Source organism: Enterobacter sp. Ap-867 (assembly GCF_011752855.1).
GTDB lineage: Bacteria > Pseudomonadota > Gammaproteobacteria > Enterobacterales > Enterobacteriaceae > Cedecea.
Genome location: NZ_VWWS01000005.1, coordinates 1 through 56,270 on the forward strand (window position 1 = coordinate 1; position 56,270 = coordinate 56,270).

The 56,270-nt window shown below is 53.7% G+C and carries 56 protein-coding genes, 3 tRNA genes and 1 rRNA gene; 40 read left to right on the forward strand and 20 right to left on the reverse strand.

Going from position 1 to position 56,270, the window contains the following annotated elements; translation table 11 throughout:
- Positions 1–4: 4 nt before the first annotated feature.
- The 3 genes from rrf (at position 5) to dkgB (ending at position 1,234) form a co-directional block, all read left to right on the forward strand.
- Positions 5–120, forward strand: a 5S ribosomal RNA gene (rrf, locus tag F3J26_RS12880).
- Between the two features lie 55 nt (positions 121–175).
- Positions 176–252: transfer RNA gene (locus tag F3J26_RS12885), tRNA-Asp, on the forward strand.
- Between the two features lie 175 nt (positions 253–427).
- On the forward strand, positions 428–1,234 hold the full coding sequence (gene dkgB / locus F3J26_RS12890; protein WP_008457256.1) for a 2,5-didehydrogluconate reductase DkgB: 807 nt from the start codon (positions 428–430) through the stop codon (positions 1,232–1,234).
- Positions 1,235–1,240: 6 nt separating this feature from the next.
- Here the strand turns inward: dkgB and yafC are convergent, their stop codons facing one another.
- Positions 1,241–2,143, reverse strand: a complete 903-nt coding sequence (yafC, locus tag F3J26_RS12895; protein ID WP_166994239.1) for a DNA-binding transcriptional regulator YafC — start codon at positions 2,141–2,143, stop codon at positions 1,241–1,243.
- Between the two features lie 104 nt (positions 2,144–2,247).
- Here yafC and F3J26_RS12900 point away from each other — a divergent pair, with 104 nt between their 5' ends.
- From F3J26_RS12900 to F3J26_RS12910, 3 genes are all read left to right on the forward strand, one after another.
- Positions 2,248–3,423 carry an MFS transporter gene (locus F3J26_RS12900; RefSeq protein ID WP_166994241.1) on the forward strand — a complete coding sequence of 392 codons (1,176 nt, stop codon included), beginning with the start codon at positions 2,248–2,250 and terminating at the stop codon, positions 3,421–3,423.
- Between the two features lie 146 nt (positions 3,424–3,569).
- Positions 3,570–4,373, forward strand: coding sequence for an endonuclease/exonuclease/phosphatase family protein (locus F3J26_RS12905; protein WP_008457262.1), 804 nt, complete (start codon positions 3,570–3,572; stop codon positions 4,371–4,373).
- A 71-nt stretch (positions 4,374–4,444) separates the two neighbouring features.
- Positions 4,445–5,212: a class I SAM-dependent methyltransferase gene (locus tag F3J26_RS12910; RefSeq protein ID WP_008457263.1), complete on the forward strand. Its 768-nt coding sequence runs from the start codon at positions 4,445–4,447 to the stop codon at positions 5,210–5,212.
- 46 nt (positions 5,213–5,258) lie between these two features.
- On the opposite strand, the gene mltD is transcribed toward F3J26_RS12910, so the two are convergent.
- Positions 5,259–6,629: a murein transglycosylase D gene (gene mltD / locus F3J26_RS12915; RefSeq protein WP_166994243.1), complete on the reverse strand. Its 1,371-nt coding sequence runs from the start codon at positions 6,627–6,629 to the stop codon at positions 5,259–5,261.
- Between the two features lie 70 nt (positions 6,630–6,699).
- Positions 6,700–7,455 carry a hydroxyacylglutathione hydrolase gene (gloB, locus tag F3J26_RS12920; protein ID WP_166994245.1) on the reverse strand — a complete coding sequence of 252 codons (756 nt, stop codon included), beginning with the start codon at positions 7,453–7,455 and terminating at the stop codon, positions 6,700–6,702.
- A 35-nt stretch (positions 7,456–7,490) separates the two neighbouring features.
- Here gloB and F3J26_RS12925 point away from each other — a divergent pair, with 35 nt between their 5' ends.
- A complete protein-coding gene (locus tag F3J26_RS12925) occupies positions 7,491–8,255 on the forward strand; it encodes a methyltransferase domain-containing protein (RefSeq protein ID WP_166994247.1) in 765 nt (254 codons plus the stop codon).
- Here F3J26_RS12925 and rnhA read toward each other — a convergent pair.
- On the reverse strand, positions 8,209–8,685 hold the full coding sequence (gene rnhA, locus F3J26_RS12930; protein ID WP_039290486.1) for a ribonuclease HI: 477 nt from the start codon (positions 8,683–8,685) through the stop codon (positions 8,209–8,211). The genes F3J26_RS12925 and rnhA overlap by 47 nt on opposite strands.
- Positions 8,686–8,751: 66 nt before the next feature.
- Here rnhA and dnaQ point away from each other — a divergent pair, with 66 nt between their 5' ends.
- Together dnaQ and F3J26_RS12940 are read left to right on the forward strand one after the other, a co-directional pair.
- On the forward strand, positions 8,752–9,483 hold the full coding sequence (gene dnaQ / locus F3J26_RS12935) for a DNA polymerase III subunit epsilon (RefSeq protein ID WP_008457272.1): 732 nt from the start codon (positions 8,752–8,754) through the stop codon (positions 9,481–9,483).
- Between the two features lie 134 nt (positions 9,484–9,617).
- Positions 9,618–9,694: transfer RNA gene (locus F3J26_RS12940), tRNA-Asp, on the forward strand.
- Between the two features lie 112 nt (positions 9,695–9,806).
- On the opposite strand, the gene F3J26_RS12945 is transcribed toward F3J26_RS12940, so the two are convergent.
- Together F3J26_RS12945 and F3J26_RS12950 are read right to left on the reverse strand one after the other, a co-directional pair.
- Positions 9,807–10,730, reverse strand: coding sequence for a DMT family transporter (locus F3J26_RS12945; RefSeq protein ID WP_008457273.1), 924 nt, complete (start codon positions 10,728–10,730; stop codon positions 9,807–9,809).
- 146 nt (positions 10,731–10,876) lie between these two features.
- Complete coding sequence (locus tag F3J26_RS12950) at positions 10,877–12,370, reverse strand: NCS1 family nucleobase:cation symporter-1 (RefSeq protein WP_166994249.1); 1,494 nt, start codon at positions 12,368–12,370, stop codon at positions 10,877–10,879.
- Between the two features lie 143 nt (positions 12,371–12,513).
- Between F3J26_RS12950 and F3J26_RS12955 the strand changes: the two genes are divergently transcribed.
- Genes F3J26_RS12955 through puuE form a run of 3 tightly spaced genes read left to right on the forward strand, consistent with a single transcriptional unit; the run spans position 12,514 to position 14,941 of the window.
- Positions 12,514–13,227: a GntR family transcriptional regulator gene (locus tag F3J26_RS12955; RefSeq protein ID WP_008457275.1), complete on the forward strand. Its 714-nt coding sequence runs from the start codon at positions 12,514–12,516 to the stop codon at positions 13,225–13,227.
- 2 nt (positions 13,228–13,229) lie between these two features.
- Positions 13,230–13,967 (forward strand): allantoin racemase, encoded by a 738-nt coding sequence (gene hpxA / locus F3J26_RS12960; RefSeq protein WP_008457276.1) that lies wholly within the window; start codon positions 13,230–13,232, stop codon positions 13,965–13,967.
- Between the two features lie 17 nt (positions 13,968–13,984).
- Positions 13,985–14,941: an allantoinase PuuE gene (gene puuE, locus F3J26_RS12965; protein ID WP_166994251.1), complete on the forward strand. Its 957-nt coding sequence runs from the start codon at positions 13,985–13,987 to the stop codon at positions 14,939–14,941.
- Positions 14,942–15,401: 460 nt separating this feature from the next.
- On the opposite strand, the gene hpxZ is transcribed toward puuE, so the two are convergent.
- The 4 genes from hpxZ to F3J26_RS12985 are packed head-to-tail and all read right to left on the reverse strand — an operon-like array spanning position 15,402 to position 18,942.
- Complete coding sequence (hpxZ, locus tag F3J26_RS12970) at positions 15,402–15,785, reverse strand: oxalurate catabolism protein HpxZ (RefSeq protein ID WP_008457285.1); 384 nt, start codon at positions 15,783–15,785, stop codon at positions 15,402–15,404.
- Positions 15,786–17,162: an AtzE family amidohydrolase gene (locus F3J26_RS12975; RefSeq protein WP_166994253.1), complete on the reverse strand. Its 1,377-nt coding sequence runs from the start codon at positions 17,160–17,162 to the stop codon at positions 15,786–15,788.
- Complete coding sequence (hpxX, locus tag F3J26_RS12980; protein ID WP_008457287.1) at positions 17,159–17,347, reverse strand: oxalurate catabolism protein HpxX; 189 nt, start codon at positions 17,345–17,347, stop codon at positions 17,159–17,161. Before hpxX ends, F3J26_RS12975 begins: the two co-directional genes overlap by 4 nt.
- 11 nt (positions 17,348–17,358) lie before the next feature.
- On the reverse strand, positions 17,359–18,942 hold the full coding sequence (locus tag F3J26_RS12985; RefSeq protein WP_166994255.1) for a gamma-glutamyltransferase: 1,584 nt from the start codon (positions 18,940–18,942) through the stop codon (positions 17,359–17,361).
- Positions 18,943–19,064: 122 nt separating this feature from the next.
- On the opposite strand from F3J26_RS12985, the gene F3J26_RS12990 reads away from it, so the two are divergent.
- From F3J26_RS12990 to hpxK, 3 genes are all read left to right on the forward strand, one after another.
- Positions 19,065–19,904 (forward strand): MurR/RpiR family transcriptional regulator, encoded by an 840-nt coding sequence (locus tag F3J26_RS12990; protein ID WP_166994257.1) that lies wholly within the window; start codon positions 19,065–19,067, stop codon positions 19,902–19,904.
- A 186-nt stretch (positions 19,905–20,090) separates the two neighbouring features.
- Positions 20,091–21,332 (forward strand): aminotransferase class V-fold PLP-dependent enzyme, encoded by a 1,242-nt coding sequence (locus F3J26_RS12995; RefSeq protein WP_166994259.1) that lies wholly within the window; start codon positions 20,091–20,093, stop codon positions 21,330–21,332.
- A complete protein-coding gene (gene hpxK, locus F3J26_RS13000; protein WP_166994261.1) occupies positions 21,332–22,591 on the forward strand; it encodes an allantoate amidohydrolase in 1,260 nt (419 codons plus the stop codon). The genes F3J26_RS12995 and hpxK overlap by 1 nt, the downstream gene beginning before the upstream one ends.
- Before the next feature lie 41 nt (positions 22,592–22,632).
- Here the strand turns inward: hpxK and F3J26_RS13005 are convergent, their stop codons facing one another.
- Both F3J26_RS13005 and fadE read right to left on the reverse strand, forming a co-directional pair.
- A complete protein-coding gene (locus F3J26_RS13005; protein ID WP_008457303.1) occupies positions 22,633–23,400 on the reverse strand; it encodes an amidohydrolase in 768 nt (255 codons plus the stop codon).
- 258 nt (positions 23,401–23,658) lie between these two features.
- Positions 23,659–26,103, reverse strand: a complete 2,445-nt coding sequence (gene fadE, locus F3J26_RS13010) for an acyl-CoA dehydrogenase FadE (RefSeq protein WP_166994263.1) — start codon at positions 26,101–26,103, stop codon at positions 23,659–23,661.
- A 229-nt stretch (positions 26,104–26,332) separates the two neighbouring features.
- Between fadE and lpcA the strand changes: the two genes are divergently transcribed.
- Entirely contained in the window at positions 26,333–26,914 is a 582-nt protein-coding gene (lpcA, locus tag F3J26_RS13015; protein ID WP_008457307.1) for a D-sedoheptulose 7-phosphate isomerase, read from the forward strand.
- A 55-nt stretch (positions 26,915–26,969) separates the two neighbouring features.
- Positions 26,970–27,737 carry a class II glutamine amidotransferase gene (locus F3J26_RS13020; protein ID WP_008457309.1) on the forward strand — a complete coding sequence of 256 codons (768 nt, stop codon included), beginning with the start codon at positions 26,970–26,972 and terminating at the stop codon, positions 27,735–27,737.
- On the opposite strand, the gene dpaA is transcribed toward F3J26_RS13020, so the two are convergent.
- Positions 27,708–28,448, reverse strand: a complete 741-nt coding sequence (gene dpaA, locus F3J26_RS13025; RefSeq protein WP_039300629.1) for a peptidoglycan meso-diaminopimelic acid protein amidase — start codon at positions 28,446–28,448, stop codon at positions 27,708–27,710. The genes F3J26_RS13020 and dpaA overlap by 30 nt on opposite strands.
- Before the next feature lie 292 nt (positions 28,449–28,740).
- On the opposite strand from dpaA, the gene dinB reads away from it, so the two are divergent.
- Complete coding sequence (gene dinB, locus F3J26_RS13030) at positions 28,741–29,796, forward strand: DNA polymerase IV (protein ID WP_008457347.1); 1,056 nt, start codon at positions 28,741–28,743, stop codon at positions 29,794–29,796.
- Between the two features lie 125 nt (positions 29,797–29,921).
- On the opposite strand, the gene pepD is transcribed toward dinB, so the two are convergent.
- Complete coding sequence (pepD, locus tag F3J26_RS13035) at positions 29,922–31,379, reverse strand: beta-Ala-His dipeptidase (RefSeq protein ID WP_166994265.1); 1,458 nt, start codon at positions 31,377–31,379, stop codon at positions 29,922–29,924.
- Positions 31,380–31,634: 255 nt separating this feature from the next.
- Here pepD and gpt point away from each other — a divergent pair, with 255 nt between their 5' ends.
- The 3 genes from gpt to crl all read left to right on the forward strand — a co-directional run bounded on the left by gpt (position 31,635) and on the right by crl (position 33,921).
- Complete coding sequence (gene gpt / locus F3J26_RS13040) at positions 31,635–32,093, forward strand: xanthine phosphoribosyltransferase (RefSeq protein ID WP_008457349.1); 459 nt, start codon at positions 31,635–31,637, stop codon at positions 32,091–32,093.
- Positions 32,094–32,214: 121 nt separating this feature from the next.
- Positions 32,215–33,462 carry an esterase FrsA gene (gene frsA / locus F3J26_RS13045; RefSeq protein WP_166994267.1) on the forward strand — a complete coding sequence of 416 codons (1,248 nt, stop codon included), beginning with the start codon at positions 32,215–32,217 and terminating at the stop codon, positions 33,460–33,462.
- Positions 33,463–33,519: 57 nt separating this feature from the next.
- Positions 33,520–33,921, forward strand: coding sequence for a sigma factor-binding protein Crl (crl, locus tag F3J26_RS13050; RefSeq protein ID WP_008457351.1), 402 nt, complete (start codon positions 33,520–33,522; stop codon positions 33,919–33,921).
- Between the two features lie 55 nt (positions 33,922–33,976).
- Here the strand turns inward: crl and ompC are convergent, their stop codons facing one another.
- Positions 33,977–35,086, reverse strand: coding sequence for a porin OmpC (ompC, locus tag F3J26_RS13055; RefSeq protein WP_008457352.1), 1,110 nt, complete (start codon positions 35,084–35,086; stop codon positions 33,977–33,979).
- A gap of 298 nt (positions 35,087–35,384) precedes the next feature.
- Here ompC and proB point away from each other — a divergent pair, with 298 nt between their 5' ends.
- The 5 genes from proB (at position 35,385) to F3J26_RS13080 (ending at position 41,062) form a co-directional block, all read left to right on the forward strand.
- A complete protein-coding gene (gene proB / locus F3J26_RS13060) occupies positions 35,385–36,488 on the forward strand; it encodes a glutamate 5-kinase (protein WP_008457354.1) in 1,104 nt (367 codons plus the stop codon).
- Between the two features lie 11 nt (positions 36,489–36,499).
- On the forward strand, positions 36,500–37,753 hold the full coding sequence (gene proA / locus F3J26_RS13065) for a glutamate-5-semialdehyde dehydrogenase (RefSeq protein WP_008457356.1): 1,254 nt from the start codon (positions 36,500–36,502) through the stop codon (positions 37,751–37,753).
- Positions 37,754–37,864: 111 nt separating this feature from the next.
- Positions 37,865–37,940: transfer RNA gene (locus F3J26_RS13070), tRNA-Thr, on the forward strand.
- Between the two features lie 163 nt (positions 37,941–38,103).
- Positions 38,104–39,285: a tyrosine-type recombinase/integrase gene (locus tag F3J26_RS13075; RefSeq protein WP_166994268.1), complete on the forward strand. Its 1,182-nt coding sequence runs from the start codon at positions 38,104–38,106 to the stop codon at positions 39,283–39,285.
- Between the two features lie 10 nt (positions 39,286–39,295).
- Positions 39,296–41,062 carry a P-loop NTPase fold protein gene (locus F3J26_RS13080; protein WP_166994269.1) on the forward strand — a complete coding sequence of 589 codons (1,767 nt, stop codon included), beginning with the start codon at positions 39,296–39,298 and terminating at the stop codon, positions 41,060–41,062.
- A gap of 270 nt (positions 41,063–41,332) precedes the next feature.
- Here F3J26_RS13080 and F3J26_RS13085 read toward each other — a convergent pair whose 3' ends face one another.
- Genes F3J26_RS13085 through sid form a run of 3 tightly spaced genes read right to left on the reverse strand, consistent with a single transcriptional unit; the run spans position 41,333 to position 42,967 of the window.
- Positions 41,333–41,908 (reverse strand): phage polarity suppression protein, encoded by a 576-nt coding sequence (locus F3J26_RS13085; RefSeq protein WP_166994271.1) that lies wholly within the window; start codon positions 41,906–41,908, stop codon positions 41,333–41,335.
- A 16-nt stretch (positions 41,909–41,924) separates the two neighbouring features.
- Positions 41,925–42,167, reverse strand: coding sequence for an ogr/Delta-like zinc finger family protein (locus F3J26_RS13090; protein WP_000984214.1), 243 nt, complete (start codon positions 42,165–42,167; stop codon positions 41,925–41,927).
- Positions 42,164–42,967 (reverse strand): capsid size-determining scaffold Sid, encoded by an 804-nt coding sequence (gene sid, locus F3J26_RS13095; protein ID WP_166994272.1) that lies wholly within the window; start codon positions 42,965–42,967, stop codon positions 42,164–42,166. The genes F3J26_RS13090 and sid overlap by 4 nt, the downstream gene beginning before the upstream one ends.
- Before the next feature lie 552 nt (positions 42,968–43,519).
- On the opposite strand from sid, the gene F3J26_RS13100 reads away from it, so the two are divergent.
- From F3J26_RS13100 to F3J26_RS13135, 8 genes are all read left to right on the forward strand, one after another.
- Positions 43,520–43,786, forward strand: coding sequence for a helix-turn-helix transcriptional regulator (locus tag F3J26_RS13100; RefSeq protein WP_166994274.1), 267 nt, complete (start codon positions 43,520–43,522; stop codon positions 43,784–43,786).
- Positions 43,783–44,337 carry a host cell division inhibitor Icd-like protein gene (locus F3J26_RS13105; protein WP_087052141.1) on the forward strand — a complete coding sequence of 185 codons (555 nt, stop codon included), beginning with the start codon at positions 43,783–43,785 and terminating at the stop codon, positions 44,335–44,337. Before F3J26_RS13100 ends, F3J26_RS13105 begins: the two co-directional genes overlap by 4 nt.
- A complete protein-coding gene (locus F3J26_RS13110) occupies positions 44,330–44,629 on the forward strand; it encodes a derepression protein (protein WP_136766983.1) in 300 nt (99 codons plus the stop codon). The genes F3J26_RS13105 and F3J26_RS13110 overlap by 8 nt, the downstream gene beginning before the upstream one ends.
- Positions 44,622–45,071 (forward strand): hypothetical protein, encoded by a 450-nt coding sequence (locus F3J26_RS13115; RefSeq protein ID WP_166994276.1) that lies wholly within the window; start codon positions 44,622–44,624, stop codon positions 45,069–45,071. The genes F3J26_RS13110 and F3J26_RS13115 overlap by 8 nt, the downstream gene beginning before the upstream one ends.
- 71 nt (positions 45,072–45,142) lie before the next feature.
- A complete protein-coding gene (locus tag F3J26_RS13120) occupies positions 45,143–45,403 on the forward strand; it encodes a hypothetical protein (protein ID WP_205246502.1) in 261 nt (86 codons plus the stop codon).
- Positions 45,400–45,720: a DUF5375 domain-containing protein gene (locus F3J26_RS13125; protein ID WP_016151192.1), complete on the forward strand. Its 321-nt coding sequence runs from the start codon at positions 45,400–45,402 to the stop codon at positions 45,718–45,720. The genes F3J26_RS13120 and F3J26_RS13125 overlap by 4 nt, the downstream gene beginning before the upstream one ends.
- 14 nt (positions 45,721–45,734) lie before the next feature.
- On the forward strand, positions 45,735–48,056 hold the full coding sequence (locus tag F3J26_RS13130; protein ID WP_166994278.1) for a primase-helicase zinc-binding domain-containing protein: 2,322 nt from the start codon (positions 45,735–45,737) through the stop codon (positions 48,054–48,056).
- A 174-nt stretch (positions 48,057–48,230) separates the two neighbouring features.
- Complete coding sequence (locus F3J26_RS13135) at positions 48,231–48,689, forward strand: hypothetical protein (protein ID WP_163334782.1); 459 nt, start codon at positions 48,231–48,233, stop codon at positions 48,687–48,689.
- 796 nt (positions 48,690–49,485) lie between these two features.
- Here the strand turns inward: F3J26_RS13135 and F3J26_RS13140 are convergent.
- Entirely contained in the window at positions 49,486–49,833 is a 348-nt protein-coding gene (locus tag F3J26_RS13140; protein ID WP_166994280.1) for a winged helix-turn-helix transcriptional regulator, read from the reverse strand.
- 115 nt (positions 49,834–49,948) lie between these two features.
- Between F3J26_RS13140 and F3J26_RS13145 the strand changes: the two genes are divergently transcribed.
- The 5 genes from F3J26_RS13145 (at position 49,949) to F3J26_RS13165 (ending at position 54,699) form a co-directional block, all read left to right on the forward strand.
- Complete coding sequence (locus F3J26_RS13145) at positions 49,949–50,896, forward strand: NADP-dependent oxidoreductase (RefSeq protein WP_166994282.1); 948 nt, start codon at positions 49,949–49,951, stop codon at positions 50,894–50,896.
- 335 nt (positions 50,897–51,231) lie between these two features.
- The gene (locus F3J26_RS13150) at positions 51,232–51,708 is read left to right on the forward strand and encodes a WbuC family cupin fold metalloprotein (protein ID WP_008454311.1); all 477 of its coding nucleotides are present in this window, start codon (positions 51,232–51,234) and stop codon (positions 51,706–51,708) included.
- A gap of 264 nt (positions 51,709–51,972) precedes the next feature.
- Positions 51,973–52,734: an AraC family transcriptional regulator gene (locus F3J26_RS13155; RefSeq protein WP_286180274.1), complete on the forward strand. Its 762-nt coding sequence runs from the start codon at positions 51,973–51,975 to the stop codon at positions 52,732–52,734.
- A gap of 114 nt (positions 52,735–52,848) precedes the next feature.
- The gene (locus tag F3J26_RS13160) at positions 52,849–54,459 is read left to right on the forward strand and encodes an MOSC domain-containing protein (protein WP_008454315.1); all 1,611 of its coding nucleotides are present in this window, start codon (positions 52,849–52,851) and stop codon (positions 54,457–54,459) included.
- 96 nt (positions 54,460–54,555) lie between these two features.
- Complete coding sequence (locus F3J26_RS13165; protein WP_336708901.1) at positions 54,556–54,699, forward strand: helix-turn-helix domain-containing protein; 144 nt, start codon at positions 54,556–54,558, stop codon at positions 54,697–54,699.
- Positions 54,700–54,749: 50 nt separating this feature from the next.
- On the opposite strand, the gene F3J26_RS13170 is transcribed toward F3J26_RS13165, so the two are convergent.
- A complete protein-coding gene (locus tag F3J26_RS13170; protein ID WP_166994286.1) occupies positions 54,750–55,214 on the reverse strand; it encodes a hypothetical protein in 465 nt (154 codons plus the stop codon).
- Between the two features lie 358 nt (positions 55,215–55,572).
- On the opposite strand from F3J26_RS13170, the gene F3J26_RS13175 reads away from it, so the two are divergent.
- Positions 55,573–55,710, forward strand: coding sequence for a hypothetical protein (locus F3J26_RS13175; RefSeq protein ID WP_166994288.1), 138 nt, complete (start codon positions 55,573–55,575; stop codon positions 55,708–55,710).
- Positions 55,711–56,270 lie beyond the last annotated feature (560 nt).

Here is a 56,270-nt window from a genome sequence, read left to right on the forward strand (position 1 = left end):
TTTGCCTGGCGGCCGTAGCGCGGTGGTCCCACCTGACCCCATGCCGAACTCAGAAGTGAAACGCCGTAGCGCCGATGGTAGTGTGGGGTCTCCCCATGCGAGAGTAGGGAACTGCCAGGCATCAAATTAAGCAGTAAACCGGAGCAACAAACCGGTGGTTGTAGAAAAATTCGGTGGAGCGGTAGTTCAGTCGGTTAGAATACCTGCCTGTCACGCAGGGGGTCGCGGGTTCGAGTCCCGTCCGTTCCGCCACTTATTTAAGCCCTGAGTCTTAGACTCAGGGCTTTTTTGTTTTTAAATTTCATCACACACGACGGCATTGTTGCTGATTTAGCAAAAATCTTCTGCATTTATCTGCCTTTTTCATCAAAGTTCTCCCCTGCATACTCTGCCTCATACAAACGCACACCCTATAATGAGGTTAATAATGGCAATTCCTGCATTCGGTCTGGGCACTTTCCGCCTGAAAGACGACGTCGTCATCGCATCGGTTAAAACTGCGCTGGAACTGGGCTATCGCGCAGTAGACACTGCTCAAATCTATGATAATGAAGCGGCTGTTGGTCAGGCCCTGGAAGAAAGCGGTATTCCGCGTGATGAACTGTTTATCACCACCAAGATCTGGATCGAAAATCTGAGTAAGGACAAGCTGATCCCAAGCCTGAAGGATAGCCTGGCGAAACTGAATACTGATTATGTCGATCTGACCCTGATCCACTGGCCATCACCAAACGACGCCGTACCGGTTGCTGAATTTATGCAGGCGCTGTTGTCGGCGAAAGAAGCGGGTCTGACTCGCCAGATTGGGATTTCGAACTTTACGGTTGAGCTGATGCAGCAGGCCATTGACGCCATTGGCGCTGAAAATATTGCGACTAACCAGATCGAACTGTCGCCATACCTGCAAAACCGTACCGTTGTTGAGTGGGCAAAACAGCATAACATCCACATCACGTCTTACATGACGCTGGCGTATGGCAAGGCACTGGCAGACGAAACGATTGGCCGCATTGCACAGAAGCATCAGGCGACCCCTGCTCAGGTGATTCTGGCGTGGGCGATGGCTCTGGGTTACGCAGTCATTCCTTCATCTACCAAACGTGTGAATCTCGAAAGCAACCTGCAGGCGCTGAACTTGAAGCTGGATGCAGAAGACATGGCGGCTATTGCTGCTCTGGAATGCAATGACCGCCTGGTGAGCCCGGAAGGGCTGGCACCTAAGTGGGATAACTGATCCTGATTACGGCCCTGCATGGGGCCGTTTTACTGCGTCACTCAGAAAATCAATAAATGCACGAATACGTGTACTGACCGCCCGGTCGCTATAGTACACCGCACTGAAAGGCATATTGACCGGCAAAAGTTTATCGGCAAGCACCTCAACGAACTCTCCGCTCTCAATCTCTTTATCAATCATAAAATCCGACAGGCAGGCAATGCCGTTTCCCGTCAGGCAGAGCTGCTTAAGTGTCTCGCCACTATTCGAAGATAACCCAGGCTTGATCTCAAAAAGCTGCCCATCCGCTTGTGAAACAGGCCAGCGGTTAAGAGATGACGGTTCGGTAAAGCCCAGGCAGACATGATTCACCAGATCGGCGACAGACTCTGGCGTACCGTGTACAGCCAGATACTCAGGCGAAGCAATAATCTTGCGATAACTGCTAAAGAGCGGCCGGGCACGCAAGCTTGAGTCGGTTAAATTGCCCACGCGGATCGCCACATCGACTTTGCGTTCGATGAGGTTAATGAAGGTTTCTGAAGAGACTAGCGAGAGCGTCATTTCCGGGTAGCGTTCGCGGAACGGTTTTATCAGCGGCATCAGTAAATGCAACATTACCGGCGTTGCGGCATCAATGCGCAATAATCCCCGCGGCGTTTGCTTACTTTCCATCACTTCATTTTCGGCTGCGGCCATCGCCTGCAGAATCTGCTGCACGTTACGGAAGTAGCGTTCACCTTCCTCCGTCAGGCTCAACTGCCGGGTTGTGCGGTTGAGCAGGCTTACTCCCAGCTTCATCTCCAGCTTTTTAACCGTTCTGCTTACCGCAGAGTTAGCCTGTCCCAGTTGTTCTGCTGCGCGGCTAAAACTCCCGCTTTCTACTACGGCAACGAAAATCGCAAGTTCTTCCGATGTAGCCTTCATTGTTGCTCCACAAGCAAAATTCTATTGAGATTTTACATATTTTTGTTATTTAAGCATCCCGCCATACTGCGTGTCATCAAAAGACACCTGTTATGGAGTAAATTATGCCTCTGGCGCTTCTGGCACTGACAATCAGTGCTTTCGCAATCGGTACTACCGAATTTGTGATTGTCGGGCTTGTGCCGACCATCGCTGAACAACTCGCGATCTCCGTGCCGTCGGCTGGATTGCTGGTTTCTATCTATGCCCTGGGCGTAGCCATTGGCGCGCCTGTCCTGACCGCTTTAACGGGTAAATTGCCGCGTAAACAGCTGCTGATTGGGCTAATGGCTCTCTTTACAGTGGGCAACGTTATTGCCTGGCTGTCGCCTAATTACGAGACCCTGGTTGTGGCTCGTCTACTAACTGGCCTGGCGCACGGCGTGTTTTTCTCTATTGGCTCGACGATTGCGACAAGCCTTGTGCCTAAAGAGAAAGCAGCTTCGGCGATTGCCATTATGTTTGGTGGCCTGACGGTAGCGCTGGTGACCGGCGTGCCATTAGGCACTTTCATCGGGCAGCATTTTGGCTGGCGTGAAACCTTCCTCGCGGTATCGGCTATTGGCGTGATCGCGTTAATCAGCAGCATGATCCTTATCCCGAAAGATATTCCTAACCGTGCGATAGCGGGAATAAAAGAGCAATTACAGGTCCTGACGCATCCGCGTCTGGTACTGATCTATCTGGTTACTGCTCTGGGCTATGGTGGCGTGTTCACCGCCTTCACCTTCCTTGCTCCAATGATGCAGGATCTGGCCGGCTTCTCACCTTCTGCGGTTAGCTGGATCCTGCTCGGTTATGGCGTATCGGTGGCTATCGGTAACATCTGGGGTGGGAAACTGGCGGATCGTCACGGTGCGGTGCCGGCCCTGAAGTTTATCTTTGCTGCTCTGGCTGCGTTACTTCTGGTCTTCCAGTTCACAGCGCATTCACATGTTGCTGCCTTGCTGACGATTTTGGTGATGGGCGTTTTTGCTTTCGGCAATGTGCCGGGATTACAGGTTTATGTTGTCCAAAAAGCTGAACAATATACGCCCAACGCGGTAGATGTTGCCTCTGGGCTCAACATCGCGGCTTTTAACGTAGGGATTGCCCTGGGCTCTATTATTGGCGGTCAGACTGTACAGAACTTCGGCCTGGCGCAAACGCCCTGGATTGGCGCCGTGATTGTTGTTCTGGCACTGCTGTTAATAGGCTTAAGTGGCCGACTCGATAAGCAATCACGGGTTGCCATCGGTTAAGTTTTATCCTTCCGGAGCGTGATTGTTTACGTTCCGGAAAGGCAATGGTTTGTAATGGTCGTTGAAAGTCTGCGCTAAAGTCCCTATAACTGAAAGATAGCCTGCGAGCTGCAGGCAAGTTGAGTTACTGAGGTCGTTAGCCAAACGTGCACAAGAATACCTATGCCATGAGATATGTAGCCGGACAGCCAGCAGAGCGCATTCTGCCTCCTGGCTCGTTCGCGACTATCGGCCAGGCATTACCCCCCGGTGAACCTTTACCCGGTCAGGACACAATTCGCGTTCTGGTGTGGAACATCTTTAAGCAGCAGCGGGCCGACTGGCTTTCAGTGCTGCAAACCTTCGGCAAAGACGCACATCTGATGTTGCTCCAGGAAGCGCAAACGACGCCTGAGCTGGTCAGGTTTGCGACTTCTAACTATCTGGCTGCCGACCAGGTTCCTGCCTTCGTTTTACCCCAGCATCCTTCTGGTGTGATGACGTTGTCTGCAGCCCATCCGGTATATTGCTGCCCGCTGCGTGAACGCGAGCCGATCCTGCGCCTGTCTAAATCAGCTTTGGTCACGGTCTATCCGCTGCCAGACGGGCGCATGTTGATGGTGATTAATATCCACGCCGTCAATTTTAGCCTCGGTGTCGATGTCTACAGCAAGCAGTTGGGGCCTATTGGAGACCAGATAGGGCATCACAACGGGCCGGTGATCATGGCCGGTGATTTCAATGCCTGGAGCCGTCCACGCATGAACGCGCTCTTCCGCTTTGCCCGCGAGATGACGCTCCGTGAAGTCCGCTTTACTGACGATCACCGCCGCCGGGCGTTTGGTCGCCCTCTTGATTTTGTGTTCTATCGTGGCCTGAACGTCACCGAAGCTTCGGTGCTGGTGACTCGTGCATCAGACCATAATCCGCTACTAGTTGAATTCCGTCCCGGCAAGCCTGAGCTGAAATAAGGTTCGTCAGGTCTGCCGTTGGGCAGACCTGTGCGCTGCCCTTTTTCTCACTTAACCGCAAGGACATAACGATGACAACGCAATCCCATCACGACAAAGTTGGCCAGCAGTTTGGATCTCAGGCCAGCGCCTATTTGACCAGTACGGTTCATGCTTCCGGGCGCGATCTGGAGCGGCTTAGCGCAAGGCTGAATGACTTCCCTCATGCCACGCTCCTGGACATGGGATGCGGGGCAGGGCACGCCAGCTTTATTGCCGCGGCTAAAGTGAAATCGGTGGTGGCTTATGATCTGTCCGAGCAGATGCTGGCGGTCGTTGCTGAAGCGGCAACAACGCGCGGAATAGCGAATATCGCGACGCGTCAGGGATACGCGGAATCATTGCCGTTTGACGACGGTATTTTTGACGTGGTGATCAGTCGCTACTCAGCGCATCACTGGCACGATGTTGGCCAGGCGCTGCGCGAAGTAAAGCGCGTGCTTAAGCCCGGTGGTATTGCCATCTTTATGGATGTGACCTCGCCAGGCCATCCGGTTAAGGATATCTGGCTGCAAACGGTCGAGGCGCTGCGAGATACCTCGCATGTGCGTAATTATTCCAGCGGAGAGTGGCTTAGCCTGTTCAATGAGGCGGGCCTGGTCACGCACAGCGTGTTGTGTGACAGGTTGAATCTGGAATTTACCAGCTGGATCGCCAGAATGCGCACGCCGATAGTGTTATCGGACGCAATCCGCGCCTATCAAAAAAGCGCCTCGGACGAGGTGAAACAATACTTTGAATTGCAGCGGGACGGCTCATTCACCAGCGATATCATCATGCTGGAAGCGCGAAAGGCGTGAGGTAAAAAAGAAAAGGCACCGTAAGGTGCCTTTTTTGTTCTGGCTATCAGGTATCCGGCGAGCTGTTGCCGCTGACAAACAGCGTCAAACGGTCACCCGGTCTCAGGTCATCGGTACCGCTGTTCCAGCGCATCACATCTTTGATGTTCACGCCGTGACGTTTAGCAATACTCGACAACGAGTCGCCTTTGCGCACCTGATAGGTGATGCTGCTGTTATCAGCCAGCTGCGTGGCGCCACCTTTCACGCTGAGCGTCTGCCCAACTTTGAGGTGCGAGCCGCGCAGGTTATTCCAGCTCTGCAAATCCTTAGTATTCACACCCAAGCGTGAAGCAATGCTGGACAGAGTATCCCCTGAACGCACTTTATAGGATTTGTTGCCACCCGCGTTGAGACGGTTATCCGCCACCAACGTTGGCTGTAAAGCATCGATTTCACCTGAAGCCAGAGAGGCTTTCAGCTGCTCGGCATGCTTTTTCGGCACCATCACATAGCGCTGATTTTTTCCAACGGTGGTGCTTTTCACGCCGGCGTTGAAGGTCTTCAGGTTGGTGAGCGACATGCCTGCCATTTCGGCGACCTGCGTTAACTCAACCGGACTGCTTACTTCAACACGCGCCAGCGCGCGGCTTTCATCCGTTGTCGGCAGACGTACGCCGTACTTCTGACTGTTTTTGAGTATGTCACTCAACGCCAGCATTTTCGGTACGTAGATCTTTGTTTCACGTGGCAAAGCCAGCGACCAGAAATCGGTAGGTTTACCCCGCGATTTGTTCGCTTTAATAGCATTCAGCACGCGGCCTTCACCGCTGTTGTACGCCGCCACGGTCAACAACCAGTCGCCGTCAAACATCTTGTTCAAACGCTGCATCATATCCAGTGCGGCAGTGGTGGAAGCCACTACATCACGGCGTGCATCGTACGCTTTGGTCTGCTTCAGACCGTAATTGCGCCCCGTACTTGGGATAATCTGCCAAATGCCTGCGGCATTTGCACCAGACGTCGCGTGGGGGTCAAAAGCGCTCTCCACTATGGGTAGTAGTACTAGTTCCATTGGCATGTTGCGTTTCTTAACTTGCCCGGCAATCCAGTACATATACGGCTCTGCCCGTAATGTTACATCGTGGAGATAGCTCTTATTACTCAGGTACTTCTGTTTCTGTTCGCGGATACGGATGTTTTCCGGTATCCCCATCTTTAGCTCGTTGCCGATGAAGTTCCACAGGTTTTGATCTTGCGCGAGGAAGGTTCCATCATCCATCCATCGCGCGGAGGTCGCTCGACCCGTGTACTTTCCTGCTTCACCTTGACCAGCTGCAGACAGACTCTGTGCGTGCTGTTGAATGTTGGCATCATGCTTTGACGCTTGGCACCCGACAAGCAAGACAGAGGCGAGTAGTATCGCTTTTGCCTTCATGTGTGTGTCAATGGTTGCTTAAAAGACGAGCGATGATACCGTCGCCTTTTCGACAACACAACCAGAATATTCAGAAGCTGTCCTTCTTTGTCCTTAACCAGGCGAATATCTCATGGGGTTGTTGCAAGTTTGTTTCTTTTTTTATTTCTTCTTTTAAAACAACATCTTCAGTGCGTAAAAAAATATTTATTTCACGTTCAGTTTGCAGGGAAGACGGCAATGTTGAATGATTTTTTGCGCGTAACTCCTTAACTTTTCGATAGTATCCCGTTAAATGCTCATCATGGGGTAGAATACTTAAGGCAAACTTTATGTTCGATTCCGTATACTCATGTGCGCAACAAATCAGTGTATCGGCGGGGAGTTCATTAAGCTTTTGAAATGAATTAAACATCTGATCTGCCGTGCCTTCAAAAAGCCTTCCACAGCCGCCTGAAAACATTGTGTCGCCGCAAAATAGATAAGGAAAACTAAAAAAGGAGATATGTCCTAAAGTGTGACCAGGTGTTGCTATCACGCGAAATTCACGCCCAAGCAGACTAAACTTATCCCCTTCGCCCACGATCTGAGTGGCGCCTTTCTGCCGGGTTTTCTCCGGGCCGTAGACCTTAATCTTCGGAAACTTGTCCTTTAATTGCTGAACGCCACCCACATGATCGGCATGATGATGGGTCAGCAGAATGGCCTCTGGCTGCCAGCCGTTTTCCTCTATTCCCCTCAATACCGGTGCGGCGTCGCCAGGGTCAACGATCACACATTTTCCCTGCTCGTTATTAAGCACCCAGATGTAGTTATCCTGGAAGGCACGAATACTGTTAAGATTCATAGTTCAACCTCTCTATGGCCATTAAGAAGGTAGTGATGAAACCGGCAAGGATACCTGAGATTATCACTTCCCCCCATCATTGGGCGCAGCTGCGGTGGGGAGAACACTATCGGGATGCGCTCGAAGAGCAGCTCCGCCCGTGGCTGGCGAAAATGTTCGGCTTTCACTTATTGAAAATTGGCAACCTGAGTGCGGAAGTGAACACCGAAGCGTGTGCGATTTCGCATCAGGTTAATGTGGCCCTGCAGGGTGAACACCTACAGGTTAATGCCGATCCTCTGCACTTGCCTTTTGCGGCGAAGTCGGTGGATGCTTGCCTGTTGGCCCACACGTTACCCTGGTGCCCTGATCCCCACCGCCTGCTGCGGGAAGTGGATCGTGTCCTGATCGACGACGGTTGGATCGTGCTCAGCAGTTTTAATCCCATTAGCTTGCTGGGGCTGGGGAAAATGGTCCCGTTCCTGCGTAAGCGTGTGCCTTATAATAGCCGAATGTTTACCCCCATGAGGCAACAAGACTGGCTGTCGTTACTGAATTTTGAAGTGATGTACCGGCGCAGTTTTCAGGTCCTGCCCTGGCATAAGCAAGGTGGGCGTTTGCTGAGTACGCATCTGCCGGCGCTGGGCTGTATGCACGTTATCGTGGCGCGAAAACGCACGCTGCCGCTGACGCTGAACCCAATAAAAAGCCGCAAAGCGAAAAATCAGATTCGCTCGGCGGTAGGGGCCACGCGGCAGTACCGCGAAGCCGTTGCTAAGGTGCCGCCGCGTCCGGCTGATAACCCACATCCTCATGAGTAGGGCGGGAGGCTGCGTTGCGCGCCAGTTCGTCGCAGCGTTCGTTCTCCGGGTGGCCAGCATGCCCTTTGACCCATTCCCACTTAATCTGGTGATGGCTCAGGGCGGCGTCCAGGCGCTTCCATAAATCGACGTTTTTCACCGGCTTTTTATCTGCCGTCTTCCAGCCGCGTTTTTTCCAGTTGTGGATCCACTGGGTAATGCCCTGGCGGACGTATTGGCTGTCGGTGCTGAGGACCACATCGCAGGGTTCGATCAGCGCCTCAAGCGCGACGATAGCGGCCATCATTTCCATGCGGTTATTGGTGGTGAGACGAAACCCTTCGCTGAAGATTTTCTCGTGCTGCTTGTACCGCAAAATTGCCCCGAAGCCGCCCGGCCCTGGATTCCCCAGGCAGGAGCCATCGGTGAAAACTTCTACCTGTTTACGCATCTCTGGTAGACTTCCTGTGATGAAAACGTCAAGTCTGACACAAACGAGCGCGATGAGCACAGCTATATGATTTCTACCCCCACCAGACAAATAGTCCTCGATACCGAAACCACCGGTATGAACCAGATCGGTGCTCATTATGAAGGGCATCGCATTATCGAGATCGGTGCGGTTGAAGTGATCAACCGTCGCCTGACGGGCAACAACTTCCACGTCTACCTCAAGCCCGACCGGCTGGTGGATCCGGAAGCCTTTGGCGTTCACGGTATTGCGGACGAGTTCCTGGCGGATAAGCCGACCTTCGATCAGGTTGCAGACTCGTTCCTCGACTACATTCGCGGCGCCGAGCTGGTCATTCATAACGCCTCGTTTGATATCGGCTTTATGGACTACGAGTTCAGCAAGCTGCGGCGCGACATTCCTAAAACGGATACCTTCTGTAAGGTAACCGACAGCCTGGCAATGGCCCGTAAGATGTTCCCGGGCAAGCGGAACAGCCTCGATGCGCTCTGCTCTCGCTATGAAATAGACAACAGCAAACGTACGCTGCACGGCGCATTGCTCGATGCCCAAATCCTGGCCGACGTTTATCTGATGATGACCGGCGGGCAAACGTCACTCAAATTTTCTATGGAAGGTGATGTGCAGCAGCAGCAGGGCAGCGGCGGCATTCAGCGCGTGGTACGTCGTGCAACAGGTATGCGGGTGATCCACGCCAGTGATGAAGAGCTGGTGGCCCATGAATCGCGCCTTGATTTGGTGCAGAAGAAGGGCGGCAGCTGCCTCTGGCGCAGCTAAAAATAGCCAAAACGAGTTAAAAATCACCACTCAGGTGATTTTTGCGGCAAACGGTTAATTTTATGATAAAAAGCGTTGACGGTTATCGGGGCAATCCGTAATATCCGCTTCGTTCCCGACGGGGAACAAAACGCGGAGCGGTAGTTCAGTCGGTTAGAATACCTGCCTGTCACGCAGGGGGTCGCGGGTTCGAGTCCCGTCCGTTCCGCCACAATTCAGAAGGCCTGAGTCAGCAATGACTCAGGCCTTCGTCGTTTCTGTCTTTCTTAAAAATCCACCTAACCCCCGCGCCGCAATCGCGCAAGGGCTGGCTGAAACCACCTCTAGTGCCTGCTGGCCAACGCCACGCCTACCAAAATAGTCGCAATCCCGATGATATGGAAAAGATGCAGCGTTTCGCCGAGAAATACCAGCGACAGCACTACGCCAAAGACTGGGATCAGGTGAATGCTAAGCCCGGCACGTGCGGCGCCGACGGCTTCCACGCAGCGTCCGTACAGCAGATAGGAAACAAAAGAGGGGAATGCACCGAGGAACACGACCGCTGAAATCGTCATGGTATTCCAGTGTGGCACAGCCCCGGTGCTCATTTCATGCAGCCACAGCGGCAGCGTCACCACCAGCGCGATAGCCACCTGAACGCCCAGCAGCCCCATGCGGCTAATATCGGAAGGAATTTTTCGGATCCACAGCGTATACAGCGCAAAACAAGCCATGGCCGCCAGCAGCATCAGGTCACCCGATGAAAACGCCATTTGCAGCAGCCCGTGGATATCGCCCTTAAAGATAATAAACAGCACGCCGCAGCAGGAAATTGCCAGGCCGACCACCTGCTTAACGCTGAGCTTGTGCCCAAAGAATAGCGCACCAAACAGCATAATCAGCACCGGTATACAGGAGTTAAGCAACAGCGCGTTGGTGCTCGAAGTGTGGTGCAGGCCGATATAGACCAGCAGGCTAAAGCAGACGATCCCCGTCACCGACACGGCGACAATCCAGCCCAGATACTCCCGGTAGCGACGAAAGTCTCTTTTTATATAAGGCAGCGCAAACGGCAGAATCACTATGAGCGCCACCAGCCAGCGCATAAAGGTGAGCCCCACCGGGGGAATATCATTGCGAACGGCTTTGCCGACGATGTAATTGCACGCCCAAAGCAGCGGCGGAATGGTGAACAGGAGCAAAACATACCAGGCCGACGGCTTATGGGGGGCAGCCTCAGTGGCCGACTTCTTACTGCTGAGCAAGGGACTCTCCTTTGACACGGAATTTTGCTGGAAAGGTCGAAGGGAGAATATATCACTCGTGCTGGGCCAGCCGTCGTCTCAGAGAAGAAAAAGAGTATGTCTGGAAATGAAAAAGCCTGAACCCCTTCGGGCCCAGGCCTCAATGTTTACTCTTTGGAGGTGGCGACGCGGCCAGCAAAACCGGCAGCAACGCTGACTTTTTCGCTACGGGCCAGCCAGCGGTAGCAGCTCAGGCCGAGGAACACGCCGATAAACCAGCTGAAGTTGGCGACTTCATGCAGCGAAGGAATAAAGCTGATGGTCAGGCAAACGGCAACCGAAGGCACCAGGGCGATAATCGCTTTCGGGTTAAAGCCTCGGCTGTACCAGTAGCGGCCTTTCGGCGTGTCGTTAAACAGATCGTCGACGTGAATTTTACCGCCTTTCACCAGGTAGAAGTCCGCCAGCAGGATGCCGAACAGCGGCCCAATGAACGAGCCCAGCACATCCAGCGTGTAGTGGATAAGTTCCGGGGACTGGAACAGGTTCCACGGCGTCAGCAGCACAGAACCCACCGCGGCGATCATCCCACCCGCACGGAAGCTGATCTTCTGCGGAGAGCAGTTAGAGAAGTCGAACGCCGGAGAAACAAAGTTCGCCACGATATTGATCCCGATAGTCGCGGTGATCATCGTCAGCAGGCCAATCGCCATCGCGAGGCTGTTGCCGATATGGCTCACGGTTTCGATCGGGTCGGTGATCATTTTGCCGAACAGCGACTGAGTACCGGACACAATCACCACGGTGACAATAGAGAACAGCAGGAAGTTAAACGGCAGGCCCCAGCGGTTGCCGCGGCGGATCTCATTCATGCTTTTACCGTAGCGAGAGAAGTCGCCGAAGTTCAGCAGCGGGCCGGAGAAGTACGACACCACCAGCGCGGTGGCGGTGATCATCTGCCACACCTGCTCGCCGGAGCTAAGCTGTTTGCTGGCTAAGGTAAAGGAGATCCCATCGAAGCCGGTCTGATACAGGATCCAGCCTGCCAGCGCCATCATCACGATGTATACCGCAGGGCCCGCGATATCAATAAAGCGCTTAATCGCATTCATCCCGTGCCAGAACACCATCGCCTGCAGCACCCACATAATGCCGAAGCAGACCCAGCCGAGCTGAGACAGGCCGAGGAAGCTGACGCTGGTCATCGGCGCAAGCGTTGGCCAGAACTTCAAGAGCACCAGCATTAAAGCGTTAGCGGCCAGGTAAGTTTGTATCCCGTACCAGGCGAAGGCGATAAGCCCGCGGATCACCGCCGGAATATTCGCGCCGAAGACGCCGAAAGCCTGGCGGCAAATCACCGCGTAAGGCACGCCCGCCATCTGGCTGGGTTTGGCGACCAGGTTGGCACAAAACTGCACGATGCAAATCCCTGCCAGCAGGCAAATCAGTACCTGCCAGCTGGCAAGCCCGAGCGTAAAGAAGCTGGCTGCCACCACGTAGCCGCCCATGCTGTGTACATCTGACATCCAAAACGAAAAAATATTATACCAGGACCAAGTCTGGTGGCGGGTTGGGGCCAGGTCATCGTTGCACAGGCGCGGGCTGTAGCCGGCGTTGGCATTCTCTTTCATGGCTGGGGCGTTGTTCTCTATACCTGGCATGGGATCTGCTCCTATAAAAACAGAAGATGGATTACGTCTGCCATAGGTATTGCAGGAACCAGGCCAGGTTTGCATTTCTTGTATTCAATTATCAATGATATTGTATACAAATAAAGGGTGCCTGGTGCTAACAGGAGAGGTGAATGAAACGTGATTTCGGGGTGACAGCCCCAGCAGAACTGCATGATAAAGAAGCCGTTATCTGGCAATCGCTGATGACGGCGATGGTCGAACACCAGCTGCCGCCGGGCAGCAAACTGCCGGAAGAAGCGCTGGCGGACGTTTTTGGCATTAGCCGAACCGGGATCCGTAAAGTCTTAACGCGCCTCGCAACGGTGCAAATGATCACCCTGCTGCCCGGGCGTGGTGCATTTGTGGCGATGCCGGACGTCGAAGAATCAAAAGCGATCTTCCAGACACGCTCTGTCCTCGAATGCGCCAACCTGCCTCATGTCCTCGAGCATCTTCAGGCGCCGCACCTGGCCGCGCTGCGTAAAATCATCCAGCAGGAAGAAAAAGCGCACCGCGACGGAGACGGGCCGGCGGCCATCCGCCTTTCAGCGGCGTTTCATATTCAGCTGCAGGCTATCTCCGGCAATGCCGTGCTGACGGAAATGGTCACCAGTTTGACGCACCGCTCCTCGCTGGTGATCGCTGCCTGGGGCGCGCCGTGGCAGCGGGGCTGCCGCTGTGACGATCATGAACACCTTATCGATCTGCTGCGTAAAAAAGACATTGAGCCGCTGACCCTGGCGATGAAGCACCACTTCGATCACATTGTTTCCAGCCTGCATTTTGAGCGCAGCGGTGAAACCACCCCAGACTTCGCCCGCCTCTTTGGCACCCGACAGGAATAACCATGCCCCAGCCTATTATTCAAGTGATCAACCCCAATACCAGCCAGGCGATGACGCACACCATTGCTGAAGCCGCGCGTAGCGTTGCCGCCCCCGGTACGCAAATCCTCGCGACCTGTCCGGAGCAGGGCGTGGAGTCAATAGAAGGGCACTTTGACGAAGCCATTGCGGCCATCGGTGTGCTGGAACAAATTCAGCAGGGCAAAGCACAGGGCGCGAGCGGGCACGTCATCGCCTGCTTTGGCGACCCTGGGCTGCTGGCGGCGCGTGAGATAGCCAGCGGGCCGGTGATTGGGATTGCCGAAGCGGCCATGCATATGGCCACGATGGTCGCCACCCGCTTCTCTATTGTCACCACGCTGCCACGCACGGTGATCATCGCCCGCCATTTGCTGCAGCAATACGGCTTCGAGCATCACTGCGCGGCGCTGCATGCCATCGATCTGCCCGTGCTGGCGCTGGAAGACGGCACCGGGCTGGCCCAGCGCATGGTGCGTGAGCGCTGTATTCAGGCCAAAAAAGAAGACAACAGTGGGGCGATCGTGCTGGGCTGTGGCGGCATGGCAAACCTGGCGAAAGAGCTGACCGAAGAGATCGGTATCCCGGTTATCGACGGCGTCACCGCGGCGGTGAAGCTGGTGGAGTCGCTTGTTGCGCTGGGGATCGGCACCAGCAAATTTGGCGATCTCGCTTATCCGAATAAAAAGCCGCTTTCCGGCTCTTTTGCTCGCCTGGGTTAAAGTTGAAGAGGCCAACTATGACGGAAGAACAAAAGCGTAATCGCTACCCTTTTACCGAAAACTACCCGCGCGATCTCGCCGGTTATGCCGGCAATCCTCCCCATGCGCAGTGGCCGAACGGCGCGCGTATTGCGGTTCAGTTTGTCCTGAACTTTGAAGAAGGGGCGGAAAACAACGTGCTGCACGGCGACAGCGGCTCGGAACAATTTCTCTCCGACATCATCGGGGCGGCCAGTTTCCCGGACCGCCATATGTCGATGGACTCCCTGTACGAATACGGCTCCCGGGCAGGGTTCTGGCGTATCCATAATGAATTCCAGAAGCGCGGTCTGCCTCTGACGGTGTTTGGCGTCGCCATGGCGCTGGCCCGCAACCCGGAGATCGTGGCCGCGATCAAAGCCGCTGACTACGACGTGGTCAGCCACGGCTGGCGCTGGATCCATTATCAGAATATGGACGTTGCCACCGAGCGCCAGCACCTGCATCAGGCGATGGAAATCCTGGAGGATCTGTTCGGCTCCCGCCCGCTGGGCTGGTACACCGGGCGCGACAGCCCTAATACCCGCAGGCTGGTGGTTGAGCACGGCGGTATCCTGTACGACAGCGATTACTACGGCGACGATCTGCCTTTCTGGAGCAAAGTGGCCTGCGAAGACGGCAGCACCAAACCTCACCTGATCGTGCCGTACACGCTGGATACCAATGACATGCGCTTCGCCACCGCGCAGGGGTTCAATACCGCCGAGCAGTTTTACACCTACCTGAAAGACAGTTTTGACGTGCTGTATGAAGAAGGCGACACGGCACCGAAGATGATGTCTATCGGCATGCATTGCCGCTTGTTAGGGCGACCGGGCCGTTTCCGGGCCTTGCAGCGTTTTCTGGATTACGTGCAGCAACATGAAGGGGTGTGGATTTGCAGAAGGCAGGACATTGCCGAGCATTGGGTGAAGACGCACCCGTTTGTTGAATGATGTTATTGGCCTTCCCATTCTTTTGTGGATGCCATTTTTATACAGATATGTCTTTGAGGCTCGTTTCTGAGATATTTGTTACTTTGTTGCTGTTCAGTTCACCCGTATCTCTGCTTCCCCCTGCACGTTCCGAGCACGGGGAACGTGTCAGGGAGATAACGCCATCCCCCGAACAGCCCCGGCGCCCGGCGAGCTCAACCCCGCCTGAGTTGGGTCATAGCCGGAGGCTGAGAGCGTCGGGAACGCATCTCAGCCGACCGAGGACTGGGAGATAAAACGGAGGTCTGCCGATTCAGCGGTCGATTTATTTCGCCGGGAGTCCGGGTTCTTAGGGGAGTGACGGTGACTCCCCTAAGACGTTCACCTGTATGGTGGCAACATATGAAGCGGTATTTAAGGTGAACGGAACACGACATGGGCTTTCATAAACAGAAGATTTTTATGGTGAAGAAACAGACTATCACCCCATTAAACTTACATGCGCCGCCACAATCTTCCAGCCTGAGGCAAACCGGACCCAGGTCTGCATCTGGCGGCCAATCTTATCGCTGCCTTCTCGGGTAAACTCAGTGCTCGCCACCGCGAGGTCGTCGCTGAAGGTGGTGATAACGGTATTTCTCAACTGGCGATCCAGCCCCTTCGGCGAACGCCCGTTGCGGAAAGCGCGGATCTGCTCAATGCCATAAAGGTTTTCCGTTGCGCCAAAACGCACGGTGCGAGCATCCTCCCAAAACAGCTCATCCAGAACGGCGACGTCATTGGTAATCAGCGCCTGCTCGTAGCGATAAAATGCCGCAGTGACTTCATTTAAAACGGCCGGGCGGTCGATATTATCTCGCATCATTTAACTTACCTTCGTCTGTAAAATACCCTGAGATTCCAGGCGGCGAGCGGCCTGCAAACACACGTCTTCCCGCCACGGTGCGGCAATTAATTGCACGCCAATCGGTAAACCGCTGGCCGCGACCAGCGGGGCGCTGACAACCGGTAATCCCAGGAAAGAGATTGGCTGCGTCAGGATGCCCATGCTGGCTTTGACCGGGATATCTTGCCCGTTGATATGCATGGTTTGCTGCCCGATAAGCGTGGCGCAGCATGGCGTGGCGGGGGCAACAAGCAGATCAAAATGGTCAAACAGCGGCAGCGTGCGATCGCGGAACCAGGCCCGGAAGCGCTGAGCCTGGGTGTACCAGGCCGACGGCGTCATGGCCCCCGCCAGCAGGCGTTCGCGCGAGTTAGTTTCGAAGCGCTCAGGGCTGGTTCGCAGTGCGGGCAGGTACTGATTTCCCCCTTCGGCGGCGGTCAGCAAAAAAGCCGCCGAACGGGCGAGTTCGGCTTCTGGCATAGAAACTTTTTCCGTAGCCTGGAGCGCTTTGGCTACCCGGCTAACGGCTTCTTTGGCATCTGCGTCACACCAGCTTTCAAAGAAACCCTCCAGCACCGCCACGCGAAGCGGCGTATCACGCTCAAGCGCTGCGCAAACCGGCTCAATGGCGCGCGAAGTCTGAAAAGGATCGCTACTGTCGTACCCTTGCAGCACATCGTAAACCGCCGCGACATCCTCCACGCTCCGAGCCAGCGGGCCGATATGGTCGAGGCTGGCGACAAAAGGATGGCTGCCGCCGCGCGACAGGCGACCAAAAGTCGGCTTCAGGCCCACGAGCCCGCAAAGTGAAGACGGGACGCGAATGGAGCCGTTGGTGTCGGTGCCAAGGGTGAAGTTCACCATGCCCGCAGCTACAGCTGCCGCTGAGCCGCCGGACGAGCCGCCCGCAATACGCGACAGATCGTGCGGGTTTTTGGTGGCTCCGTAATAACTGTTTTCCGTGGTGAAGCCGTAGGCATAGGCATCCATATTCAACGCCCCGCTTAGCATTCCCCCCGCTTTTTGCAGCCGTGTAATAGCGAAGGCATCTTCAGAGGCCGCGGGTTGCCCGGCAAACAACTCCGCACCTGCAAGGGTTGTTACCCCTTTAATGTCGAAAAGATTTTTTACCGCGTAAGGCACGCCCGCGAGCGCTGGCAAAGGGCTGCCGCGACCGATCAGTTGGTCTACCGAGGCCGCCTCTTCCAGAAGACGATCCTGGGTGATTTCCGTAAAGGCATTAAGCTGCGGGTTTCGCTGCTCAATCTTTGCCAGCGTTTGCCGGGCCAGTTCGGTAGCTGAAAAATCTTTGTCCCGCAGTCCCTGCTGGATCTGTCGGATAGAAAGGGCAGTCATAGCGTATAAACTCCGGCGGTTTCCTGGCGATCGGCAAGCGGGAAGGCCATCAGCGGTCCAGCCATGGCCGCAATACGTGTCAGCTGCAACTCCAGCTCTTTGCGGCGCTCGTCGGTCAGCGGCACGGCGAGCAGTTGCTCCATCAGGACAATGTAGTGCTGCCAGTCAAAAGAAGATTGGTTCATTGGTATTTTCCTCAAAAGCCTGCGGCGCTGCCGTTGCTGCGCGGATCCCACGCACCTTCGAGCATGCCATTGGTATGTCTGACGATGGCGCCGGCGTGGCCGACGATCTCGCTGAAGGCGGGGACTGTTTCTACCTCGTGTCCGAGGGCTTCAAGCGCGTTGACGGTGTCCTGGCTAAAGCGGCTCTCAAGCTTGAGGCTGTCGGAAACTTGCCCCCAGGTGCGGCCCAGCAGCCAGCGCGGCGCGCAAATGGCCTCCTGTAAACCGATGCCCTGAAGTACATAGCGGGTAAAGATTGTCGCCTGCGTCTGCGGCTGGCCGTCGCCGCCCATCGAGCCGTAAACCAGCGTTCTGCCGTCGGCGAGCCTGGCTGCTGCCGGGTTCAGGGTGTGGAACGGTTTTTTGCCCGGCGCCAGCGCCAGCAGATGCTCTGCATCGAGGCTGAAAGATGCCCCGCGGTTTTGCCACAGCACGCCGCTTTGGGGTAGCACAACCCCGCTGCCGAATTCGTGATAAATACTTTGAATAAACGACACGGCCAGGCCATTCCCGTCAATGACGCCCATCCAGACCGTGTCGCCGGGGCCTTTACCTTTGCCCCACGGGGCGGCGCTTTGGTCATCAATTTTTGCGGCCAGCAGATCCAGCGCCTCGGGATCTAACAGGTTTTGTATTGAGGTCGCGATCAGGCGCGGGTCGGTGATGTGCTTGTCGCGCAGCGCAAAGGCTTTTTTAGTGGCTTCCACGATGCGGTGTACGGTCTGAACTTCACTGGCGTTTGCCATCGACAGGCGGTCGGTAATGCCGAGGATCGCCAGCGAGACCAGCCCTTGCGTAGGCGGGGCGAGGTTAAAAACTTCCCCGGCCTGGTGCTCAAGGCGAAGCGGTTTGCTGCGGGTTGCCCGATGTGCGGCGAGGTCAGCCGCGGTGATTGGCAGTCCCAGTTCGGCCAGCTCTTCGGCAATGATTGAAGCCAGCGGGCCGCGATAGAAACTGTCCAGGCCTTCTACGGTCATTCGCGTCAGGGTCCTGGCCAGCCGGGGCTGCGTGAAACGACTCCCGGTCGCGGGCACTTCACCGCGCTGCAGGAACGTGTCGGCAAAACCTGGAATATCAACCAGCTCTGCGTATTTGCTTTGTGTCGCGTTCGCCTGAGAGGCGGTGACCGGGATCCCGTCCGCCGCATAGCGAATAGCATCGGCCATCAGGCGGGAAAGCGGCATCTGCCCGCCGCCAAGCTCCGATGACACTTTCAGTGCTTCTGCCCAGCCGCTCAGCGTGCCGGGCACGGTCAACGCAGCACGGGTGCCGCGGTGGGGAATAGCGCGTTCTCCCCGATAGAAATCCAGTGACGCCAGCGATCCGGCGGCCCCGCTGGCGTCGATGGCCACAGGTTCCCCCTCAGGCGGAACAATCAGCCAGAATCCATCCCCGCCTATACCGTTCATATGGGGATAAACCACCGCGATAGTGGCGGCTGCGGCGACCATCGCTTCAACGGCATCACCGCCCTGGCGCAGCACAGACAGCGCACTTTCAGAAGCCAGATGATGGGGCGTCACCGCCATGCCTCCGGGGGCCATATTGCTTTGCATATTTTTCTTCTCTTGCAGGAAATCCGCTCGGGTAGGGGAGTCAGAAGCAAGAGATGTTCCAGGTTGACGAGGATCGTTTCACTGTGTCAGGCTTTGATGAAACAAAAGTTGCAGGAGTCGGCATGAAAAAGTTAGACGAGCGGTTGCGGGCGTCATGGGCGCTCTTTTCCCCGCAGGAGCAGCGCGTGGCCTCGTTCATCGTTGACCACTTTGATGACTTGATCAGCTACAACAGCGCCGAGTTGGCGCGGCTTTCAGGCGTGTCCAAGGCCACCGTGAGCCGCCTGTTTAAGCGCTTAGGTTACGAGCGCTACAAAGATATGCGCGAAGAGCTGCGGACCCTGCGCCAGAGCGGGATGCCGCTGACGGAAAACCGCGATGCCGTGCAGGGCAACACGCTGCTGGCGCGTCATTACAAGCAGGAAATGGCGAACCTTACTCAACTGGTAAATCAGCTTGAAGCGGGCCCGTTTGCCGAAGTGGTCAAGGCCCTTGTGACCGGAAAACGACTGTTTATCATTGGGATGCGAAACTCCTGGCCGGTGGCGATGCACTTGCGCCAGCAGCTTTTGCAGGTGCGCAGCGGCGTACATCTGCTCCCGCAGCCGGGGCAGACGCTGGCGGAAGAGCTGGTGGATATCGGCCCGGAAGATTGCGTCGTCACCGTGGCGTTTCGCCGCAGGCCGCGCATTATTAAGCCACTGCTCACCAGTTTACAGCAGCGCGGTATACCGCTGGTGATGCTGAGCGAACCGGGTTCGGCGGTGCTGGCAAGTTATCCTGGCTGGCATTTGAGCGCGCCGCTCGACAGCGTTTCGGCGTTTGACAGCTACAGCAGCGCCATGAGCCTGGTGAATTTACTGGCTAACGCGGTGCTGCATGAATCATTGACCAGTGGACGTCAGCGTATCCATAATATCGCTGAATTGTATACAGAGCTGGACGAACTCGAACAGCGTTAATGCTCCTCGACGGTGCAACTGCACAGTTCGGGTGAGCCAAAAGAGTTCATCGTTTTTACCCAAACCTGTTTTTCCGCGCTGGCTTAAGCCTGTCAGCCGGAAAAAATTTTGCCTGCGGCTGGCACATTAGTTGCAAAAGATGATTATAAGAATCTTTTGTTTCAATCTCAGACTCAAGGAATCGCCATGTTTGATATTCAGCAGTTTTCCCAGATCAACCCGCCGCACCGTTTGCTGATGGGGCCAGGCCCGATCAATGCCGATCCGCGCGTGCTGCGTGCCATGGCGAGCCAGCTTATCGGCCAGTATGACCCGGTGATGACGGGATATATGAATGAGGTGATGGTGCTGTACCGCGAGCTCTTCCGCACCGAAAACAAATGGACGATGCTGGTGGACGGCACTTCCCGCGCCGGGATCGAGGCCATTTTGCTGTCGGCTATTCGCCCTGGCGATAAAGTGCTTGTGCCAGTGTTTGGCCGTTTTGGTCACCTGCTGTGTGAGATTGCCCGCCGCTGCCGCGCCGAAGTGCACACCATTGAAGTTCCGTGGGGCGAAGTATTCAGCCCGCAGCAAATCGAAGACGCCATCAAAGCGGTAAAACCTCGCCTGCTGCTGACCGTGCAGGGCGATACTTCCACCACGATGCTGCAGCCGCTGGCCGAACTGGGGGAGATCTGCCGCCGCCACGGCGTGCTGTTCTACACCGATGCTACAGCATCGTTTGGCGGGAACGAACTGCTCACCGATGCCTGGGGACTGGATGCCGTTTCCGCCGGATTGCAGAAGTGCCTGGGCGGCCCGTCAGGCAGCTCACCGGTTACCCTTAGTCCGAAAATGGAAGAGGCCATTCGCCGCCGTAAATGCGTGGAAGAAGGCATTCGCACTGCCGCCCATCAGGACGGGGACGAAGAGATGATCTACTCCAACTACTTCGATCTGGGCATGATCATGGACTACTGGGGGCCGGAACGTCTGAATCACCACACCGAAGCGACGAGCATGCTGTTTGCTGCCCGTGAGTGCGCCCGCGTGATCCTGGAAGAAGGTCTGGACGTCGGTATTGCCCGTCATGAGCTGCACGGCAGGGCGATGGTGGCGGGGATCCAGGGCATGGGGCTGGAAACTTTCGGCGATCTTGACCACAAGATGAACAACGTCCTCGGCGTGGCTATCCCGGCGCAGGTTCACGGCGAAGAGGTTCGTAAGCTGCTGCTGGAAGATTTCCATATCGAGATCGGCACCTCCTTCGGCCCGCTACAGGGCAAAATCTGGCGCATCGGCACCATGGGCTACAACGCACGCAAAGACTGCGTGCTGCAAACGCTCACCGCGCTGGAAGCGGTGCTTAACCGTCTCGGCTTTAAAAGCGTGCAGGGTGAAGCGATGCAGGCAGCGTGGAACGTTTACGCGCAGGGTGCCCGCTAATGGGCGCGCCGCTTATGGATGCTAACTATGCCGCGGTTGCCGCCCAGCGCGTCATGGACAGGGCTGACCAGCTAGCTGCTATCAGCGAAAGCGCGGGCCAGCTGACCCGGGTTTACCTTTCGGTGCAACATTTGCGGGCGAATCAGCTGGTCGCTGGCTGGATGGAGCAGCTCGGCATGACGACCTGGCAGGACGCTGTCGGCAATATTTGTGGGCGTTACGAAGGCAGGCAAGAAGGCGCGCAGACGATTTTGCTGGGATCCCATCTTGATACGGTGCGCAATGCGGGCCGCTACGATGGGATGCTCGGCGTGCTGTGTGCCCTGGAAGTGGTCGCGTACCTTTATCAAAACAATATCCAGCTCGAGCAGGCCATCGAAATTGTCGGTTTTGGCGATGAAGAAGGCACCCGCTTTGGGGTTACCCTGCTGGGGAGCCGAGGCATCACCGGCAGTTGGCCGGCGCATTGGCTGAGCTGTGAAGATGCCAACGGCGTCAGCGTGGCGCAGGCCATGACGATTGCCGGTCTGGATCCGACGCGTATTGCCAGCGCGGAGCGGCCAAAAAGCGATTTCAGCGCTTACCTTGAGCTGCATATCGAGCAGGGACCGGTGCTGGAAGAGCAGGGCCTTGCGCTGGGCGTGGTCACGGCCATTAACGGTGCCCGTCGCCTGAACTGCAGCTTTACCGGCCATGCGGGCCATGCGGGGACGGTGCCAATGGCGCTGCGCAAAGATGCGCTGGCCGCCGCTGCCGAATGGATGACCTTTATTGAATCCGCCACGCGCCGCCACGGCCCCGACGAAGTTGCCACGGTGGGAACGTTAAGCTGCGCGCCAGGCGCGGTGAACGTCATCCCTGGCGACGTTCAGCTTACGCTGGACATTCGCAGCCCGCGTGACGAAAGCCTGGCGAGTTTGTTAGGCCAGCTTCTTGCCGAAGGGGAAGCGATTGCCGCCCGTCGCGGTATGCAGTTTACCGCAGAAGTCTACTACGCTATTCCAGCCACGCCGTGTGATGCGGCATTGCAGGCAACGCTAACGCAGGCGGTGAGCGAAGTTCAGGGGCGGAGCCTGTCGTTGCCAAGCGGCGCAGGGCACGACGCCATTGCCATCGCCGAGCGTTGGCCGAGCGCCATGCTGTTTGTTCGCTGCGAGAAGGGTATCAGCCATCATCCGGCGGAATCCGTCATGGAAAGCGACGTGGCCCTTGCCGTCCAGGCTTTCACTCGCGCCGTGACTGTGCTGGCGGAACAATAAAAAACCGGCCTGAATAGGCCGGTTTCTGCATACTTTCATTCTTAAAGGCTGAAAGGATCGGCATCCTGCCAGGCCGGGAATTTCTCCCGGTACTCCCGCAGCGCAATCAGCGAAAGATCGGCATCAAGTCGTGCCGCCTGGTGAGGTTCAACGCTCGCCAGGATCTCGCCCTGCGGGCTGATGATCCGGCTGTCGCCCCGGTAATGGTGGCCGTTGCCGTCGGTGCCCACGCGATTGCAGCCTGCCACATAAGCCTGGTTCTCAATGGCGCGCGCCTGCAGCAGACTTTGCCAGTGCAGAGAGCGCGGCGCGGGCCAGTTGGCGACGTACAGCGCCAGATCGTAGTCGTTGCGATTGCGGGACCACACCGGGAAGCGCAGGTCGTAGCAAACCAGCGGTAAAATACGCCAGCCTTTCCACTCAATAATCACGCGTTCTTCCCCGGCCTGATAATGATGATGCTCATCGGCCATGCGGAACAGGTGGCGCTTATCGTAGAAATGCACTTTGCCATCCGGCTGAACCAGCAGGAAGCGGTTCACCGGCCCGCGTTCGGTTTGCAGAGCGGCGCTACCGGCGATCATCGCCTGCGTTTGCTGGGCTTTGAACTGCATCCAGTCAATCACTTCCTGTTCCGGCATTGACTGCACGGCGGCTTCCATCGCAAAGCCGGTGGTGAACATTTCCGGCAGAATAATCAGGTCACGCCCGCGCACGCCCTCCAGCAGCACATCAAAATGACGCAGGTTCGCGGCACCGTCCATCCAGACGAGCGGTTGTTGCAGAACGGAAACTTTCAGACCAGACACCATCGGCAGCCTCTTAGCAGAATATTTCATCCACTGTAGCACGAGAAAACGTGCTTTTGTTGGCAATAAAAAACCCCGCATCTGCGGGGAAAAGGCAACTGGTAACTTTCAGATAAAATAAAAAACTTAAAGAAAACAGTCATGAATAAATAGAAAAATCAATTCATTGATTTTTGGCGTATTACCACAAAGAGGGAAAAACCACGCTTTTTCCCTCTTTGTTATAAAGAATTAACCCCTCATAAGAGGGGTTAATGGTCAGGCGGCTTCAACCTTTCTGTGCTTTTCCGGCACCTTCACCGGCTGTGTCGCCAGCGCCTCCGGATCAAACTCATCCACGTTGATGCTGCGCAGGCGGCTGGCTTCCGCTTTGGTCAGAATCGCCGCTTCATCGGCGGTGATCTTGCCTTCACCCAGCAGCTGCTTCGCCAGTTCATCCAGGCGAGTGAACGGCAGATTGCGCTTCAGCTCTTTGCATACGCGCTGGTGGATTGGCTCGGCGGCCATAATATCCAGCAGAGCGGCTTCCAGCAGGCCAGCAGGGTTATGCTCGCTTGGCGTCAGGTACTGACCGCGGCCAATACGCGACCGGGTTGCGGACGGCACCTGCAGGATTTTCGCCAGCTTGTGGTCCAGCACATCGGACGGCGCATCGTAGCGGCGACCCAGCGGGAAGATAACCAGCCGCAGCGTACCGGCCACAAAGCGGTTCGGGAAGTTGCGCAGCAGGTCATCAATCGCCTGTTCGGCCTGGAACAGCGCATCCTGCACGCCCCAGTGAACCAGCGGCAGATCGGCTTCGTTACGCCCTTCATCTTCGTAGCGTTTCAGCACCGCCGTCGCCAGATAAAGCTGGCTCAGCACATCACCCAGGCGAGCAGAGATACGCTCTCTGCGCTTCAGGCTACCGCCCAGCACGGCCATGGAGACATCCGACAGCAGCGCCAGGTTGGCGCTCAGGCGGTTGATGTACTGGTAGTAGCGTTTAGTTGCATCGCGGGTCGGCGTGCTGCTGCCGAGGCCGTTGGTCAGGCCCAGCCACAGGCTGCGCATTTTGTTGCTGCCCACGTGGCCGATGTGCTTGAACAGCAGCTTATCGAAGGCATTCACGTCGTTATTCTGCGCCGCAGCCATCTCTTCCAGCACGTACGGATGGCAGCGAATTGCGCCCTGGCCGAAGATGATCATGCTGCGGGTCAGAATGTTAGCGCCTTCAACGGTGATAGCGATCGGCGCGCCCTGGTAAGCGCGGGCCACGAAGTTAGCGTCGCCGAGCATGATGCCTTTCCCGCCGACGATATCCATCGCATCAAGAATGGCGCGCTGGCCACGGTGGGTACAGTGGTACTTAACAATCGCAGACAGTACGGCGGGTTTCTCACCGAGCACGATGCCGTAGGTAATTAAAGAAGCTGCGGCATCCATGACATACGCGTTACCGGCGATGCGTGCCAGCGGCTCTTCAATCCCTTCCATTTTACCGATAGAGATTTTGAACTGACGGCGAATATGCGCGTAAGCACCCGTTGCCATCGCCACGGATTTCAGGCCGCCGGTAGCGTTCGACGGCAGGGTAATGCCGCGACCTACGGACAGGCACTCAACCAGCATACGCCAGCCCTGACCGGCCATTTTTGGACCACCGATAATAAAGTCGATAGGCACAAAGATGTCGTTCCCACGGGTTGGGCCGTTCTGGAACGGCACGTTCAGCGGGAAGTGACGTTTGCCGATCTCCACGCCAGGCGTGTGGGTTGGGATCAGCGCACAGGTAATGCCGAGGTCTTCTTCGCCGCCGAGCAGGCGTTTCGGGTCAGACAGTTTGAACGCCAGGCCCAGTACGGTGGCGATAGGGGCGAGCGTGATATAGCGTTTGTTCCAGGTCAGGCGCATACCGAGCACCTGTTCACCCTGCCATTCCCCCATGCAAACCACGCCGCTGTCCGGGATGGCACCGGCATCGGAACCGGCTTCCGGGCTGGTCAGCGCGAAGCAAGGAATTTCCAGGCCGCGGGCCAGGCGAGGCAGGTAGTGATCTTTTTGCTCTTCGGTGCCGTAGTGCTGCAGCAGTTCGCCCGGGCCTAAGGAGTTAGGCACGCCGACGGTAATCGCCAGGATCCCGGAAACGCCGGACAGTTTTTGCAGCACGCGAGCCTGAGCATAGGCTGAGAACTCGAGGCCGCCGTACTCTTTCTTGATGATCATCGCGAAGAAGCGATGCTCTTTCAGGTAAGCCCACAGCTCAGGGGGCAGGTCGGCCAGCTCATGGGTGATCTGGAAATCGTTCGCCATGCGGCAGGCTTCTTCCACCGGGCCATCAAGGAACGTCTGTTCCTCTTCGGTCAGCTTTGGCTGAGGGTAGTTATGCAGTTTTTGCCAGTCCGGCTTGCCGCGGAACAGATCGCCTTCCCACCAGGTCGTCCCGGCGTCGATGGCTTCTTTTTCGGTGCGGGACATCGGCGGCATGACTTTGCGGAAGCCACGGAAAATCGGTGCGGAGATCAGCGATTTACGCAGCGGCGTGACCAGCAGCGGCACCAGAATTACCGCCAGCGGAACCAGCACCCAGAAAGACCAGATGCCAGCGAAGCCCAGCGCGGCGGTCCACGCGAGCAGAAGCACGCTGCTAAGCAGCAGATTTGCCTGGTGATAGAACAACACACCCAGCAGAACAACGGTAAGGACAATGCTTAAAATCAACATAAAGAAAGCTCCCTTGCTTGTAGGAGGTCTGACCACTTGTGATGTATTGGTTGTAGTGGATGTTGCTTTCTTTAGCAATGTGTTTACAAAATAATTACAACCTCGCTCACATTGTTGCCGCACTTCCAGGGAAAACCCCGGCTTTACACGCGGGGTTACGCTTCTCGCTTTCGGCGCTATCCGGTACACTGCGGGATGTGAAATTCACTCAAACCTCAAGGACCTCCTCATGTACCAGGATCTTATTCGTAGTGAGCTAAATGAAGCGGCGGAAACGCTGACTAACTTCCTTAAGGATGAAGCCAACATTCATGCCATCCAGCGCGCAGCGGTGCTGCTGGCAGACAGTTTCAAAGCGGGCGGCAAAGTACTGTCCTGCGGGAACGGTGGCTCACACTGCGATGCTATGCACTTTGCGGAAGAGTTAACGGGCCGCTATCGTGAGAACCGCCCGGGCTATCCGGCGATCGCGATTTCTGACGTGAGCCACATCTCCTGCGTCAGCAACGATTTTGGCTACGACTATGTCTTCTCTCGCTACGTTGAAGCCGTTGGCCGCGAAGGCGACGTGCTGCTGGGGATCTCCACGTCCGGCAACTCCGGCAACGTCATCAAAGCGATTGAAGCTGCCCGCGCGAAAGGCATGAAAGTCATTACTCTGACCGGCAAAGACGGCGGCAAAATGGCCGGTACGGCTGACATCGAAATCCGTGTGCCGCACTTCGGCTATGCGGACCGCATTCAGGAAATTCACATCAAAGTGATCCACATCCTGATTCAGTTAATCGAAAAAGAAATGGTTAAAGCTTAGCCCGTAATGCCCCAGCTCCTCCCGGAGCAGGGGCATTCGTTGTGGGAGAGAAGAGATGTGCGAATTGCTCGGGATGAGTGCCAACGTACCGACGGATATCTGTTTTAGTTTTACCGGACTGGTGCAGCGCGGAGGCGGAACAGGCCCCCATAAAGACGGCTGGGGTATAACCTTCTACGAAGGAAAAGGCTGCCGCACGTTTAAAGATCCGCAGCCGAGCTTTAACTCGCCCATCGCCCGCCTCGTCCAGGATTACCCAATTAAATCCTGCTCGGTTATTGCGCATATTCGCCAGGCAAACCGCGGCAAGGTTGCGCTGGAAAACACCCATCCGTTCACCCGCGAACTGTGGGGCCGCAACTGGACCTATGCCCATAACGGGCAACTCAAGGGCTATCGCACGCTGGAGACGGGGACGTTCCGCCCGATTGGCGAAACGGACAGCGAGCAGGCGTTCTGCTGGCTGCTGCACAAACTCACGCAGCGTTACCCGCGCACGCCGGGCAATATGGAAGCGGTATTCCGCTACATCACTGAACTGGGCGCAGAGCTTAGAGAAAAGGGCGTGTTTAACATGCTGCTGTCGGACGGGCGCTACGTGATGGCGTTTTGCTCGACGAACCTGTTCTGGATCACCCGCAGAGCGCCATTCGGTGTCGCTAAGCTGCTGGATCAGGACGTGGAAATTGATTTTCAGGAAGAGACCACACCTAACGATGTGGTCACGGTCATCGCAACTCAGCCGCTGACCGCCAACGAAACCTGGCACAAAATTGAGCCAGGCAAGTCGGCGTTATTTTGCCTCGGTGAGCTTATAGTTTGAAGCCAGCTGCGGTTGAACTGGCGTCATCACGGCAGGTTTGCTGATGACGTAGTTCCCGCTGACCACGGCCACGCCCGGTGGTTGATGGTTAGCCGCGAAGTAGTCATAGCCCGGTTTCAGCTCTTTCCAGAAGTTGATGTAGGTGGAGTACTTGTGGCGTTCCATATTGGCGTCGGTCATGCGGAACGGGAAGATACTCACCTGTACGCGCGGCTGGCCAAACACCAAAGCCCCGGTCACAAACTGGAAGATTTCGTCGATGCCGGAGTCGGTCATGGCATAGCAGCCAATCGACACGCAGGCGCCGTGAATCATCAGGTATTTCCCTTCATAGCCGTGAGCGCGGTCAAATTCATTCGGGAAGCCAATATTAATGGCTTTATAGAAGCGGCTGTCCGGTTTTAACTGACTGCGATCAACGCTATAAAACCCTTCCGGGCTTTTAAAATCGCCCTGACGCTGTTTTGGCCCCAGGCCGCCGGAATAGTTACAGATGCGGTAACTGTTGAGGAGCTGGTACTGCTCGCCCATCTTCACCCACAGTTCCAGGGTGCGCTCTTCTTTAAAGATTTGAATATAAACCGGGGAGCCCATTAGCTGCTGTCTGCTATCTTTGCCGACAGGGGCGGCGACACCGCTGCTGTTAAGCAGGCTGGCGAAAGAGAAAAACGGCATAGAGAGCATCGCAATAATCAGTGCGATCTTACGCATACTGCTTGATTCCTTGATAAACCTGAAACTAACAGCCAGGACGGCTAAAGGGACCCGAAATCAGAAAATTCTGTACAGGATTGCGCTCACATTAGCATCGTGGCTAATTTTCGCAAGCGCCAGACGCGGGCGTTTACACATTTTATTGGAATCAATTGGAGTTTTTGCGGTGTGTCACTTTATGCCCGAGGTGATGCCACTTGCAGGAAAAGATTTGGTGGCCTGCGACAATTTCCTCATTTTGAAAATTAGCTGTATACTTATCCAGTGTTATTTTTCTGGTTGAGTGGATATGCGCAAAATCATTCATGTCGATATGGACTGCTTTTTTGCCGCCGTTGAGATGCGTGATAACCCGGCCCTGCGCGATATTCCCCTCGCTATTGGCGGCAGTGCCCAACGGCGAGGCGTGATCAGCACGGCGAACTATCCCGCCAGAAAATACGGCGTGCGCAGCGCGATGTCGACCGCGATGGCGCTAAAACTCTGTCCGCATCTCACGCTATTGCCGGGCCGGTTCGACGCCTATAAAGAAGCCTCCAACCATATTCGTGAAATCTTCTCCCGCTATACCCCGCTGATCGAACCCTTGTCGCTGGATGAAGCTTATCTGGACGTTACGGACAGCGAACACTGCCAGGGCTCGGCCACGTTGATCGCCCGCGAAATTCGTCAGGCCATTGCCGACGAACTGAACCTGACCGCCTCAGCTGGCATTGCGCCGATAAAGTTTCTGGCAAAGATTGCCTCCGACCTCAATAAACCCAACGGCCAGTATGTCATTACGCCCGAACAGGTGCCGGACTTTTTAGCGACGCTACCGCTCGGGAAAATTCCCGGCGTGGGCAAAGTCACGGTGGCAAAGCTGGAAACGCTCGGTCTGCGAACCTGCGCTGACGTGCAAAATGCTGACCTGGCCATGTTGTTAAAACGCTTTGGGAAATTTGGCCGGGTGCTGTGGGAGCGCAGCCAGGGCATTGATGAGCGCGAGATCAGTAACGATCGTCAGAGAAAGTCGGTGGGGGTAGAGCGGACGCTCGCGGAAGACATTCATGAATGGCCAGAATGCGAAGAGATTATTGAACGCCTGTACCCGGAGCTTGAGAGGCGACTTGCCAAAGAGCGGGCCGACCTGCGTATCGCGCGGCAAGGCATCAAGCTGAAGTTTAATGACTTTCAGCTGACGACCCAGGAGCACGTCTGGCCGAAGCTGAACAAAGAAGACCTGATTGCCACCGCCCGTAAAACATGGGAAGAACGGCGGGGAGGGCGCGGCGTCCGGCTGGTGGGGCTGCATGTGACGCTGCTCGACCCGCAACTGGAGAGACAACTGCTGCTGGGGTTGTGAATTAGACCCTCATCCCGGCCTTCTCTCTGGAAGGGAGAAGGGGAAAACACGTTTTCGCTGAAAATGAGGCAGACAAAGAAAATCCCCTCTCCCTTATAAGGAGAGGGTTAGGGTGAGGGTAAAACTTATTTCGCCGGAATCGCCTTCAGCAGCTCGGTCAGCAGCTTCCAGTACTGGCCAACGCTCTCAATATGTACCTGCTCGTCCGGGGAATGTGGGCCGGTAATGGTTGGCCCGATGGAAACCATATCCATCTCCGGATACGGCTTTTTGAACAGACCACATTCCAGGCCCGCGTGGATAACCATGATGTTCGGCGTCTGGTTGAACAGCTTCTGGTAAGTCTCGCGTACCAGGGCCATCACCGGAGACTTAGCGTCCGGCTGCCAGCCAGGATAGCTGCCTTTCGCCACGGTTTTCGCCCCGGCCAGTTCACCCAGGGACTCCAGCACGCTAACCACGTAGTCTTTACCGGAATCGATCAGGGAACGAATCAGGCAGATAATTTCTGCACTGTCGTCGCTCATGGTCACGACGCCCGCGTTCAGGGAAGTCTCAACCACGCCCTTCACTTCGTCTGAGTTACGAATCACGCCGTTTGGCGTTGCGTTCAGCAGATGCAGGAAGGTATCGCGAGTTTTAGCGGTCAGCGCCTGTTTGTCAGACGTTGTGGCTTCCACCAGCACGGTAATGTTCTTCTCGACCGCAGACAGTTCATTTTTCAGAACGGCCAGGTAAGCGTTAGCCGCAGACTTCAGCTCGGCCGCTTTCGCCGCAGGCACGGCCAGCGTGGCGAAGGCTTCGCGCGGAATGGCGTTACGCAGGGTGCCGCCGTTCAGGTCGAGCAGACGTGCGTCCAGTTCCGCGGCATGAGCCAGCAGGAAGCGAGCCAGCAGCTTGTTGGCGTTCCCCAGGCCCAGATGGATATCTGCGCCGGAGTGGCCGCCTTTCAGCCCCTTGATGGTCAGCTTGAAGGTGTCAAACCCAGCCGGAACGGCTTCACGCTGCAGCGGCAGCGTAGTGATAAAGTCGATCCCGCCCGCGCAGCCCATGTAGATCTCACCTTCCGTTTCGGAGTCGGTGTTGATCAGGATATCTGCCTGCATCCAGCCCGCCTGCAGGCCAAATGCGCCGTCCATCCCGGCTTCTTCGGTCATGGTCAGCAGCACTTCCAGCGGGCCGTGCGCCACGCTGTCGTCAGCCAGCACCGCCAGCGCGGACGCCATACCGATGCCGTTGTCTGCGCCCAGCGTGGTGCCGCGCGCTTTTACCCACTCGCCGTCGATGTACGGCTGGATAGGATCTTTAGCGAAGTCGTGAACGGTGTCGTTGTTTTTTTGCGGCACCATGTCGAGGTGCGCCTGAAGCGCCACAGGTTTGCGGTTTTCCATGCCCGGCGTAGCAGGCTTGCGAATCAGGATATTCCCCACCTGGTCACGTTCGACGTGCAGGCCTTTTTCTTTTGCCCAGGACAGGATGTGTTCCGCCAGCGCTTCTTCATGATAGGACGGATGCGGAATAGAACAGATTTTGGCAAAAATATCCCACAGCGGCTGTGGCGATAATTGAGACAATTCAGACACGTTGAGTCTCCCTGGAGTCGTTTTTTTGGCTGACCGGTTACGTTTTTAGCCGGGTTCAGATACACCACAAGCACGGCTTGCGCGATGTTCTGAGAATACCACTTTCTTTTGTTGCGTGAAGGCTGAATACGAGCAAAATCCGCTGCCAGTGGCCTGCGGCACTGGTTTTTAGTGCGCCAGATCTCTATAATCTCGCGCAACCAAAACTCCTTCGAATACTTTTTAAGCCGTTATTTACAGGCCGGGACACTTCACATGAGCGAAAAATACGTCGTCACCTGGGACATGTTGCAGATTCACGCCCGCAAACTGGCTCAGCGTCTGCTGCCAGCCGAACAGTGGAAAGGCATTATTGCCGTTAGCCGTGGTGGCCTGGTGCCGGGCGCGCTGCTGGCTCGTGAACTGGGTATTCGCCATGTTGATACCGTTTGTATCTCCAGCTACGACCACGACAACCAGCGTGAGCTGACCGTGCTGAAGCGTGCGGAAGGCGATGGCGAAGGTTTTATCGTGATCGATGACCTGGTCGACACCGGCGGCACCGCGGTAGCCATTCGCGAAATGTATCCGAAAGCTCACTTCGTCACTATCTTCGCTAAACCAGCCGGTCAGCCGCTGGTGGACGATTACGTGATTGATATCCCGCAGGACACCTGGATTGAGCAGCCGTGGGATATGGGCGTGGTGTTTGTGCCGCCGTTGGCTGGCCGTTAATCCCTCCATGATTTGAGCTTTGTCATTTATTTGGCGCCCGGCATAGCCGGGCGTTTGTGTTATTTGGACCGTATCAGGCTACAATAGCGACGTTTCTCGTATTCATGGAGGCAGTGAAACGATGTCGCAGGCCAACCTCAGCGAAACCCTCTTTAAGCCAAGATTCAAACACCCGGAAACGTCCACGCTTGTTCGTCGCGCACGGCATACCGCCACGCCCGCGATCCAGTCCGCGCTGGACGGCAAAAACGTGCCCCACTGGTACCGCATGATCAACCGCCTGATGTGGATCTGGCGCGGGGTCGATCCGCGTGAAATCCTCGAAGTCCAGGCCCGGATTGCCTGCACCGAGGCTGAACGTACCAACGACGACCTGTTTGATACCGTGATGGGCTATCGCGGGGGGAACTGGATCTACGAATGGTCGAAGCAGGCGATGCTCTGGCAGCAGCGTGCCGGCCAGGAAACGGACGAAGAGAAAATCGGCAAATGCTGGCTGCAGGCGGCTAACCTCTACAGCATTGCGGCGTACCCGCACCTGAAAGGGGACGCGTTGGCGGAGCAGGCCCAGGTGTTGGCTAATCGGGCTTACGAAGAGGCGGCTCCCCGGTTGTCCGGCGGGCTGCGCGAGCTTGAATTCCCGATGACCGGTGGCGGCACCATCAGCGGCTTCCTGCACATGCCTAAAGGGGTAGAAGGGCCATTCCCGACCGTGCTGATGTGCGGCGGCCTCGATGCCCTACAGAGCGATTATTACAGCCTGTTTGAGAAATATTTTGCCCCACAGGGCATCGCGATGTTGACCATCGACATGCCGTCAGTCGGTTTTTCCTCTAAGTGGAAACTGACCCAGGATTCCAGCGTGCTGCACCAGCACGTGCTCAAAGCATTGCCCAACATTCCTTGGGTTGACCACACGCGCGTCGCAGCATTTGGCTTCCGCTTTGGCGCCAACGTTGCCGTGCGCCTGGCCTACCTCGAAGCGCCGCGCCTGAAAGCCGTTGCCTGCCTTGGGCCGGTGGTTCACGCCCTGCTGAGCGACCCGCAGCGCCAGGCCAACGTGCCGGAAATGTACATTGACGTGCTTGCGAGCCGCCTGGGCATGACCAGCATCTCCGACAGCGCGCTGAGCGTGGAGCTGAACCGCTACTCCCTGAAAACGCAGGGGCTGCTGGGCCGCCGCTGCCCAACGCCGATGCTATCCGGCTTTTGGGAGAACGATCCTTTCAGCCCGGAAGAAGAATCCCGTTTAATCACTTCGTCATCTGCCGACGGCAAATTACTCCAGATCCCGTTTAAGCCGGTGTATCAAAATTTTGACAAAGCGCTGCAGGAAGTTACCGGCTGGATGAAACAAAGATTACGTTAAATATTTGCTTAATTATGGCGGTTTGCTAAAACAGTTGCTTCACAACAGGAGATCGTAATGACGTTACCGAGTGGACACCCGAAAAGTAGACTGATCAGAAAGTTCGCCTCGCTTGGCCCGTATATCCGGGAAGAGCAGTGTGAAGACAACCGTTTCTTCTTCGATTGCCTGGCGGTGTGCGTTAACGTAAAGCCCGCGCCGGAGAAACGCGAATTTTGGGGATGGTGGATGGTGCTGGAAGCCCAGGAAAAGCAGTTTACCTACACCTGGCAGTTCGGCCTGTTTGATAAAGACGGCAAATGGACGGCGACCCCGGCAAAAGATAAAGAAGTGGATGAAAAGCTGGAGCAGACGCTGCGCGGTTTCCACGGACGCCTGAAAGATTTACTCGCCACCCTTGAGCTTGGGCTGGTGCCTGCCGAGAACTTTGCGGAAAAGTCGCTTAAACTCTCTGCCTGAAAATAAAAAATCCCCGTCAAGCTGACGGGGATTTTTTTATCCGCAGTATCGCGAATTAGAACTGGTACACCATACCTACCGCAACAACGTCGTCGTTGTTCAGCTTAAGCTTGTTGTTGTCGCTCAGCTGGTTGATTTTGTAATCAACAAACGCAGACATGTTTTTGTTGAAGTAATAGGTGGCGGCCACGTCGATGTATTTCACCAGATCCGCATCACCAATGCCTTCGATGTCTTTCGCTTTAGACTGCACGTAGCCCAGGGATGGACGCAGACCGAAGTCGAACTGGTACTGAGCGATGGCTTCGAACGCCTGGTTTTTGTTAGCAAAACCAGACACGCTGCTGCTGGTGCCCGCCAGGGAGCCCGGAACGCTGATTGGGTTCATGTTACGGGTTTCAGCGTAGATGGTTGCCAGGTACACGTTGTTTTTGTCGTACTTGATGCCGGTGGTCCAGGCTTCAGCTTTATCGCCTTTACCGTAAACGGACGCTTTCTGCGCGTTGGTACGGTTAGAGTTGGCGTATGCTGCGCCCACGCTCAGGCCGGTGTCAGCGATGTCGTAGGACAGGCTGGTACCGAAGCCGTCGCCGTTCTGGCGAGAAGTATCGGAACGGGTGTTCGCGCTGTCAGCCCCGTTCTTGCCCTGGTATTGCAGAGCCAGCTTCAGGCCGTCAACCAGACCGAAGAAATTGTTGTTGCGGTAAGTCGCCACGCCGGTCGCACGGCCGGTCATGAAGGTGTCGGTTCTGACGAAAGAGTCATCGCCGAACTCTGGCATCATATCGGTGTAAGAGGCGATGTTGTACAGCACGCCGTAGTTACGACCGTAATCAAATGAGCCGTAGTCACCGGCTTTCAGGCCCGCGAACGCCAGGCGAGTTTTGGTGCCGGTAGAGTCGTTCTCTGCTTTGTTACCCGCAATCTGGTATTCCCACTGGCCGTAACCGGTCAGCTGGCTGTTAATCTGAGTTTCACCTTTAAAGCCCAGGCGAGCGTAAGTCTGGTCGCCATCGGAACCGGTGTTGTCGCTGAAGTAGTGTTCAGCTTTAACGCGGCCATAGATGTCAACCTTGTTGCCGTTTTTGTTATAAACTTCGGCTGCCTGAGAAGCAGAAGCAGCCACGATACCCATTACCACTAATGCCAGTGTGCTCTTTTTCATTTGTTATCCCAAGAATGATGAACGCTTGCAAAATTGATCCAGGAGTCGGGCTCCTGCTAAAAACAGGAAGGGTTTTATCGTTCTCAGATTAAAGATTTATGACAATTTAGGAGAAAGATTAAATAAACGTAATAAAGTTTATATGTCATAAAAATGTAAAATATATCCGCTATCCTCAGCGATCCTTTCTGGCTTATTAGCCCTTTTCCCACGCCGCCTGTTGGCAAGCCGCGCGACTCCTGTTACAACGTCATCTGGCTTTTTAATTTCCCCTTATTTGTAGAAACGGCAGAGAATCATGAGTGACAGCCAGACGCTGGTCGTAAAACTAGGCACCAGCGTATTAACCGGTGGCTCCCGCCGCCTGAACCGCGCCCATATTGTTGAACTGGTTCGCCAGTGTGCCCAGCTGCACGCGGCGGGGCATCGTATTGTGATTGTGACTTCCGGGGCGATTGCCGCCGGGCGTGAACACCTCGGCTACCCCGAACTCCCCGCCACCATCGCGTCCAAGCAGCTGCTGGCCGCGGTAGGGCAAAGTCGCCTGATTCAGCTCTGGGAACAGCTGTTCTCTATTTACGGCATTCACGTCGGGCAGATGCTGCTGACCCGCGCCGATATGGAAGATCGCGAACGCTTCCTTAATGCCCGCGACACGCTCAGAGCGCTGTTAGATAACAACATTGTGCCGGTCATTAATGAAAACGACGCCGTGGCGACGGCTGAGATCAAAGTCGGCGACAACGACAACCTTTCCGCGCTGGCCGCGATTCTAGCCGGGGCCGACAAGCTGCTGCTGCTCACCGACCAGCAGGGCCTTTACACCGCCGACCCGCGTAACAACCCGGCAGCGGAACTGATTAAAGAAGTGCACGGCATCGACGATGCGCTGCGCGCCATTGCGGGCGACAGCGTTTCCGGCCTCGGCACGGGCGGCATGGGCACCAAGCTCCAGGCGGCCGACGTGGCCTGCCGCGCGGGTATCGACGTCATCATCGCCGCAGGCAGCAAGCCGGGCGTTATCGGCGACGTCATGGCCGGCAACCCTGTAGGAACGCGCTTCCACGCGCAGCAGTCGCCGCTGGAGAACCGCAAACGCTGGATCTTTGGCGCTCCGCCTGCCGGCGAAATCACCGTGGATGACGGCGCGCTGTCCGCTATTCTGGAGCGTGGCAGCTCGCTACTGCCTAAAGGCATCAAAAGCGTGAGCGGCAACTTCTCCCGCGGCGAGGTGATCCGCATTCGCAGCCTGGAAGGGCGCGACATCGCCCACGGTGTTTGCCGCTACAACAGCGACGCGCTGCGCCGCATTGCCGGGCATCACTCCCAGCAAATCGACGACATCCTCGGCTATGAATACGGCCCGGTGGCCGTGCATCGCGACGACATGATTGTTAATTAAGGAGCAGACTAATGCTTGAACAAATGGGCAAAGCGGCAAAAGAGGCCTCTTACCAGCTGGCACTGCTCTCCGGCCGCGAAAAGAACCGCGTGCTGGAAAAAATTGCCGACTACCTTGAAGCGCGTTCGGAGCAGATCCTGACCGCCAACCAGCAGGACGTGGACGAAGCGCGTAAAAACGGCCTCAGCGAAGCCATGCTCGACCGCCTGCAGCTCACCCCGGCTCGCCTGAAAGGCATCGCTGACGATGTGCGCCAGGTATGCAGCCTCGCTGACCCGGTAGGGCAGGTGATCGATGGCGGGCTGCTGGACAGCGGGCTGCGCATCGAGCGCCGCCGCGTGCCGCTCGGCGTGGTGGGCGTAATCTATGAAGCTCGCCCGAACGTGACCGTGGACGTCGCCTCCCTGTGCCTGAAAACCGGCAACGCGGCAATTCTGCGCGGCGGGAAAGAAACCTGGCGCACCAACAACGCCACGGTGGCGGTGATCCAGCAGGCGCTGGAAGAGTGCGGCCTGCCGAAAGCGGCGGTTCAGGCGATTGAAAACCCGGACCGCGCGCTGGTCACCGAAATGCTGCGCCTCGACCGCTACATCGACATGCTGATCCCTCGTGGTGGCGCGGGCCTGCATAAACTCTGCCGTGAACAGTCGACGATCCCAGTGATCACCGGCGGCATCGGCGTGTGCCACATCGTAGTGGACGACACCGCCGAGATTGAACCGGCGCTGAAAATCATCGTGAATGCCAAAACCCAGCGCCCGAGCACCTGCAACACGGTGGAAACGCTGCTGGTGCACCAGGCAATTGCCGACCGCTTCCTGCCTGCGCTGAGCAAGCAGATGGCGGAGTCCGGCGTAACGCTGCATGCTGACGAGAAATCGCTGCCTGTACTGCAAACCGGCCCGGCGGCGGTGGAAGCGGTGAAAGAGGCGGATTACAACGACGAATGGCTGTCGCTGCACCTGAATGTGAAAGTGGTGGCGGATCTCGATGATGCCATCGCCCATATTCGCGAGCACGGTACCCAGCATTCGGACGCTATCCTGACCCGCACGCTGCGCAACGCGAATCGCTTTATTAACGAAGTGGATTCCTCTGCCGTGTACGTCAACGCCTCAACCCGCTTCACCGACGGCGGCCAGTTCGGCCTGGGCGCGGAAGTGGCGGTCAGTACCCAGAAGCTGCACGCCCGCGGCCCGATGGGGCTTGAAGCCTTAACTACCTACAAGTGGATCGGTTTCGGCGACGACACTATTCGTGCGTAATTGAAGACAGGGTGATGCAAAAACCAGCGGTCAGTTTGATAAGTGGTTGACGCATCACCCAATCTTCCTTAACCTTTTACACCGCAGCCACGCTCGTGGCGCGTCCGGAAAGCCGATATAGCTCAGTTGGTAGAGCAGCGCATTCGTAATGCGAAGGTCGTAGGTTCGACTCCTATTATCGGCACCATCTCAACTTCCCGAAACGTCCGTATTCATCCATAAATGCCCTGATTTATAAAGATTTTACTGCTTTTCAGTCCCTCGACGTCCGTAACCATCCAGTAGAATCCGATACAGAATGTGTATAGGATTGTGTATATGTTCCTGTTCGGTCCTGGATTCCTATACACATGCCTTTAAACGATATGCAGATTCGCCGCGCTAAGCCTGAAGATAAACCCTATACGCTTGGGGATGGGCAAGGTTTGTCATTGCTTATAGAACCTAATGGAAGCAAGAGTTGGCGGTTCCGCTATCGCTATGCCGGCAAACCCAAAATGATCTCGTTGGGTGTGTATCCGACGATCACACTTGCAGATGCCCGTTCTCGTCGTGACGATGCTCGAAAACTGGTCGCGGAAGGAAAGAATCCTAGTGAGGTTAGAAAAGAGCAAAAGATTGCTTTGCAAACGGAATCCGAGAGCGCGTTCGAAAAGATAGCCACTGAGTGGCACCAGATGAAATCTGCCAAATGGTCGGCAGGTTATGCGTCAGACATCATGGAAGCGTTTCAGAACGATATTTTTCCTTATGTTGGTAACAGACCAGTAGGCGAAATCAAACCGCTAGAACTGCTTAATGTGCTGCGTAAAATCGAAAAGCGCGGTGCATTAGAAAAAATGCGCAAAGTTCGGCAGCGATGCTCAGAAGTTTTCCGCTATGCCATTGCTACTGGAAGGGCAGAGTTTAACCCTGCTGCGGATCTTTCAAGCGCCCTCGATGTACACCAATCAAATCACTTCCCGTTCCTAAAGGCTGATGAGATACCTGATTTTCTACGCACCTTAAACGGTTACACCGGAAGTCGGCTTGTCCTGATTGCCACGAAATTACTTATGATTACGGGGGTTAGAACCATCGAATTACGTGCGGCATTATGGGCAGAATTTGATCTGGATAACGCTATATGGGAAATTCCTGCTGAACGGATGAAAATGCGAAGGCCACATCTTGTGCCATTATCGACTCAAGCGTTAGATTTACTCAGTGAACTCAAGATCATGACAGGGAACTATCGTTATGTTTTTCCGGGGCGGAATGATCCAAACAAGCCTATGAGTGAAGCGAGTGTAAATCAGGTTATAAAACGCATTGGTTATGGCGGAAAAGTCACTGGGCATGGTTTTCGACATACTTTCTCGACAATTTTACATGAACTCGGGTTTGAATCAGTTTGGATAGAAATACAATTAGCTCATGTTGATAAAAATATTATTCGTGGTACATATAATCATGCTCAGTACCTAGATAAAAGGTCGATTATGTTACAGGCATACAGTGATTTAATTTTCCAAAAAATAAATTATAAGTAAGGGGAATGTTTTGAGTAAAGATGAGTTGATATCTAATTTAATCCGTCTATTGTCTGAACCAAGAGATGGGCTTATTTTAATTAATGGTGATTGGGGAGTAGGGAAAACATACTTCTTACAAAACGAATTTAAAGAATTCTATACGACAAAAACTTTATTTTATATGTCTGTTCTAGGTTTGAATAGTTTACAAGACTTCAAAGATAGAATAGTAAATATTACCTATTTAGATGACGGTGTTGGAGTTGATAAAATAAAGGCTTTGGCTTCAAATGCGGCCGTCGCGATTGCGCAAGATGAAAATGTTGGTAAGCTTGCCGATAAAATGATGTCAGCTTTTAGTGGGGCAATGAAAGATTATGTATTGAAAGATTTACAAGGTATATTTGTTATTGATGATTTAGAACGTATATCTCAAGAGTTGAGAGATGAAATAGCAACATTTTGCTTGCAACGTTATCAAGATGATAATAGATTGGATTATATTCTAGTCGGGAATTTTTCGGATCAAAGCTCACAAATATTAAATCATAAAGAAAAGGTTGTGAGTGATGAAATTCATTTTTCACTTAATAACTTTCCTGATTTTTTAGATGGAAAATTAAAAAACATTTCGAATTATGATAAGGTCTTGATAAGTCAGGTGATCATTGGTTTTGAGGTGACAAATTTACGAATAATAAATAGAGTAATTAATAAGCTACTCCCTTTGATTAATTCGTCTCTATGGAATTCAGATATAAAAACGGCAGATATAACTAATTTAGTTAGCTCTTTATGTGCTCATATAATATTAAAGGAAGATTTTGCATATCAATCAGATGAGTTCTACAATAGATTTATCTCATCCTCACTTAAAACGTTAGTCTCTGATGATAAAAAAGGAACTGATACGATTAGTAAAAGGGAGAATGAATTATTAAATATTACTGCATATAAATCATTTAATGGCCTGATGGCACAGTATTGTTTTAATATAATATCGCATCAAGACATATTACCCTTCATTTTCACTAAAAATACTCCTTTGCAAAAAAAAGATTATGCTGATTTACTATATCCTGAACAGTTTGACATATCTGAAGAAGATTACTGTGAAGAAATTAGAGATGTTATTTTAAAAACCAGTTCACCAACGCTGTCAACTTGGTTGATTGCCACAAAAAATTATCTTCGTTTATCAAAGTTGAAATACATACCTGAAATAAAAGGGCTAACTAAAAACAAAATTGAAAAGATAAAACTTAGCTTCAGTGATCTGGAAATAGAAAAATATTTTAGGGATAGCTTTAATAATATTGATTCTTTACCATTGCATGTGATTACTAGAGATGATGATGAATTCCATAATTTTTTTGTGGGAAAATATATCGAAATTACCAAAAACAAGAAAATAGAATCTATAAAAGTTAAAATGTGTAAAGATGGTTGGGGGGCGGTAGATGTTGAAATACAACAATCAGATTTTAAATATAACATATTTGAAATGTTGGGTGTGGAGGAAATAGTTGATGGCGTTAAAATGTCATGGAGTATTCAGGATATAAAGTTGTTCACTAATCACATATCTGCTTTATACAATTTCTTAAACCTTTCCGATTATTTGTCAGGTGAGCTTCCATATTTAAATAAACTATTAACAACCTTAGTTCCTTTTGAAAGAAAAATGAAACGGTCTTTTCGGCGCGGTGCCATTATTGAGCTAAATCAGGCTCTTGCAAAGGCGAAAGAATTGCTTGAAGCAAGTATTGCAAGGAGTGCACCCCAGGAAAATTAACAATGAGTGGCGTATCAACAAAGAGGGGGGGAGCTTGTGGGCTATGAACCTTTTACTAAGTAATTTGAAATGTTACTTGTGCGCGCAATGCTCTCCCCGCCACGCCTGCCCGCTTCCTGGGGCGCTTTTAATGCAGGTGCATGAAGTGGCTCAGGCCGCGCCAGTGCTGGTGTGACAGGGTGTGGAAAATTCAGGGTTTTGCATGCAAAGCCATGCAGCGTAGGCATGCATGGCTATTTTTATTAAAAAGACGGGTATTTTCGGGGCGTTTTATGCGGATTTTTTGCGGGGCTTAGCGGCCTGTCGACGCATGAAAATCTGACTCTGTTCAGGCGTATATTTTGCCCGGTTGTCGTCTCTCGATGCTCTGTCAGGCCGGAAACCGATAGTTGTCAGAATGTCGCGATCTTCCTCTGCGTAATCAATATTTCCTCTGCGGGTTACATGAACGGACAGCGCTTCGCGAACACTGGCGGCCGCCCGGTTGAGAGCACGTTCTCTGACAATGTCCGGTTGTTCGCTGAGATGCATTAATTCCGGTGCTAGTGCGGCGGCCAGTGCGTCGCCGCTTAGCTGCATAAAGGCGTGGAGCTGACGACGGATACTGATACGCTGCACGGCTTCATGCGACCGGATGTACTGCCCGGCCGACTGATTTACCGCCCATTTTTTCAGGTCAATATCATCCCGCAGTACCTGTGCGGCCTCCGGTTCATAACGGGTGCAGGTCAGCTCCAGCTCTTTCAGCGCCATTTCAGCCCGCGCCAGTACTGACTTGCTGCTCATCCAGTCCGATTTATTCTTCTGACAGGTTTCAAAGGCCTGTTCCAGTAGTGCTCGTGCCATTGTCTTTTCTCCTGAATCAGTGGCGCAGCGATGAGCGGGCGCAGTCCAGAATTCGGGGCGGTGTTTCTGGCACTGTTTGTGGTGGTTCGGGCTTTTCTTCTGCCGGTGGCCGTATTACCTCGTCGATAGACTCGGTGGTGCGAAAGGTTGCGGAGCAAAAGACATTCACGCACTGGAGGTAGCTCTGTTTGACGTTATCCGACAGGTAACGGCTGGTACGGACATGGGCAGCCTGTTTGCAGTACGGGCAGCGCATCATGGCTTAGCCCCCTGCGTTTTTTTCTTCTGTGCCAGCTCTTTAGCCCGCGCCATTCTGAGAGCAAGGCTTTTAAAGAGCTTCATATCCACGCCGGTGAGTGCCGGACGGTGAAGCCCAATTTTTGAAATTACCGGCTCCTGCGCCATGTTGAATGTGTAATACCTGCTTTGCGCCAGTACATTCTCCCCCAGCTCCTGAATGAGAACGTTGTGAGGGTGCTCTTCCCCCTTCATTTCGAGTTCACGCAGACGTAACGCAAATGCGCGCACCAGTGAGGGAGGGATGTCTTTCATCACGGTCGCCCACTCATTCCGGGAGTAGGCAGAGAACACCGTAAAATGCGTGCCGACGTACTTATCTCCTGATGTACAGGCGGACAGCATGGTACTGGCCTTATCATCGTTGAGTTCATCAATCAGGGCGGTGAATTCCTCCGCCAGCTCCCGACCGGCCACTCGCTGACTGTGTTCGGCTTTCAGTTCCGGGGTCATCATGCCGCGCAGTTCGCGAAAACGGGTACGCCAGTTCTGTTCGGCTTCGGCACTTTCATTCAGGGCGTTCTGACGCTCTTTCTCACTGCGGGCAATGGCCGCATCAATATCATTCAGCTTCAGCATGTTTTCCGTGTGCGCGGATTTGGCCTTGCTGAACACATCAAGAGCGTTATTTATCGTGGCCTCGGCGTTCTGGTTTGCTTTCTCGTTAAGGGTATCCAGTGCGCTGTCAATGGCCGTGCGGATTTTCTCATCCTGCGTGCTGCCGATGGTTTTCATTACTGCGGTAAACAAATCTGGTTTCATCGTCGGGTTCTCTCTGTGTTTTCAACCAGGCGCCATTCTGCCGTCCCTCAGACAACAACTCGATTCATTGCCGTTGTAGCAGACATGGCACAAACAGGACTTAAAAACCCGGCTGGCCAGAGAAAGGTCGCAGGAAACCCCCCTCTCTCTGTTTGTTTTTTTACATATAACTATTCACTACTGTTCACTCAGAATAAAAATATAAATAAAACAATAAATTAAAGAGTGAGCAGTTGAGAGGGAAGTGTTCACCAACTGTTCACTACTGTTCACTGGTCTGAACATCCCGAATGTAAATTTTATGCGGTATGTCCTATTAATTCATGCTCTTATGGTGATTAAATCAATTTGCATTTCACTTTTGAAATCTCCAGTGCCTTATAACTCCTTCCAGTTCCTTTAAATGGTCTTGAGTAAAAAAACAGCACCCGTTGTCCCGTGCTTTGTACAATTTCCCCCTGTTGCATTGAGAAAAAATATTCACAAAATAGAGTGCTACCTGATACCGGACGGACACGTCCGGATCTCTGCGGATATTAACGAGGTAGCGTTATGCACACAGTTTCATCAGTACCATCTTCCCCCACTGGCACGCACCCGATGCCGGTTTCAGCCCCGGTTCAGGAACGTTTTTTACGTCTCCCGGAAGTCATTCATCAGTGCGGCCTGTCCCGTTCCACGCTCTACGATTTAATTGCCCGCAATGCTTTCCCGGCGCAGGTTTCCCTCGGGGGTAAAAATGTCGCCTGGCTACAGTCTGAAATCACGGCGTGGATGGAAGAACGTGTCGCGCACCGCAACCGGAAATACGACGCATGAATCAGAGCCGATTTCACAAAGCCCCTTTTTCTGGCTTGCATCCGTTGTGTGTTTCCTGGTACAGTTTTGTCGCTGTCGCAAAATCGACAGCCGGGCGTAGGAACCCGTGTTACTTATTGGCGACTCAACACGCGCCATGCGTGTTTTTTTACGTCGTTGCTCAGGTACACCCATTTTTCGGGCTGTGGTGGTTTCACACTGGCCTGTATCAGATAATGGTGGTCCGGGCGGGGCAGCCTTCGGGCTGGCCGGTTTCCAATAAGGCCGGTATTCCTACCCCCGTCCGGGCTACCACCCATGAGTGTAGGAACTCCGGTGGTGGCAATAACCGCTACTTATTGGAGGTTGCCCTTATGGCTACGACCCTCACCCCGTCACACCCGCAGTTTGTCTTTGTGTTTGCCGCCGTCCGTCGCGCAGACCGTAAGCCCCGTATCTGTATGCTCCGCACCGTGGCCGGTGACGAGCTGGCCGCCCGCCGTACCCTTGTCCGGGAATATGTGCTTTCCCTTGCCGCCCGTCTGCCGGTTGTGGAGGTGTCACATGCATAATAAAAACACCCCTCAGACCGTCTCAGCGCGTCGTGATGACCTTAACCCCATGCAGGAACACCTCAGCATTGAGGCGTACCATAAACTCAATCGCGCCAGCGCCGTCTCGCAGTTCATCGGTGGAGATTTGCTGCGCCGTGAGCTGAACGGTTTACACCAGCTATACCTGCCGCAGATTTTTAGTTATATCCATGAGGACGTCAGCTACGTCCTGGAAGAGCTGAAAGCCAAAGGCCTGTGCCGTGACTTTCTCGCCACGACGTCGGGAAATGGAGGTGAGCACCATGTTTGATTTCCCTCAGCCGGGTGAAATATATCGCTGTACAGGATTTCCTGATGTGGTGGTGTCGGGCGTGCTGGCTGACGGTATTCCGTGGGATATGCCGTACCGCTGTCCGGGGCTGGTCTGGAACCCGTACCGGCGCACCTACACCATCCTCATTCGAATTATTGCCGGTGGCAGCATGGCAGAGATTCCGCTCAGTCGTTTTTTGCGGGACTTTACCTGTGAGCATCCCGACGTCTTTAAGCGCAGCCCTGAAAACCGCCACGCCGTATTACGCGAAATAGCGGCTGACCCGGCATTACAGCAATACCGGGCGCGGAATATTGATAAATATCCTGACGATATTCCCCCGGTTAAACGCCCGGCGCTGGTGGCGCATAAATGGCGGAATAATTTCAGGTCGGAAACGGAAATAAAACCGGATAACAGCTACCGCCATTATCTGTAATTAAAAACGACACCCAGTAATAAAATGTGCGTATCTGCGCAGGGATACGCACGTCCTCAGGAGACGAAATAATGCCTGTTAACAGTACGGAACAGCCGCAGAATATAAACCAGCCCACCATCAGCCGGGCAGACCTCGAATGCCTCGAACATCTTCGCAACGTCGGCCAGCTCGTCGGCGACCTGATGCAGGTGCAGGGCTGTACCACCGTGCGCCACAATCCGGCGCAGCAGCTACAGCTCACCTCGGTGATTTACCTCATGACTGCCCGGCTCGACAGCGTGGTCGACCGCTGCAATCAGCGCTGGCTGACCGGGGAGGGCAGTGTATGAAAACCGCACTATCTCCCGTTCTGCGCGCTGCACTTTACCGCCGGGCGGTCGCCTGTGCCTGGCTGACCCTGTGCGAACGTCAGCACCGCTACCCGCAGCTCACACTCAGTACGCTGGAAAGCGCCATTGCGGCCGAGCTGGAGGGCTTCTACCTGCGCCAGCATGGCGAGGAAAAAGGCCGTCAGATTGCCTGTGCCCTGCTCGAAGATTTAATGGAAGCCGGACCACTCAAGGCCGCTCCGTCGCTGTCTTTTCTCGGGCTGGCCGTGATGGATGAACTCTGCGCCCGCCATATCACAGCACCGGCACTGCACTGAGGGAGAAAGTAACGATGAAAATGAACGTAACGGACACCGTAAAACAGGCGTGCGGCCACTGGCCGCGCATTCTCCCGGCGCTGGGGGTAACGGTCATCAAAAACCGCCATCAGGCCTGTCCGGTGTGTGGCGGCTCCGACCGCTTTCGCTTTGATGATAAAGAGGGGCGCGGGACGTGGTTCTGCAATCAGTGCGGCGCGGGTGACGGGCTTAAGCTGGTAGAAAAAGTTTTCGGCGTGACCCCGTCAGAGGCCGCCGGGAAGGTGAATGCCGTGACCGGCAACCTGCCGCCGGTTGTCCCGGAAGTGATTGCGGCCGCAGAGGCTGACCGCAAGGCTGCGACCGCGCTGGCGGTCAGGCTCATGGAGAAAACCCGACCGGCCACCGGCAACGCCTACCTCACCCGCAAGGGCTTCCCCGGCCGGGAATGTCTGACGCTGACCGTCATGCACAAAACTGGCGGTGTGACGTACCGCGCCGGTGATGTGGTTGTCCCGCTGTATGATGATAGCGGCGCACTGGTTAACGTCCAGCTCATTAATGCAGACGGTCTCAAGCGCACCCTGAAAGTCGGTCAGGTAAAAGGGGTGTGTCATATTCTCGACGGGAAAAAAGAGGCAGGAAAACGGCTGTGGATAGCGGAGGGCTACGCGACCGCGCTCACCGTGCATCACCTGACCGGCGAAACCGTCATGGTGGCGCTGTCGTCGGTGAACCTCCTTTCTCTGGCGAGCCTTGCCCGTCACAAATATCCGGCCTGCCGGATTGTGCTGGCCGCCGACCGTGACCTCAGCGGCGACGGCCAGACCAAAGCGTCTGCGGCCGCAGAGTCCTGCGAGGGCGTGGTCGCCCTGCCGCCGGTGTTCGGTGACTGGAATGATGCGTATACACAGCACGGCGGGGAGGCCACGCGTAAAGCCATGTATGACGCCATCCGGCCACCGGCTGACAGCCCGTTCAGCACCATGAGCGAGGCGGAATTTACCGCCATGAGCACCAGTGAGAAAGCCATGCGGGTGCATGAGCATTACGGCGAAGCGCTGGCCGTGGATGCGAACGGCCAGCTCCTGTCCCGTTATGAGGCGGGAATCTGGAAAATCATTCCGCCGTCGGACTTTGCGCGCGACGTGGCCGGGCTGTTTCAGCGTCTGCGCGCCCCATTCTCATCGGGGAAAATCGCCTCGGTGGTCGACACCCTGAAACTGATTATTCCGCAGCAGGATGCCCCGCCACGGCGGCTGATTGGCTTTCGCAATGGCGTGCTTGATACCCAAAGCGGTATATTCAGCCCGCACAGCAAAACGCACTGGCTGCGCACCCTGTGCGACGTGGATTTCACCCCACCGGTGAAGGGGGAAACGCTGGAGACGCACGCGCCGAATTTCTGGCGCTGGCTCGACCGCGCCGCCGGTTCGCGTGCCGATAAACGTGACGTGATACTCGCCGCGCTGTTTATGGTGCTGGCGAACCGCTACGACTGGCAGCTCTTCCTCGAAGTGACCGGTCCCGGTGGCAGCGGGAAAAGTATTCTGGCCGAAATAGCGACCATGCTCGCCGGGGAAGATAACGCCACGTCGGCCACCATCGAGACGCTGGAATCCCCCCGTGAGCGCGCGGCGCTGATTGGTTTCTCGCTGATACGCCTGCCTGACCAGGAAAAATGGAGCGGTGACGGGGCAGGACTCAAGGCCATTACCGGCGGCGATGCGGTCTCCGTTGACCCGAAATACCGCGATGCGTACTCCACCCATATTCCGGCGGTGATACTGGCGGTGAACAATAACCCGATGCGCTTCACCGACCGCAGCGGCGGGGTGTCGCGTCGCCGGGTGATTATGCACTTCCCGGAACAGATTGCGCCGGAAGAACGTGACCCGAAGCTGAAAGATAAAATCGCCCGGGAGCTGGCCGTCATCGTGCGCCAGCTTATGCAGACATTCAGCGACCCGATGACCGCGCGTACACTGCTCCAGTCGCAGCAGAACTCCGACGAGGCACTCAGCATCAAGCGCGATGCCGACCCGACGTTTGATTTTTGTGGCTATCTGGAGGCACTGCCAGAACCTGACGGTATGTATATGGGGAATGCGAATATCATTCCGCGACAGCCGCGCCTGTATCTTTATCACGCCTATCTGGTTTACATGGAGGCACACGGCTACAAGAACACACTCAGCCTGACCATGTTCGGCAAAGGGCTGTCATCGATGCTGAAAGAGTACGGACTGAATTACGGTAAGCGACGAACAAATCAGGGGATGCAGACGAACCTTGCGCTCAGGGAGGAAAGCAACGCCGACTGGCTGCCCCGGTGCGACGAAACCACCGCGACATAACCTACCCGGACCGGCATCAGCCGGTCTTTTTTTACCTGAAAATTAGTAAAATTACGCAGAAAAGCCATTGTGATAATTGCCCGCTAGTATTCAGTTAGAAGCTGAGGTTGGAATACACCTTTCTACTGGTCGTTTGGTACAATGGATAAACCGATAGAAAAGGGAGTTACGAGCATGACAGGAATGGAAGTTCTAGATTCTGCATTAAAAATTGGGCTTGGGGCTATGATTAGTGCAGTCTCGGCGTTTGCCATGCTGATCAGGTCACAGCGACATGATAAGGAAAAAGATGCGGCTTCTTATTTCGTAAGACTCCGCGAGGAAAAGAAAACGCTTTATATTGAATTTCTCACACAATCACAGTCACTTGTGCAAACCTATCGGGATGTTCCTTGCGATGGGCAGGGGCAGGATTATCTCGACTATTTGCGGATCTATAACCAGCTCCAGATCTCTTCGGACGATGTGATCCGAAAATGTGCCTACGAGCTACTCAATGCCGTAAATGAATTTATTGTTATTTATACTGAAGATCGGGAGTTTTATAACAAATTAAGAGATCGTGTGGATATTAAAATTGGTGAATTTCAGTTTCTAGCTAAAAATGAGTTGCAAGAGATAAAGTCAAATTGATGCTTTAAAAGCTACCGTCAAGCAAATGAGCAACACCGACGTTTTAGAATTTCTGAATATTGTGTGACACACCCCAATATGTAGTTTTAGACCACATAAAACGGCTCTCTCTTTTACTACAATCGACAAAAGTGAACAGTAAAGTGTTCACTGTTCACGGACTGCTCACTGCGTATCATATTGAAATTAAAGATAAATAATGGTGAGTGAACAGTGTGAATAGTTTTCCATAAAAGAAGATTTTTTCGTAGTTTGAGGTTGTGCGAAAAATGAACGCATCCACCAATGTGTATAGGAGTGTGTATAGGTTTATTCTTCGATATTATTTTTTTCAATAAAATCAATTAATTGATTTTATTTTTCGACTCCTATTATCGCACCATTTCAAATTCTTCTCAAGCCTATATGTTAGTACTCCCCTTTTTGCACCACACATTTTTGAAACTTTCGGGTTTTGAGCTATCAGCCGGTACTCTTCCTGTGTAAGGGGCAGCAAACCATTTTCACTGACCGCTATACAAGCGTTTTAAATATCATTGATGAAATAAAAGCGATATTCTGAGCGTATTACGATTTATCATGTAAAAATGATGCAGCTCAGCTATTTTTCGAAAAATCATTGCATTGATATAATAAGTCAAAATAGTTCAGGACTAAATATGATTTCTGGGGCTGTAAGATAGATATTCTGCTGCGATGTCAATTTAAATGGCCAGGTAGTAATTTTTATAATATCAAAACTCACTGCGAAGATTGATGCTGTAATTAAACACATTCTTATGAATGTGTTTTCATTTTAAAGACCAGATGAATGATAATTATTAAGTATTTCAGCATGTTGTGCACCCCAGTCACGCATTTCTTTTAAAATATTCTCCAAAGTACTGCCATATTTTGTTAATGAATACTCAACGTGAGGTGGTGAACTTTCTATAACAACTCTGATAATAATTCCATCTTCGACAAGTTCCTTCAACTGTGAAGTTAACATTCTCTGTGTGATACCATCAATCATTCTTCTCAGTTCATTAAAACGACATACCCCGTTTTCCATTAAATGGAACAGGATCACGGGCTTCCAACGGCCGCCGATAACTTTCAAAGTCGTTGTCACTGAACATCCATACGGTGCATTGTAGTCCACTATTTATTCCTCAAGGTATACTTTATAATACTTGGTATCATAAAACTGCGTTCTTACAAACTTAAAATCTGTTATGTATGATGCACCTTTTCGCGTTAATAAAAAAGGGGAAAAGATGCAAGCAATTATCATTAGAGAATTTGGCCCTGCAAAAAATATGGAGTATGTAACACTACCGACACCAGAAGTTAGTGCTGACGAACTTCTGATAAAAGTAGTCGCTACGTCCGTTAATCCTGTAGATATTCAAACAAGGCGCGGTGATTATTCTGCTGATATTAACCTTCCAGCTTGTTTAGGTGTGGATATATCTGGTGTCGTAGAGAAGGTCGGTTCAGATGTGACCAATTTTAAAATTGGTGATGAAGTTTATTATGTACCAAGGCTTCTTGCCAACGAGGGAAGCTACGCTACACACCATGTTGAAAAATCATCTATTGTTGCACTTAAACCTAAAAACTTATCTCACCAGGATGCCGCCGCACTGCCGTTAGCCGCAGGAACTGCCTGGGAATGTTTGGTGGAACGAGGACGGTTAGTAAAAGGAAATAAGGTGTTGATTCATGGAGGTTCTGGAGGTGTTGGCGTCTATGCCCTTCAAATCGCGAAACTTTTTGGCGCTCATGTCGTGACAACTTGTTCTCCTGGTAATTTCGAGTTTGTCCGTTTCCTGGGAGCACAGAGTTGCTACAATTACAAAGATTGTGACTTGTATTGTAAAATAGCTGAAGATCATCTTGATGGATTCGATATTATACTCGACACGGTAGGCGGGAATACAATTCAAAATAGCTTAGGGTTGCTTTCGAATAAAGGAAGAGTCGTCTCTATTGTTGATCAATCTATTCCTCAGAATTTATTAGGAGGTTGGGCTGTAAATGGAGAGGTTCACTTTGTCTTCAATACTCAGTCGGCAGAAAGATTAAAAGAAATTGCAAATGCAGTTGAAAAAAAATTAATTGTTCCTGTTGTTGAGAAAGTCATGCATATTGATGAAATTATTAAGGCCCATACTATTATGGAGTCCGGTGGTAGAAAAGGGAAAATCGTAATATTAACCTGATTTATTGGGTGGCAATAATTAACAATTTAATAATTAAATGGTTTCGTTGATAAAAGGTATAAGGCAGGAAGTGTTAAGGTCCTGCCTCATTATCATGGCCCATGAAAAGCGTTTTACTGACAGCCAGCGCCATGCGGAAGCAAACTTCGGCCGGAACGCCGGCGGCATTGTAAATAGACCCGTTCCGGGGCTATGGGACTTTAGCCCCAGCGTCTATAATCCGGGCAGAGATTTGTGCCGCGAATGCCGTGGCTAATCGTCCGTTGAGATAGCATACAACCTTGCGGCATCCGGGCTCCCGGTGCCGCGAGCGACCTACATTCACAAAGGGTAATATGAAACAAATTACGTTCAGCGATCTACAAAAACAAAGCGAGCAGGCCGCAAACTCCCCTCGCTTACGTGCCAATCGTAATCTCCATCCTGAATTGAGCGATCCTGTTCAGCGCCTGGCTATTGCTATGGAGCCGGGTACCTATGTTCGCCCTCACCGCCATCCGCACACGTTCGAGCTGCTGACACCCCTTAGCGGGCGCTTTTTGGTATTGCATTTTGATGAGAATGGCAACGTGACCCAGCGCGCTGTGTTAGGTGAAGACTGCAAGGTGCTGGAGACGGATGCCGGGACCTGGCATGCGGTGTTATCGCTGGATAAAGGTGGGGTTATTTTTGAGGTAAAACAGGGGGCGTACCAGCCCGTAGCTGAACAAGATATGGCCCCATGGGCACCCGCCGAAAATGAGCCGGGAGCGGCTGAGCTGATGAAATGGTATGCCGTAGCGCAAGTGGGTGACGGCGGTTTTTCCCTGTAATATTCCCGCACTCTCTCGACCTCTTTCCTGACCTCACGAAATAAACGTAAAGCCGTCTACAACGGCTTTAGCCCGTTACTTTGGTGTTTGCGGTGTGTGTGGCCCTGTTGCTCAAGGTGGGGCAGGGAACGTCATCGAGTTTATTGATAAAAAAATTGATAACCAGAGTACCAGGTGGGCCGGTAACAACGGGTAAAATCTCTGCGAACCGGAAGGGCAATATTTTCTTTTCTGCAGTTAATGGGCGCCTGAAATATGAATGATATGGATTATTTTGACCCTGACTCGTCCGGGGCGCCGATCGATGTCCTGTTTCTCACCGCACCAGATTTAGCATTCGACGTGCCGCTGCACTCTCATCGGCGCGGCCAGCTGGTTATGCCGGTGACCGGGTCAATGACCTGTGAAGTCGAGGATGAAATATGGATGGTGCCCAGCGAGTCAGCCATGTGGATCCCCGCCGGTCTGCCGCACAGGAATACCCCGGCTGCTTCAGCCACGTTCTGCTTTGTGTTTATTGAAACGTCGCGGGCCGCCATGCCGGAAAAAAGCTGCACGCTCGCGGTCAGTCCCCTGATACGGGAAATGATCCTTCATTTAGCCAGGATATCACCGGCAGAGGCGGGGCATGAGCAGACGCGTCAACTGGTTAATCTGCTGTTTTCCATGATGGCGCAAATGCCAGCCGAGCGGCTGAACTTTCCGCTGTCCAAAGACGCCAGGCTCAGGCAAGTGGCGAGCATGCTGCTGGCCGACCCCGCCGACAGAAGAACCGCCAGGGAATGGGCCGCTTTTCTTGCCCTGAGTGAAAGAACGTTCACCCGGCTGGTGGTGAAAGAAACCGGGCTGACATTTGGCCTGTGGCGGCGGCAGCTGCATATCGTTGTGTCGCTTCAGCGTTTGCTGGCGGGGGGCAGCGTGCAGTCTGTCTCAGAGCAACTGGGCTATGAATCCGTGAGCGCGTTTATCACCATGTTCAAAAAGGCGCTGGGGAAGTCCCCGAAGCGCTATATCGGCCAGGCTTGACGACAGCCCTCTGGTTTCATTTGACCGTTTTTAGCAATTATTAGTCAGTTGTTCTAAATTTTTACGGCGCCTGAGTCAGTACACTGGGGGAATTAATCCGGCAACATTAAAGGCATGTCCGTGTACCCTGGCACAATCATTGATGAATTACGGCAAGGTGAAGTCAAAGAGTTATTCTCGGTCAAGACCGGGATTGATAAGCACCCGACGAACAGTGTTCAGGTCACCCTGACCGGTTTTAGCGGCGACCAACAGGCCGAAACCTTCCATGGTGGGGAAGAGCGGGCAATTCTGCACTATGACTCTGCGCATTATGCTTCTCTGGCCAGCCGATTCCCGGGTTCCGGCTCGTTGTTTGTTCCGGGCGGATTTGGTGAAAATCTGGTCACCAGCGGAATGAATGAAAGCAATATGTGCGTCGGGGATATTGTTCGAGCCGGGACGGCAATCCTCCAGGTCACTCAGCCAAGGCAGCCCTGCTTTAAACTTAATCACCGCTTTAAACAACCTACGCTCTCCCGATTTGTGCAGGATAACGGCAAAACAGGCTGGTTTTACCGCGTCCTGAAAGAAGGGACGATTCATGCTGGCGATCCCATCGAGGTGATCGTGCGTGCCTGGCCGCAGTGGAGCATCGCGCAAATACTGCACTACCTCTATACCGAAACTGACAACCTGGCGGTAACCGGGCAGCTGGCGAAGCTGGAGCCGCTGGGAAACGAAGTCAAAAGCGTCTTTCAGCGCCGCCTTGAAAATAATGACGTTGAGGATTGGGGGGGAAGGCTGTCGGGCCGCAGCGGCGGGCTTGAAATGCGCATCATCAACATTGTGGATGAGTTTAAAGGGATTAAGCGTTTTATTCTGAGCCGCGTTGACGATGGGGCTTTACCTGAATATTCGGCGGGGGCGCATATTATTCTCCAGCTCCCTAACGGCCTGTCGAGAGCCTATTCCCTGTGTGAATCATGGGCTGAAAACGAATACCATATTGCGGTCAATCACGCCCCGAATAGCCGCGGCGGCTCTCAGTATTTACATCAAACCGCCAGGCCAGGGGATATTTTAACGGTCTCTGAGCCCGCGAACTGTTTCAGCATGGCCCGGGATAAACATCATATTTTTATTGCCGCCGGGATAGGTATCACGCCATTTATTCCGATGATAGAGGAAGCCCTGGCCCGGGAAGAAACCTTTGAGCTTCACTATTGTGTGAGTGATGTGGGCAGTTTTGCCTTCAGGCCGCAGCTGGAAAAATATGTAGAACATGTTCTGATTTACTCGCTCGATAACCCGCTGGACATCAACCAGCTGCTGGACACTCACGCGAGAGGGACGCACGTTTATACCTGCGGAAGCCCCGCTTTTGTGCAGCGAGTGAGAGAGAGTGCCAGCCACTGGCATGCTGACTATGTCCATTTTGAAAACTTCGCCGCCGAAGAGCAAAGCGGGGAGAGCGCTTTTGTCGTCACCGTCAGAGAAACGGGGCAAAAAATTCAGGTGGAGCCGCAGGAAACTATGCTCCATGCGCTCAGAAATCACGGCATTCAGCTGGAATCTGCCTGTGAAACCGGCGTCTGCGGCAAGTGCAGGGTAGATTATGACGGTGAAGTCGATCACCGGGATTCGGTGTTAAGCCAAAGTGAGCGAAAAAGCTGTATGACACCCTGTGTTTCCAGGGCGAAGCAGGCTGAGCTGACTATCTCGTTGCCTAAGGTGAATCCATAGCATCTTACCCTGAATACACGCTGTCTTACGGCTGTAAGACAGCGTTGGAAAATGCATAAATATCAGCCAGTGCTTGTTTAAGGCTTTGTGTGCGCTGTGTCTGACTGTGGGATTAAAGGCGAGCATATTATTGCCGAGGTGTCAGGTAGGGTGCCATCGGAGATCTGGCTTAGCCGCTATTACGACAAAATGGGCAACCTTATCGAACGACAGAAATTAATGCGTTCGCACAGCCTATAAGACAACCAGAGGCATAGCGTTTAATTCGACCGCTATACCTCAGCTAGACATTAAATCTTCGGGCCTTCCAGGTGGCATTGGTACGCGGTGCCGCTGTGTTCGGCCACAAACCAGTCAACAGCGCCGCCTGTAAGGCGATTGATTTCTACATTGGAAACCAGGCCCCAGGTTTTTTGGTCCCGCGAACCTTCGATTTTATAGGCGATCTCTTTGTCATTGACGACCGGTTGCATTACCCGGAACCAGGTATCGTCGCGGCCCTGGGGTTCACCGCCGATGTCCACGATCACCGCTTCGGTCATCCACTGGGTTGTCTGGCCGTTACCCACGCAAGTGCTGCCTTGATCTGCCTGTATATTGAAACACAGCTGGCCGTTATCCAGATAAGGCGCGGGCCAAATCTCAGAGGAAGTCGTTGAGCTCTTATCTTGTGGCTCGCAGACAATGAGCGAAGGCTTAGCCGCTATGGCAGGCAGGCTAAGGAATAGAGCAAAGGCGAGGTATTTGCGTTTCATTACCGACAGTCCATATTCGTAGTAAAAGGGGGAACTAACATGAATGCCGTTAATTTAGTGAGTGCCGTTGACTTAAGCAACAAGATTATATTGCTATCAAATAACAATCCCGGTGCTCTATAATCCCGGCACTAAAAATACCTCAGGGAATTTATAATGAGGTCAATTCTTGCTGGCAGCGCCATCGTTGGTCTGCGCTTAACGTTTCATCCTTAATTAATTCCGGTCCGGTTTTATTTAAGAGTGAAAATATTATTTCCGTCACCGGCGATGCAGTGAAACTCGGTAACATCTACGATGAGCACAAAGTCGTCTCTGCGAACTGATTTTTGGTGACAACGTCCCGAATCAGGAGTTTTTGGCGCAGGCTAATGCGGATGATTATAAAGTCGCCTTTAAAGACCAGTTCACCGAGCTGGCATATTTAGTTAATAAGGGCAGCAAAAAAGAAGATAATACGACGGCAGAGAGCCAGTCTCTGACGGCGGCGGCCTAATTAAAAATTACCACTACAGTAAGGTACCGCCGCGAGAACCAGTCGGTATTCACCCTGGTGCTGGGCACGAAAATGGTTGATTTACCGGTTGACACTCATCTGTATGCAAAATCTATTGAATCGGTGGATGCCTTCCTGGAGGAGCAGAAACCGCAGTTTGACTCAGCACTGTACCTCAAAAAGTAGGCCCTTCAGTATCATAAAGCCCGCTAAAACGGGCTTTAATCGCACTTTAAGCTCTGGTATCCAAACCCATTGCTCTTGCAAATCTAAACGTGGTTCTTAGGGTAAGCGCCAGTTTATCCGCATAGTGGCTTGTGTTTCCGCTGCCTTGCTGGCGGCATAGCCGTACATCTTGTCTTTATTATCATCCATTGTTCCCAGGAAGCAGCGCTTCACTGCAAGGCTGCCATAACCCGCCCCTGGCGAGGCCGCTCAGGTAGTGGGCGGTATTAACCTGAAAGACTCTGTGGCAATCAATAAATACAGCAGCTTGCTTATTTATTCATGATATGTGCATATGTCGCACGGTATATTAATCATCAGCCTGACAATAAACG

Excerpts from the sequence above, each read along its gene's own strand:
- dkgB (WP_008457256.1), top strand. The coding sequence starts at position 428 with ATGGCAATTCCTGCATTCGGTCTGGGCACTTTCCGCCTGAAAGACGAC.
- yafC (WP_166994239.1), bottom strand. The coding sequence starts at position 2,143 with ATGAAGGCTACATCGGAAGAACTTGCGATTTTCGTTGCCGTAGTAGAA.
- F3J26_RS12900 (WP_166994241.1), top strand. The coding sequence starts at position 2,248 with ATGCCTCTGGCGCTTCTGGCACTGACAATCAGTGCTTTCGCAATCGGT.
- F3J26_RS12910 (WP_008457263.1), top strand. The coding sequence starts at position 4,445 with ATGACAACGCAATCCCATCACGACAAAGTTGGCCAGCAGTTTGGATCT.
- mltD (WP_166994243.1), bottom strand. The coding sequence starts at position 6,629 with ATGAAGGCAAAAGCGATACTACTCGCCTCTGTCTTGCTTGTCGGGTGC.
- gloB (WP_166994245.1), bottom strand. The coding sequence starts at position 7,455 with ATGAATCTTAACAGTATTCGTGCCTTCCAGGATAACTACATCTGGGTG.
- F3J26_RS12925 (WP_166994247.1), top strand. The coding sequence starts at position 7,491 with ATGAAACCGGCAAGGATACCTGAGATTATCACTTCCCCCCATCATTGG.
- rnhA (WP_039290486.1), bottom strand. The coding sequence starts at position 8,685 with ATGCGTAAACAGGTAGAAGTTTTCACCGATGGCTCCTGCCTGGGGAAT.
- dnaQ (WP_008457272.1), top strand. The coding sequence starts at position 8,752 with ATGATTTCTACCCCCACCAGACAAATAGTCCTCGATACCGAAACCACC.
- F3J26_RS12950 (WP_166994249.1), bottom strand. The coding sequence starts at position 12,370 with ATGCCAGGTATAGAGAACAACGCCCCAGCCATGAAAGAGAATGCCAAC.
- F3J26_RS12955 (WP_008457275.1), top strand. The coding sequence starts at position 12,514 with ATGAAACGTGATTTCGGGGTGACAGCCCCAGCAGAACTGCATGATAAA.
- hpxA (WP_008457276.1), top strand. The coding sequence starts at position 13,230 with ATGCCCCAGCCTATTATTCAAGTGATCAACCCCAATACCAGCCAGGCG.
- puuE (WP_166994251.1), top strand. The coding sequence starts at position 13,985 with ATGACGGAAGAACAAAAGCGTAATCGCTACCCTTTTACCGAAAACTAC.
- hpxZ (WP_008457285.1), bottom strand. The coding sequence starts at position 15,785 with ATGATGCGAGATAATATCGACCGCCCGGCCGTTTTAAATGAAGTCACT.
- F3J26_RS12975 (WP_166994253.1), bottom strand. The coding sequence starts at position 17,162 with ATGACTGCCCTTTCTATCCGACAGATCCAGCAGGGACTGCGGGACAAA.
- hpxX (WP_008457287.1), bottom strand. The coding sequence starts at position 17,347 with ATGAACCAATCTTCTTTTGACTGGCAGCACTACATTGTCCTGATGGAG.
- F3J26_RS12985 (WP_166994255.1), bottom strand. The coding sequence starts at position 18,942 with ATGCAAAGCAATATGGCCCCCGGAGGCATGGCGGTGACGCCCCATCAT.
- F3J26_RS12990 (WP_166994257.1), top strand. The coding sequence starts at position 19,065 with ATGAAAAAGTTAGACGAGCGGTTGCGGGCGTCATGGGCGCTCTTTTCC.
- F3J26_RS12995 (WP_166994259.1), top strand. The coding sequence starts at position 20,091 with ATGTTTGATATTCAGCAGTTTTCCCAGATCAACCCGCCGCACCGTTTG.
- hpxK (WP_166994261.1), top strand. The coding sequence starts at position 21,332 with ATGGGCGCGCCGCTTATGGATGCTAACTATGCCGCGGTTGCCGCCCAG.
- fadE (WP_166994263.1), bottom strand. The coding sequence starts at position 26,103 with ATGTTGATTTTAAGCATTGTCCTTACCGTTGTTCTGCTGGGTGTGTTG.
- lpcA (WP_008457307.1), top strand. The coding sequence starts at position 26,333 with ATGTACCAGGATCTTATTCGTAGTGAGCTAAATGAAGCGGCGGAAACG.
- F3J26_RS13020 (WP_008457309.1), top strand. The coding sequence starts at position 26,970 with ATGTGCGAATTGCTCGGGATGAGTGCCAACGTACCGACGGATATCTGT.
- dpaA (WP_039300629.1), bottom strand. The coding sequence starts at position 28,448 with ATGCGTAAGATCGCACTGATTATTGCGATGCTCTCTATGCCGTTTTTC.
- dinB (WP_008457347.1), top strand. The coding sequence starts at position 28,741 with ATGCGCAAAATCATTCATGTCGATATGGACTGCTTTTTTGCCGCCGTT.
- gpt (WP_008457349.1), top strand. The coding sequence starts at position 31,635 with ATGAGCGAAAAATACGTCGTCACCTGGGACATGTTGCAGATTCACGCC.
- frsA (WP_166994267.1), top strand. The coding sequence starts at position 32,215 with ATGTCGCAGGCCAACCTCAGCGAAACCCTCTTTAAGCCAAGATTCAAA.
- crl (WP_008457351.1), top strand. The coding sequence starts at position 33,520 with ATGACGTTACCGAGTGGACACCCGAAAAGTAGACTGATCAGAAAGTTC.
- ompC (WP_008457352.1), bottom strand. The coding sequence starts at position 35,086 with ATGAAAAAGAGCACACTGGCATTAGTGGTAATGGGTATCGTGGCTGCT.
- proB (WP_008457354.1), top strand. The coding sequence starts at position 35,385 with ATGAGTGACAGCCAGACGCTGGTCGTAAAACTAGGCACCAGCGTATTA.
- proA (WP_008457356.1), top strand. The coding sequence starts at position 36,500 with ATGCTTGAACAAATGGGCAAAGCGGCAAAAGAGGCCTCTTACCAGCTG.
- F3J26_RS13075 (WP_166994268.1), top strand. The coding sequence starts at position 38,104 with ATGCCTTTAAACGATATGCAGATTCGCCGCGCTAAGCCTGAAGATAAA.
- F3J26_RS13085 (WP_166994271.1), bottom strand. The coding sequence starts at position 41,908 with ATGGCACGAGCACTACTGGAACAGGCCTTTGAAACCTGTCAGAAGAAT.
- F3J26_RS13090 (WP_000984214.1), bottom strand. The coding sequence starts at position 42,167 with ATGATGCGCTGCCCGTACTGCAAACAGGCTGCCCATGTCCGTACCAGC.
- sid (WP_166994272.1), bottom strand. The coding sequence starts at position 42,967 with ATGAAACCAGATTTGTTTACCGCAGTAATGAAAACCATCGGCAGCACG.
- F3J26_RS13100 (WP_166994274.1), top strand. The coding sequence starts at position 43,520 with ATGCACACAGTTTCATCAGTACCATCTTCCCCCACTGGCACGCACCCG.
- F3J26_RS13105 (WP_087052141.1), top strand. The coding sequence starts at position 43,783 with ATGAATCAGAGCCGATTTCACAAAGCCCCTTTTTCTGGCTTGCATCCG.
- F3J26_RS13110 (WP_136766983.1), top strand. The coding sequence starts at position 44,330 with ATGCATAATAAAAACACCCCTCAGACCGTCTCAGCGCGTCGTGATGAC.
- F3J26_RS13115 (WP_166994276.1), top strand. The coding sequence starts at position 44,622 with ATGTTTGATTTCCCTCAGCCGGGTGAAATATATCGCTGTACAGGATTT.
- F3J26_RS13120 (WP_205246502.1), top strand. The coding sequence starts at position 45,143 with ATGCCTGTTAACAGTACGGAACAGCCGCAGAATATAAACCAGCCCACC.
- F3J26_RS13125 (WP_016151192.1), top strand. The coding sequence starts at position 45,400 with ATGAAAACCGCACTATCTCCCGTTCTGCGCGCTGCACTTTACCGCCGG.
- F3J26_RS13130 (WP_166994278.1), top strand. The coding sequence starts at position 45,735 with ATGAAAATGAACGTAACGGACACCGTAAAACAGGCGTGCGGCCACTGG.
- F3J26_RS13135 (WP_163334782.1), top strand. The coding sequence starts at position 48,231 with ATGACAGGAATGGAAGTTCTAGATTCTGCATTAAAAATTGGGCTTGGG.
- F3J26_RS13145 (WP_166994282.1), top strand. The coding sequence starts at position 49,949 with ATGCAAGCAATTATCATTAGAGAATTTGGCCCTGCAAAAAATATGGAG.
- F3J26_RS13150 (WP_008454311.1), top strand. The coding sequence starts at position 51,232 with ATGAAACAAATTACGTTCAGCGATCTACAAAAACAAAGCGAGCAGGCC.
- F3J26_RS13155 (WP_286180274.1), top strand. The coding sequence starts at position 51,973 with ATGGATTATTTTGACCCTGACTCGTCCGGGGCGCCGATCGATGTCCTG.
- F3J26_RS13160 (WP_008454315.1), top strand. The coding sequence starts at position 52,849 with ATGTCCGTGTACCCTGGCACAATCATTGATGAATTACGGCAAGGTGAA.
- F3J26_RS13170 (WP_166994286.1), bottom strand. The coding sequence starts at position 55,214 with ATGAAACGCAAATACCTCGCCTTTGCTCTATTCCTTAGCCTGCCTGCC.